A 53,448-nucleotide genomic window follows, 5' to 3' on the forward strand; every position below is an offset into this window, starting at 1 on the left:
CCGACCTGGACACCGAGCCGCACACCCTGTCCGGCTGGGCCGGCCCGGTCACCGTGCAGCGCATCGCCGGCGCCAAGATCACCGTGGTGCCGATCCTGCGTGCCGGCCTGGGCATGCTCAGCGGCGTGCTGTCGCTGATCCCGGCCGCCCGCGTCAGCGTGGTCGGCCTGCAGCGTGATGAGGAAACCCTGCAGCCGGTGCCCTACTTCGAGCGCCTGACCGGTCGCCTGGAAGAGCGCGATGCGCTGATCCTGGATCCGATGCTGGCCACCGGCGGCACCCTGATCGCCACCATCGACATGCTCAAGCGCGCAGGCGCGCGCCGCATCAAGGGCATCTTCCTGGTGGCCGCGCCGGAAGGCATCGACGCGGTCAAGGCCGTGCATCCGGACGTGGAGATCTACACCGCGGCCATCGATGCCCAGCTCAATGACAAGGGCTACATCCTGCCGGGCCTGGGCGATGCCGGTGACCGCATCTTCGGTACCCGCGTCGGTTGATCCGGCGAGCCGGGGTCAGAGCCCTTTCTTCGAAAGGGATCTGACCCCATCCCGCATTCCGGCCTACAGCCCGGCCGCGAAGGCTTCCAGCTGGCCGATGGCAGTGTTCCAGCCGTCGAAGAAACCCAGCTGCTCATGCTGGTCACGCAGCGCCTTGTCCGGGTGCATCACCCGCGCGGTGTAACGGCAGCCCCGGCCCTCGTCCTCCATCGTGATGATGGCGGTGAAGCTCAGCCACGGTGACTGCGGGCGCCAGCCCGCGCCCAGCATCGAGGTGAACACCAGTCGCTGCTGCGGCACGATCTCCAGGAAGCTGCCCGGATTGTCACTGCTGCCGCCATCGGGGCCCTGCATGAAGGTGTGGAAGGCCCCGCCAGGGCGCAGGTCGAACGCACGCACCTCGGTGGTCCACGGCTTTGGGCACCACCACTGGCACAGCAGTTCGGGGTCCGTCCAGGCCCGCCAGAGTGCCGCGCGCGGTGCGTTCAATACGCGGCTGATGACCAGATCGGTGTCGGGGTTGCTACCTGCGTCCACGGCCATGGGCCTGCTCCTGTCGGTGAAGGGTTTCAACAAACGCGACCATGCGGTCGGCGCGTGCTTCCCACACGGCACGCTGCGCGGCCAGCCATTGCTCGGCCTGCTCGAGCCGCGCCGGCACCAGTTCGCAGGTGCGTATGCGCCCCTGCTTGTGGCTGCGCACCACGCCGCTGCGTTCCAGCACGGCCAGATGTTTCATCAGCGAGGGCAAGGCCATCTCGAACGGCTCGGCCAGCATCGACACGGTGCACGGTCCCTGCCCCAGCGTCGTCACGATCGCGCAGCGCGTCGGGTCGGCCAGCGCGTGGAAGACGGCCTGGAGGCCTGGATCATACTTACCCATATGGCTAAGTAATACGCCGATCTGAATGCCGATGCAAGCGAGTCCGGCCAGGGCGGGTTTCTTCACGTGGCCTTCCCGCCCACAAGCCAATGCTCCGCGCACCCGCCACCGCTTGGAGCACCCCGATGAAAGCGTCTTTCCTGATGGCCGCTGTCCTGCTGGTCGGCCTGCCACTGGCCGCCAACGCCACCACCCCGCAGCAGCAGCGCATGGCCGAATGCTCGGCCAAGAACAAGGGATTGAAGGGCGACGCCTACAAGACCGCGCAGAGTTCGTGCCTCAGTAGCCATGCCGCCGAAACCAAGGCCGCGACCACGCCACAGGAACGCATGAAGAAGTGCAACGCCGATGCGGGTGCCAAGAAGCTGGCCGGTGATGCGCGCAAGACCTTCATGAGCAGCTGCCTGAAGGCGTCGTAACGCTCACGCCCGGATGAACCGGCATCCACGCCTGGCGTGGATCCACCGATCCGTGGAAGGCCGGGCATTGCCCGGCCATTTCATTACCCCAATGCGCGCGCCTTCAGTTCACCCTGCTCATGCAGGGTGACGAAACGACCCTTGTCATCGCGACCGAGCTGCGCCAACGCCACCTGCGGATCGTGGGTGAAGAACAGATGCACGTTGCGCGCCAGCTTGTCCTCGAGGAACTGCCGCTTCTCGTCGATCAGCAGCTCGGCGTTGCGGTCGTAGCCCATGGTGATCGGCACGTGTACCCATGAGCGGCCCGGAATCAGGTCGGCGCAGAACACCACGCCACCATGCGCACCCTCGCCGGCATGCGCATGGCCGACGATCTCGGCCAGCATCAGCCCTGGCGTGTGGCCATCGCTGTAGCTGAAACGCACGCTGCGCCCCAACGCCCTGGAGTATTCCCCGTCCACCACTTCCAGGCGGCCACTGGCCTGCAGCAGGCCCGGCAGCTCCGGAATGAAGCTGGCCCGATCCCGCGGATGCGGCTGCACGGCGCGCTGCCAGTGCTGTGCGCCCACCACGTAGGTCGCGTTGGGGAACAGCAGCTCGGGCTCCCGCCCTTCGCTCCATGCCGCCAGCAGGCCACCGGCATGATCGAAGTGCAGGTGGCTGAGCACCACCACATCGATGTCCTCGTGTTCGAAACCGGCTTCGCGCAGCGAATCGATCAGCACGTGCTGGCTTTCCTGCACGCCATAGCGCTCGCGCATGCGCGGATCGAAGAACGCGCCGATACCGGTTTCGAACAACACCGTCTTGCCTTCCAGCGGGCTGGCAAGCAGCGCACGGCAGGCCAGCTCGATGCGGTTGAGCTCGTCCGGCGCTGCCCATTTTTCCCATAACGCGCGCGGCGCGTTGCCGAACATCGCACCACCATCGAGGCGCTGCGAGTTTCCACGAATAGACCAGAGTTTCATGGGTCGATTATCGGCGCCTGCTCGTTAAATAATCGCTAGAAAGGAAACGGAAAACCCCGCCGTTGCGGGCGGGGTTTCGATGATCCAGCGGATTGCCGGCCAGCGGCCGACACAACCGGATCAGCGCGCTGGCACGACCTGGGCGCTGCCCACCGGGTTGCGCGGGTCACTGCCGCCGAACAGCGTGTTGGACTTGCGGTCCCATTCCACGGTCTGCAGGTTGCCCCAGACGTGACTGGAACCGCGGCCACCGGCAGCGACGTTGCCTGGCAGGTCGATCCTGTGGCCCATCGCCTGCAGCTGCTTCACGGTATCGGCGTCGAACGCATCGTCCTCGGCTTCGATCAGGTCCGGCAGCCACTGGTGGTGGTAGCGCGGCAAGGCAGCCACCTGTTGCGCATCCAGGCCGGCGTCGTAGCCGAGGATGCCCAGCAGCACCATGGTGATGATGCGGCTGCCACCCGGGGTGCCCAGCACCACCACCTTGTCGGCGTTCTCCATAAAGGTCGGCGTCATCGAGCTGAGCATGCGCTTGCCCGCCTTCGGCGCATTGGCTTCATAGCCCATCACACCGAACGCGTTGGGCGTGCCCGGCTTCAGCGCGAAGTCATCCATCTCGTTGTTCAGCAGCACGCCGGTGCCCTTCGGAATCAGCCCCGAGCCGTACAGCAGGTTGACGGTCTGGGTGGCGCCGACGCGGTTGCCGTCGCGGTCGATGATCGAGAAGTGGGTGGTCTCGTCATCTTCCAGCGGCGTCGGGTTGCCCGACAGCAGGTCGCTGGGCGTGGCCTTTTCCGGATGGATGGTGGCCCGCAGGCCCTGCGCGTAATCCTTGCTGGTCAGCACCTTCTGCGGGATCTGCACGAAGTCCGGATCGCCGAGGAAGAAGGTGCGGTCACGGTAGGCGCGACGCATCGACTCCACCACCAGGTGGGTGCGGTGGGCCGGGTCCATCTTCCTGATATCCCAGCCTTCCAGGATCTGCAGCATGCTGGCCAGCGCGATACCACCCGACGACGGCGGCGGCGCGGTGGTGATCTTCCAGCCGTTGTAGTTGAAGACGATCGGTTCGCGCTGCTTCACGCGGTATCCGGCCAGTTCCTCGGCGGTCCATTTGCCGCCCGCCTGCTTCACGCCTTCCAGCAGCAGTCTGCCGGTCTGGCCCTTGTAGAAGCCGTCGAAGCCACCGGAGGCGAGGCGTTCCAGCGTCTGTGCCAGTTCCGGCTGCTTGAACAGGTCGCCGGTGGCAATCGGCTTGCCGTTGCGCAGGTAGACCTCGCGGGTGCCGGGGAAGCGCTCCATCACTTCACGGCGCGAGGCATAGCCCTTGGCCATGCGCTCGTACACCGGGAAACCTTCGCGCGCGATGCGGATGGCCGGCTGCAGCGACGCCGACAGCGGCAGCTTGCCATGCTTGGCCGACAGTTCGACCAGCGCCGCAGGCAGGCCCGGAATACCGGCCGACCAGGCGCCATTGACCGAGCGGTCACGGTCGAGGTTGCCCTGCTTGTCGAGGAACGCCTGCGGCGTTGCCGCAGCCGGTGCAGTCTCGCGCGCGTCCAGCATCACGTCCTTGCCGGTGGCCGCGTCGTGCAGCAGGAAGAAGCCACCGCCGCCCAGCCCGGAACTGATCGGTTCGACCACCGCCAGCGTGGACGATACGGCCACCGCGGCGTCGAAGGCATTGCCGCCCTGCGCCAGGATGTCGATGCCGGCCTGGGTAGCCAGCGCATGGCCACTGGCAATGGCGGCACCCTCGGGGCGCTCGGCACGGGCCGGGCTGTCGGCCCAGGCCATCGGGCTCAGCAGCAGGCCGAGCAGCAGCAGGGGGCGGACGATCAGCGTCTTCATTCGGATGGGGGCTCCGCATAGAGTTCGGGGTGATCGTGCTGCAGCTGGCGCAGCTTGGCCAGCAGCTGGTCTTCCGTTTCCACGATCTCCGGATCCGGGTCGATGCATTCGACCGGGCAGACGACCACGCACTGTGGTTCGTCGAAATGACCCACGCATTCGGTGCAGCGCGCAGGGTCGATCACGTAGATGGTTTCACCCATCGCAATGGCCTGGTTCGGGCAGGCCGGCTCGCATACGTCGCAGTTGACGCAGAGCTCGTTGATTTTCAGCGACATGGCGATACTCCTCGCCCGCGCCTTGGGACAAGGACCGGCCAGCGCGGGCGCGCGGGCCGGTCAGGTCATCAGCGGCGCGCTTGCGGAGCGCCGCCCGGGCCATGCCGGAGCATGGCCGCCATGGCTCGGTCTTACTTGGCTTCGACGAAAATGTACTCGGCACCGGTCGGCTGGATCGCAGCCTGCACGCGGGCGTTGTCGGCCGACTGGCCGATGAAGACGACGCGCACGCCCTTCATCGAATCCGGCCCCACGTCCTTGAACACGGCCTGGATCATGTCAGCCATCTTGCCCGAGGCCGACGAACCGAAGGCCAGCATGTTGCCCGGCTGCACGCCACGGGCCACGGCCTGGGTCGCGCTCTCGGTCTGGCGCTCGTACTTGGCCTGGAAGTCCGGGTCCGATTCCGGCGAGAGGTAGTACAGGAACGGGCTGTTGGTGATGTTGCCCATGTTCTGGATGGCCACTTCCTGCAGGTACTTCTTCCAGCCCGCATCGTCGTCCTTGGCCGGCGCGACCAGCGCCTGCTTGGCTTCGTCGACCGGAGCGGCCTCTTCCTTCTTGCAGGCGGTGAAGGCCAGGGCCAACGAAGCGATCAGCATCGCGCGCATGGTGGTGTTCATGGGTTTCCTCCCGGAATGGTGCGTGGTGGTGTACGTAATGGGGTGCGGGTACAGCGGGACTTACGACTGTGCCGACTTCGCTTCGCGGACCTTGCGCAGGGCTTCGAGCACCGCGGCCGGCACGAAACCGGACACGTCACCGCCCAGGCGCGCGATCTCGCGGACCAGCGAGGACGAAATGAAGCTGTGCTGCTCGGCCGGGGTCAGGAACAGGGTCTCGACTTCGGGAATCAGATGGCGATTCATGCTGGCCATCTGGAACTCGTATTCGAAGTCGGACACCGCGCGCAGGCCGCGCAGCAGCACTCCCCCCTGGACCGAACGTACGAAATGGGCCAGCAGGGTATCGAAGCCGATGACTTCGACATTGCTGTGGTGACCCAGGGCGCCCCGGGCCAGCTGCACGCGCTGCTCCAGCGGCAGGGCCGGGCCCTTGGACGGGCTCTGCGCCACGCCCACCACGACCTTTTCGAACAGCGGCGCGGCCCGGCTCACCAGGTCGATATGACCGTTGGTGATGGGGTCGAACGTGCCGGGGTAGACGGCGATGCGGCGGTTGGCCACGGTCATGGGCGGATGCAGATGTTCAGATGAGGTCAAAGTGTAGCAGTGGCGCGGCGGTACAGGGCAAAGCGCACCTCGCGGGTGCCGCCCTCGCGGTGCAGCAGCCATTCCGGCGGCAGCACGGGCACGTGGCCGGCGGGCGATTCCAGGTACAGCCAGGCATCGGCGGCCAGGTGCCGCGGCAGCTGGGCCAGTACGTCCTGCCAGAGGCCGTCGGCGAACGGCGGATCGATGAACACCAGGTCGGCCTGCTGCGCCGGGGCGCTTTGCAGCCAGCGCAGGGCATCGGCCTGGACCACGGTGACCTGGTCTACCGCCTGCAGCTTGGCGACGGCGGCGGACAGGTTGCGCCCGAGCTGGGCATCGCGCTCGACCAGGGTGGCGTGGGCGGCGCCGCGCGAGACGGCCTCCAGGCCCAGCGCGCCGCTGCCGGCGAACAGGTCGAGCACCCGCGCCCCGCCCAGTCGGGGCATCAGCCAGTTGAACAGGGTTTCGCGCACGCGGTCGCTGCTCGGTCGCAGGCCCGGCAGGGTCGGCACCGGCAAACGGGTATTGCGCCAGCGGCCACCGATGATGCGGACCTGGCCGTCCTTGCCACCGCGGCCGCTCACCGGCGCCACCGGCGGGAGGTATTCGAGAATTTCAGCATGAAGGGGATTGTAGTCGTCCGGGCGGCGCCCGGAACCCGCAGAAGCCACAGCAACAGCCGAAGCAACTTCAAAAGCTGGCTTCCTGTGGGTTGGCGGGGCGGGTCAGGTTGTGGGGGACGCCGTGAACCCATCCTTGGGGGCTTGGCCGCGGCATCCATGCCGCGGACACCCCCACAACCTGACCCACCCCGCCTTCGACAGACTTCCGCGATCTGTAGATCCACGCCATGCGTGGATGAACATCTGTCAGATATCGAAAGATGTGATGGAGTCGGATTCACGCTTGCTCTTCCCCTCCAGCCATGGAATCGCATCTGGAGGAGAGCCCCCTGAGTCAGGGGGCGGCCGCGAAGCGGCGGGGGTATGGAGGCTGGTAAGTGGGGCCCGCGGTTCGCGAAGCGAAGCGTGGGAGCGGCAGCGCGCATGCGATGACGCGTACCCGGGTGCAACCCTGCCAGACCAACCCCTTGATTTCGGGACAATCAGCCATACCCCTTGGCGAGGCCGCACGCGCTGGCGCGGCATTGCACACGGAGCCTTATCGATGACCGAGACCCCCCAGACCGAAACCCTTGGCTTCCAGACCGAAGTCAAGCAGCTGCTGCAGCTGATGATCCACTCGCTGTATTCCAACAAGGAAATCTTCCTCCGCGAGCTGGTCTCCAACGCCGCCGACGCCGCCGACAAGCTGCGCTTCGAGGCCCTGACCCAGCCGGCCCTGCTGGAAGGCGACAGCGACCTGCGCGTGCGCGTCAGCTTCGACTCCGCCGCCCACACCATCACCATCGAAGACAACGGCATCGGCATGAGCCGCGCCGAAGCCATCGCCCACCTCGGCACCATCGCCAAGTCCGGCACCGGTGACTTCCTGCGCCAGCTGTCCGGCGACCAGAAGAAGGATTCGCAGCTGATCGGCCAGTTCGGCGTCGGCTTCTACAGCGCCTTCATCGTTGCCGATGAAGTGGAAGTCACCTCGCGCCGCGCCGGCCTGCCTGCCGGCGAAGGCGTGCGCTGGAGTTCGCGCGGCGAAGGCGATTTCGACGTCGCCACCGTCGACAAGGCCGAGCGTGGCACCCGCATCGTGCTGCACCTGAAGGACGGCGAGCATGACTTCGCCGACGGCTGGCGCCTGCGCAGCATCCTCAAGAAGTATTCGGACCACATCGGCCTGCCGATCCAGATGCCGAAGGAAGGTGGCGAAGAAGGTGCAGCAGTCGAGTGGGAAACCGTCAACCGCGCCAGCGCGCTGTGGACCCGCCCGCGCACCGAGATCAGCGACGCCGAGTACACCGAGTTCTACAAGCACGTGGCGCACGACCACAGCGACCCGCTTGCGTGGAGCCACAACAAGGTTGAGGGCAAGCTGGAGTACACCTCGCTGCTGTACGTGCCCGGCCGCGCGCCGTTTGACCTCTACCACCGCGATGCGCCCAAGGGCCTGAAGCTGTACGTGCAACGCGTGTTCGTGATGGACCAGGCCGAGCAGTTCCTGCCGCTGTACCTGCGCTTCATCAAGGGCGTGGTCGATTCCAACGACCTGTCGCTGAACGTCTCGCGCGAGATCCTGCAGTCAGGCCCGGTCATCGATTCGATGAAGGCCGCGCTCACCAAGCGCTCGCTGGACATGCTGGAAAAGCTGGCCGCCGACAAGCCCGAGCAGTACGCCACGTTCTGGAAGGAATTCGGCCAGGTACTGAAGGAAGGCCCGGCCGAGGACTACAACAACCGCGAGAAGGTGGCCGGCCTGCTGCGCTTCGCCTCCACCCGTGGCGACGGCGACGCGCAGAGCGTGTCGCTGGCCGACTACCTCGGCCGCATGACCGAAGGCCAGGACAAGATCTACTACCTGACCGGCGAGAGCTACAGCCAGGTTCGCAACAGCCCGCACCTGGAAGTGTTCCGCAAGAAGGGCGTGGAAGTGCTGCTGCTGACCGACCGCATCGACGAGTGGCTGATGGGCTACCTGACCGATTTCGACGGCAAGGGCTTCGTCGACATCGCACGTGGCGACCTCGACCTGGGCGCACTGGAAACCGAGGCGGACAAGCAGGAGCAGGAAGCGGCGGCCAAGGACAAGCAGGGCCTGGTGGAGCGCCTGAAGACGGTACTGGGCGACGATGTGGCCGAAGTGCGCGTCTCGCACCGCCTGACCGATTCGCCGGCGGTGCTGGCCATCGGCGAGCAGGACCTGGGCCTGCAGATGCGCCAGATCCTGGAAGCCAGCGGGCAGAAGGTGCCGGACAGCAAGCCGGTGCTGGAGATCAACCCGGGCCACCCGCTGATCGCCAAGCTGGATGCCGAAGCCGATGGCACGCGCTTCGACGACCTCGGTCGCGTGCTGTTCGACCAGGCCGCACTGGCCGCTGGTGACAGCCTGAAGGACCCGGGCGCCTATGTGGCGCGCCTGAACAAGCTGCTGCTGGAACTGTCGGCCTGACCGACAGGGTGGTCGCCGGGCATGGCCCGGCGCTACCGGGTGCTGGTGGATGCCAACCTTGGTTGGCATCCCTGCTCTGGTAGATGCCAACCTTGGTTGGCGCTCCAAAGGCGTGTCAACCAAGGTTGACACCTACCAAGGCGGGTCGAGCGTGCCAACCAAGGTTGGCACCTACCAAGGCGGGTCGAGCGTGCCAGGCTTGACACCCACCAACGCCGGGCGGCTCAAGCGTCCCGGTCCAGCAGCGAGCCCAGCATCTGGTCCTGGCGGCGGATCACCGAGGCGTTGGCGGCGAACGCGACCACTTCGGCCCGGGCCGCCAACAGGTCACCCAGCGGCGCCGTCGGATCCGGATCAGCCCCGGCAACTGTCGTCCCCACCCCGCCCTGCCCGTCCTCTGCACGCTGCAGCTGCAGGCGCTGGGCATCGGGAGTCGCCAGGTTGGCCACGTTGTGTGCGGCCACCTGCACGCCCTGCTGGGCCGCGCGCATTCCGCCGAGGGCCATTCCCATCACGTTGTTCATGGCGGTCTCCAGGCCGCCCTGCGCAGCCCTCCGGACCGGTTAACGGCCGGCAGGCCGCGTCCTTGAGTCCACATCGGCCCGACAGGCCCGAGTGGTAGCATATCCCTCTGATTTCAGCGCCTTTTGCCAATGCTCAGTTTTTTCCGCCGCAAGAAGCCCCAGGACGCCCCCGCAACCGAGGCGCCCAAGACCCAGCACTACTCGGCTGAAGAGCTGGCGGCGGCATTCCCGTCCGCTGCCCCGGTCGACGAAGCCCCGGCCGCTCCGCTAGCCGCGCCGGACACGCCCGAGGCTGCCACGCCCGCGCCGACGCCTGCACCTGCGCCGGTCGCAGTGCCCGAAGCGCCGGCCGCCGCACCGGCACCGCCGGCTGCGGAACGCGTCATCGCCGCAGAGGACTTCGAAGCCGAAGCCCTGGCCGCTGCTGCCGTGCTCGCGCCGCTGGCGCCGGTAACCCCGGCCGAAGCAACGGCTGCGCCTGCCGCTGATCTGCCGGTGCTGGTCGACGCCGCCCCGGCTCCGGCCGGCAAGCCGGGCTGGCGCGAGCGCCTGCGCAACAGCGTCATCGCACGCAGCTTCGGCGGCCTGTTCTCGCGCAACCCCAAGCTCGACGACGACCTGCTGGACGAGCTGGAAACCGCGCTGATCACCGCCGATGTTGGCGTCGGAGCCACCACCGACCTGGTAGAAGGCCTGCGCAAGCGCATGAAGTCGCGCGAATTCGCCGACGCCAATGCGCTGCTGGCCGCGCTGCGCAGCGAACTGATCGCGATCCTGCAGCCGGTGGCCAAGCCGCTGGTGATCGATCGCAACGCCAAGCCCTTCGTGGTGCTCACCGTCGGTGTCAACGGCGTTGGCAAGACCACCACCATCGGCAAGCTGGCCAAACGCTTCAAGGACGACGGCCACAGCCTGATGCTGGCCGCCGGCGATACCTTCCGCGCCGCCGCCGTGGCCCAGCTGCAGGCCTGGGGCGAGCGCAACGGCGTGGCCGTGGTCGCCCAGGGGCAGAACGCCGATGCCGCATCGGTGGCATTCGATGCGCTGCAGGCCGGCAAGGCCCGCGGCACCTCGGTGCTGATCGCCGACACCGCCGGCCGCCTGCACACCCAGTCCGGGCTGATGAACGAACTGGGCAAGATCCGCCGCGTGCTCGGCAAGATCGACCCCACCGCCCCGCACGAAGTGCTGATGGTGATCGATGGCACCACCGGCCAGAACGCGCTGTCGCAGCTGCGCCAGTTCAATGCCGCGGTGAACGTGACCGGCCTGGTGGTGACCAAGCTGGACGGCACCGCCAAGGGCGGCGTGGTGTTCGCGCTGGCCCGCGAGTTCGGCATCCCGATCCGCTTCGCCGGCATCGGCGAGCGCCCGGAAGACCTGCGCGTGTTCGATCCGGAAGCCTTCGTCGACGCCCTGCTGCCTGAAGCGCTGGGCGCCTGATATACCGTGCAGCCACGCATGGCGTGGCTCTACTGCAATCTGCGTAGAGCCACCGCATGGCGGGCTGCCTTTCTCCGGAACACCGATGCCACGCCAGCCGCACGCCAGCGCCGACACTGCCCAGGAAGACGGCTTCGTTGCCCGCCTGCTGCACTGGTTCGACGGCCACGGCCGCCACGACCTGCCCTGGCAGCACCCGCGCAGCCCGTACCGGGTCTGGCTGTCGGAGATCATGCTGCAGCAGACCCAGGTGGCCACGGTCATCCCGTATTTCCTGCGGTTCCTGCAGCACTTCCCGACCCTTCCCGACCTAGCCGCGGCCAGCAACGACGCGGTGATGGCACAGTGGGCCGGGCTCGGCTACTACGCCCGCGCACGCAACCTGCACGCCGCCGCCAAGCGCTGCGTGGAAGTGCACGACGGCGACCTGCCGCGCGATTTCGATGCACTGCACGCCCTGCCCGGCATCGGCCGCAGCACCGCTGGCGCGATCCTCAGCCAGGCCTGGAACGACCCGTTCGCGATCCTCGACGGCAACGTCAAGCGCGTGCTCAGCCGCTACCACGACATCGACGGCTTTCCCGGCCTGCCGGCCATCGAGAGGCAGCTGTGGGTGATCGCCGAGGCGCATGTGGCGCAGGTGCCGGCCGGGCGCATGGCCGACTACACCCAGGCGCAGATGGACCTGGGCGCGACCGTCTGCAGCCGCGCGAAACCGGCCTGCGTGATCTGCCCGCTGCAGGACGACTGCGTGGCACGCCGCGAAGGCCGCACCAGCGAACTGCCCACGCCCAAGCCGAGCAAGACGCTGCCCGAACGCGAAGCAGTGGCGCTGCTCCTGCGCGACGCCCAACAGCGCGTGCTGCTGCAGAAACGGCCGGACACCGGCATCTGGGCGCAGCTGTGGACGCTGCCGCAGGCCGAAGCCGGCAGCATGCTGCAGGACTGGTTCGATGCGCACGTCGACGGTTCATTGGAAGATGCCGAGGAACTGCCGGTGCTGCAGCACACCTTCAGCCACTACAAGCTGCATCTGCAGGTACTGTCACGGCAGGTACACGGCCTGCGCGTGGAAGAACCCACGCTGCGCTGGGTCGCTGCCGACGAACTGCCCGCGCTGGGCCTGCCCGCGCCGATCCGCAAGCTGCTCGACGGCACCGCCATCAAGGCGTCGAAACGAAATTCCAAGAAACCCCGCAACCACGAGTGAGTGCCATGTCCCGAACCGTCTTCTGCCAGTACGAACAACGCGATGCCGAGGGCCTGGACTTCGTGCCCTACCCCGGCGAACTGGGCCAGCGCATCTTCAACAACATCGGCAAGCAGGCCTGGGCGGCGTGGCTGGCGCACCAGACCATGCTGATCAACGAAAACCGCCTTTCGCCCCGCACGCCGGAGCACCGCGCGTTCCTGGAAGGCGAACTGGTCAAGTTCCTGTTCGAAAGGGACGCGGAGAAGCCGGCCGGCTTCACCCCGGAAGCCTGATACACCGGTAGTGCCGGCCGCTGGCCGGCAACACGGCATCTGCCCGAAGCCGGCCAGCGGCCGGCACTACCCCGCTATTTCTTCGTGTCTTCCTCGCGCTCCTGCACCTGGGCCTGGCGCAGCTCCTGCTCGGACGCACGCAACGCCTTCACGTCCAGCTTGCGGATGCTCTTGATGAAGCACGGCATGCGTGGGCCGCCCGTGGGGTCGCGCACCAGCACCTTGTCGAAGCGCGTCGAAACGCGATTCATCTGGCTGGTCAGGCCGATGGCGGTGGCAAAGGTCAGGTCCTGACAGGGGCCGTTCAACTCCAGCAGATAGGCTTCGCTGGGGCGGGTCCATACCGCCAGCGCGCTGTCTCCCAGTTCGGTCCAGCCATTGAGGCTGCCGAAGAACTGCATGTCGTTCTGCGGCGCACCGGCATGCGCACGGTACAGGTCCAGCTTCTCGGCGCTGCTGAGCCGGCCGGTGGTCGCACAGGCGGCCAGAGCCAGGCAGAGGCCGGCCATCAGGATCGGGGTCTTCATGGCGATCTCCTCGGGGTACTGTCGCCATCATGCGCCTGCCAGGGTGGGGTTCGCGCGACGACCGCGAGCCCCATTCAGGCGCCGGTCGGCGGTCGACCAAGATCGACCTCTACCAAAGCAGGCCCAAGGCTCCGGAATCCGGTAGTCGCCAACCTTGGTTGGCGCTTGCCCCGCAGCAGCAGCCGACCAGGGTCGGCTTCCACCCAAGCGGGACCAGCGCCTCAGACGTCAGCGTGGGCCAATGCGTGCAGCCGCCCTTCACGCAGTTCCAGCACCCGATCGAGACGACGCGCCAGGCTGCGGTCGTGGGTGACCAGCACCAGGCTGGTGTGGCGCGCACGGTTGAGTTCAAGCATCAGGTCGAACACGGTGCCGGCGGTGCGGTCATCCAGGTTGCCGGTCGGCTCGTCGCCAAGCACGCAGGCCGGATGGTTGACCAGTGCGCGCGCCACCGCGGCACGCTGGCGTTCGCCACCGGACAGCTCGCCCGGCTTGTGGTCCAGGCGATGGCCGAGGCCGACCGCTTCCAGCAGCGCCGTTGCCCGGCTGGACGCCTCGGCAACGGCGGTACCGGCCAGCAGCACCGGCATCATCACGTTCTCCAGCGCGGTGAATTCCGGCAGCAGGTGATGGAACTGGTAGACAAAGCCCAGCGCTTGGTTGCGCAGCAGGCCGCGCGCAGTATCCGACAGCGCCGACATGCGTTGGCCGGTCACATAGACCTCGCCAGCGGTCGGAACATCCAAGCCGCCCAGCAGGTGCAGCAGCGTGCTCTTGCCGGCGCCGGACGCACCGATGATCGCCACCGTCTCGCCGGCGGTCACGGTCAGGTCCAGGCCATCGAACACCGGGGTCTGCATGCGCCCTTCGGCGTAGGTCTTGCCCAGTGCTTCGGCGCGGATCACTTCATCGCCGCGGTTGAAGACCTTATTCATAGCGCAGGGCCTCCGCCGGCTGGGTGCGTGCTGCCCGCCAGGCGGGATACAGGGTGGCCAGGAAGCTCATCAGCAGCGCGACCACGGTGATCGCCACCACGTCGCCGGTCTGCATGTCGGTCGGCAGGCCGGTGATGTAGTACACGTCCTCAGGCATCAGCTTGACGTTGAACACCGCCTCGATGGCACCGAGGATGCGTTCCAGGTTGAGGGTCAGGGTGATGCCACCGATCAGCCCGGCCAGGGTGCCGAAGATGCCGATCAGCGAACCCTGCACCATGAACACCTGCATCACCCCACCCGGGGTCAGGCCGAGGGTGCGCAGGATCGCGATATCGGCCTGCTTGTCGGTGACCAGCATCACCTGCGAGGACACCAGGTTGAACGCACCCATCGCGATGATCAGCGACAGCAGGATGCCCATCACCACCTTCTCCATGCGCAGCGAGTGGTAGAGGTTGGCGTTCTGCTGGGTCCAGTCACTCACGCGGTAGGCGCCGCCGAGGCTCTGCGCCAGGTCCACGCCCACCTCCAGCGAGCGGTCCATGTCGTGCAGTTTCAGCCGCACGCCGGTGGCGCCGTCGCTGCGCAGCACGCGCTCCAGGTCCTGCATGTTGGCGAAGCCGACGCCACGGTCGACCTCGTTGTAGCCGGCCTCGAAGATACCGCTGACGGTGAAGCGTTTCATCCGCGGCACTGCGCCGGCAGGCGTGCCCTGCACTTCGGCGAAGGTCACCAGCACCTGGTCGCCGACGTCCACGCCCAGCCAGATCGCCAGCTCCTTGCCCAGCAGCAGGTTGAAGCTGCCCGGCTTGAGGCTGTCGTAGCTGCCCTTGGTGACCTTCTTGTCGATCACCGACACCTTCGGCTCCAGCGCCGGATCAATGCCCTGGATGATCGCACCCTGTACGCGCGGGCCGCTGATCATCGACTGGATCTCGATGTACGGCGCGGCGCCGGCCACGCGCGGATCCTTGCTGGCGATGTCGACCACACGCATCCAGTCCGGCATCGGCTCGCCATCGCGGCTGATGGTGGTATGCGCGGTCATCTGCAGCAGGCGGCTGCGGATTTCCTTCTGGAAACCGCTCATGACCGCCAAGGTGGTGATCAGCACCGTAACGCCGAGCGCAATGCCCAGGATCGATGCCATCGAGATGAAGGAGATGAAGCCGTTGCGGCGCTTGGCGCGCAGATAGCGCAGGCCGATCGCCACGGGGATGGGTTTGAACATGCAGGCACGCCAGTCAATTCAGCTTATGGTGCCATCGTACGCGGCCGACGGGAAACGGCACGTGCGGCCACGGCCAGTCGCAGTTCACGTCGCTGCCCGGAATCGAGCACATCCGGCCAGAACAACAGGTGCCGACGGCGTCGGCCCTCACACCAGGACAACAACAGCCAGGCACCACGCACCACCAGCCGTGGCCCCTCGATGTCCTGCCCGGCCACCTGCAGCGGCTCGGGAAGCGGCGGCAGCCGCACCCGCAGGCGCGGCCTGCGCAGCCGCCAGGCCAGCTCGGCCAGGCCAACGCCCCAGGCCAGCAGCACGGCGGGCATCAGCAGGCGTGGCGGCAGCTCCGAGGCGCGCAGCAGCCAGGGCGCGGCCAGCAGCACCGCCAGCTGGGCGGCGGCCTGCAGCCGCGAGGGACGCCACTCAAGGCTTGAGGGCGAGGATTTTCTGCATGAGAGGGATCGCGTGCGCATGCGGGCAGGCCTCATAGCCCATGAACCAGCGCCACAACTTATCGTCCTCGCAATCGAGCAGGAACAGGAAAACCTCGCGCTCTTCGGTCGGCGCAGTGCTCCATTCGTGGTCCAGGTAACGGCCGAACAACTGGTCCAGTTCGCGCATGCCGCGGCGGCAGCGCCAGCGCAGCTTCTTCAGCAGAACATCTTCTTCCATCGTGCTTCTCCAGATACAGCAAAGCCACGCATGGCGTGGCTCTGCTGGGGTCATGCAACTACCCGGCGCCGTATCAGGCGCGGCGTTCCATCATCAGCTTCTTGATCTCGGCGATCGCCAGCGCCGGGTTCAGGCCCTTCGGGCAGGTCCGGGCACAGTTCATGATGGTGTGGCAGCGGTACAGCTTGAACGGATCTTCCAGATCGTCCAGGCGCGCACCGGTGTCCTCATCGCGCGAGTCGATGATCCAGCGGTAGGCCTGCAGCAGGATCGCCGGGCCAAGGTAACGCTCACCGTTCCACCAGTAGCTCGGGCAGCTGGTCGAGCAGCAGGCGCACAGGATGCACTCGTAGAGGCCGTCCAGCTTCTTGCGGTCTTCCGGCGACTGCAGGCGCTCACGGTCCGGCGGCGCCGGGGTCTGCGTGCGGATCCACGGCTTGATCGAGGCGTACTGCGCGTAGAAGTGGGTCAGGTCCGGAACCAGATCCTTGACCACGTTCATGTGCGGCAGCGGGTAGATCGGCACTTCCTTCTTGCCGCAGTCCGAGATGGCTCGGGTGCAGGCCAGGGTGTTGGTGCCATCGATGTTCATCGCGCACGAACCACAGATACCTTCGCGGCAGGAGCGGCGGAAGGTCAGGGTCGGGTCGATCTCGTTCTTGATCTTGATCAGGGCGTCCAGGACCATCGGGCCACAGGCGTCCAGATCGACTTCATAGGTATCGGTGCGCGGGTTGCTGTCGTCGTCCGGACTCCAGCGGTAGATCTTGAAGGTGCGCACGTTCTTGCCGCCGTTCTTGACGGGGAAGTGCTTGCCCTTCGTGATCTTGGAATTCTTGGGGAGTGAAAACTCGGCCATGGCTGCTCTCGTTGGCTCAGGCGGCCCGCGCCCGTGGGCGCGGATTGCATGGTAGGCGGGGTCGGATCAGTACACGCGCGGCTTCGGCGGCACCACGGACACGTCGTCGGTCAACGTGTACATGTGCACCGGACGGTAGTCGAAGCTGCACTTGCCCTTCTCGTCGACGCTGACCAGGGTGTGCTTCTGCCAGTTGACGTCGTCGCGGTCCGGGAAGTCCTCGTGCGCATGCGCGCCGCGGCTTTCCTTGCGCTGTTCGGCCGAGTTGATCGTCGCCACCGCGTTGAGCAGCAGGTTGTTCAGCTCGTAGGTCTCGATCAGGTCCGAGTTCCACACCAGCGAACGGTCGGAGACCTTCACGTCCTGGAACGAGTCGAAGATCTTGTCCATCTTCTCGCAGCCTTCCTTCAGCGTCTGGCTGGTGCGGAAGACGGCCGCGTCGGCCTGCATGGTGCGCTGCATGCGATCGCGGATGACCGAGGTCGGGGTATCGCCGTTGGCGTGGCGCAGCTTGTCCAGCAGGCCCAGTGCCTTGTCGCAGGCATCAGACGCCAGCGGCTTGTGCGATGCGCCCGGCTTGATGGTCTCGGCGCAGCGGTTGGCCACCGCACGACCGAACACCACCAGGTCCAGCAGCGAGTTCGAACCCAGGCGGTTGGCACCGTGCACGGACACGCAGGCCGCTTCGCCGATGGCGTACAGGCCCGGCACCACCGCATCGGGGTTGTCGCCGACCTTGCGCACGACTTCGCCGTGGTAGTTGGTCGGGATGCCGCCCATGTTGTAGTGCACGGTCGGGATCACCGGGATCGGCTGCTTGTGCACGTCGACGCCGGCGAAGATGCGAGCGCTCTCGGCAATACCCGGCAGCTTCTCGTCGATCACGCCCGGGCCGAGGTGGGTCAGGTCGAGCAGGATGTGGTCCTTGTGCTCGCCGACGCCGCGGCCTTCGCGGATCTCGATGGTCATCGAACGGCTGACCACGTCGCGCGAGGCCAGATCCTTGTAGTGCGGTGCGTAACGCTCCATGAAGCGCTCGCCGCTGCTGTTGCGCAGGATGCCGCCTTCACCGCGGACACCCTCGGTGATCAGGCAGCCGGCGCCGTAGATGCCGGTCGGGTGGAACTGCACGAACTCCATGTCCTGCATGGCGATGCCGGCACGCATGGCCAGGCCGCCACCGTCGCCGGTGCAGGTGTGCGCCGAGGTGGCGCTGAAGTAGGCACGGCCGTAACCGCCGGTGGCCAGCACCACGCCCTGGGCGCGGAACAGGTGCAGGGTGCCGTCGGACATGTCCAGGGCCAGCACACCGCGGCAGGCGCCTTCGTCATCGAAGATCAGGTCGAGCGCGAAGTACTCGATCATGAAGCGCGCGTCGTGCTTCAGCGACTGCTGGTACAGGGTGTGCAGCATCGCGTGGCCGGTACGGTCGGCCGCCGCACAGGTACGCTGCGCCGCCGGGCCTTCGCCGTACTTGGTGGTCATGCCACCGAACGGACGCTGGTAGATCTTGCCTTCGGCGGTGCGCGAGAACGGCACGCCGTAGTGTTCGAGCTCGATGATGGCCGGGATGGCCTCACGGCACATGTATTCGATGGCGTCCTGGTCGCCCAGCCAGTCCGAACCCTTGATGGTGTCGAAGAAGTGGTAGCGCCAGTCGTCCTCGCCCATGTTGGCGAGTGCGGCCGAGATACCGCCCTGGGCGGCAACGGTGTGCGAACGGGTCGGGAAGACCTTGGTCAGGCACACGGTCTGCAGGCCCTTGGCGGCCAGGCCGAACGTGGCGCGCAGGCCGGCGCCGCCGGCGCCGACCACGACCATGTCGTACTTGTGTTCGGTGATCTTGTAAGCGGACATCTAATCTGGATTCCTGTGTTGGTGCCTGGGCTCAGGCAACGCCGAGGGCGATGCGGCCCACCGCAAACACACTGACGATCATGCCGAGCACGGCGACGAACTTCACCGCGGTCTGCAGCACCAGGGCCAGCAGCGATTCGTGGATGTAATCTTCCAGCACGACCTGCATGCCGAGCTGCGCGTGCCAGAACATGGCGATCAGCAGGCCGATCAGCGGCACGGCATTCCACGGCTTGGCCACGGCGGCGGCGGCGGTCGCGTAGTCCGAGCCCAGCAGGCTCAGCACGAAGACCAGGAACCAGATGCCCAGCACCACCAGGGCGGCGGCGGTCAGGCGCTGGTGCACGAAGTGTTCGGTGCCGGTCTTGGCCGAGCCGAGGCCGCGCACGCTCTTCAACGGGGTACGGAACCTGCTCACGCGGCACCTCCGAACATCACATAGGCCCACACCAGCAGGGTGATCACCAGGCTGCCGGTGACCGACAGCCAGCTGCTGCGGATGAAGGCGGGAATGCTGAAGCCGATGGCGAAGTCCTGCACCACATGGCGGATGCCATTGCACAGGTGGTAGGCGAACGACCATGTCCACGCGAACAGGAACACGCGGCCATACCAGGCCCCGGCATGGCCGGTGAAGCAGTTCCAGGACTCGGGCCCCATCATCAGGGCCAGCAGGCCCGCGGCGATGATGAGGGCACCAACAGACAGAAAGACGCCAGTGGCTCGATGCAGGATCGAGGTGGCCATCTGAATCTGCCAGCGATACACCTGAAGGTGCGGGGAAAGTGGGCGTTGTCTGGTCGCCATTCGCTGGGCTCGTTGTCTCGGCTGGGCGGCACACGGCCGCGTTGGCTCAATGCTGATCAGAAATCGATGCAGCGTCCGTTTTTCTCCCAATCGCCGTACCGCACCGGATCAAGTCCGCCGCGGCCGCCGAATTCCTCTGCTTTTTCCTGTTCCACGGGCACGGGTGCCGCGGGGACCAGCGGGGCTTCAGATTCGTCGTCGGGAGTGGGGGTTGTTTGGCCTATCATGTTCGGTCTCGCAACGCACAAATTTTAGACCTCGTTCACGTGCCTGACAACCTGCCCCCTGCTTTCGTCGGATATCCGCGCCTGCCCGGCCACCCGCTGCTGAGCCTGCAGGGTGCGGATGCGGTCGTTTTCGCCCACGCCCAGTTCAGCAGCGACGTGACTGCCCTGCCCCTGCTTCATTGGCAGTGGAGTGCCTGGCTGAGCGCCAAGGGCCGCACCCTGGCGGTGTTCCAGCTGCTGCGGCTGGCCGAGGACCACGTGCTGCTGGTGCTGGCCGACGGCGATGCCGATGCGATTGCGTCGCAACTGCAGCGCTTCGTGTTCCGCCGCAAGGTGAAGGTGCTGGTGCGCAGCGACCTGGCGGTGGCCGGCGCCTTCACCGCGCCCGAGGCCGCCAGTGGCGCCGCGATTGCGCACGCCGCAGGTGACGGCTGGGAACTGGACCTGGGCAGCGATGCCCTGCCGCGCACCCTGCGCATCGGCGCAGCCGACGCCTTCGCCGCCGGCAGCGAGGCCGATGAGGCGGCCTTCGCCCTGGCCTGGCGCCAGGCCGACCTGCGCTACGGCCTGCCCCGGCTTGAGGAAAGCCAGCGCGAGGTGTGGACTCCGCAGCAACTGGGGCTGGATCGCCTGAACGGCTACAGCGTGAAGAAGGGTTGCTACCCGGGCCAGGAGATCGTCGCCCGCACCCACTTCCTCGGCAAGGCCAAGCGCGCGGTGCAGCTGCTGCATACCGCGATGCCGGCGCAGGCCGGTGATGGCGTGCAGCAGGACGGCGCGGCGCTGGGCACGATCGCCAGCGTGGCCGGCGACCTGGCGCTGGCGGTGTTGCCGTTGGAGGCCAGTGACGCCGATCTGCAGGTCGGCGGTGCCGTCGCGCAGCGCATGCCATTGCTGGACGGATTGGCGCGCTGAATCCACCCGACGCTTCGGTGGGTGCGGACCGTTGGTCCGCACGCCTTCGGCGAATGAATGGTAGTGCCGGCCGCTGGCCGGCAACCAAGCCTGGTTGAGGTTGCCGGCCAGCGGCCGGCACTACCCGTTACAGGCGCTCGCCGGTTTCCGGATTGAAGAAATGCAGGCCCTGCGGGTGGATCGCCACGCGGATCTGCTCACCCACCGCCGGCAGCGCCTGCGGCGCCACGCGCATGGTCAGCGCATGCTGGCCACTGCTCAGGTTGACGAAGATCTCGTTACCGACCGGTTCGATGCCTTCGATGCGCGCGTTGAACGCATGCGCATCGTCGGCGGTCGCCGGCTGCAGGTGCTCCGGGCGCACGCCCACCGCGATCGGCTTCTGCAGCCACGCCGGATCGATCGTGGCCTGACCCAGCGGCGCGCGCCATTCGCCATCAACCACGGTCACGCCACCGGCGTCGCCCTGCAGCGTGCCACGCAGCACGTTCATCGCCGGGCTGCCAAGGAAGCCGGCCACGAACAGATTGGCCGGGCGGTCGTACAGCGCCATCGGTGTGTCGATCTGCTGGATGACGCCATCTTTCAGCACCACGATGCGCTGGCCCAGGGTCATCGCTTCGACCTGGTCATGTGTCACGTAGATCATGGTGGTGCCCAGCTTGCGGTGCAGCTGCGCGATCTCGGTGCGCACACTGTGGCGCAGCTTGGCATCCAGGTTCGACAGCGGCTCGTCGAGCAGGAACACCGCCGGCTCACGCACCAGCGCGCGGCCCAGCGCAACACGCTGGCGCTGGCCGCCGGACATCGCCTTGGGCAGCTTGTCCATCATCTCGGTCAGGCCAAGCGTCTGCGCTGCCTCGGCGATGCGCTTGTCGATCGTGGCCTTGTCATGGCCGCGCAGCTTCAGGCCGAAGGCCAGGTTCTCGGCCACGGTCATGTGCGGGTACAGCGCGTAGCTCTGGAACACCATCGCGATGTCGCGATCCTTCGGCGCCACGTCGTTGACCACGCGATCGCCGATGGTCAGCGTGCCGCCGCTGATCTCTTCCAGCCCAGCCACCATCCGCAGCAGGGTCGACTTGCCACAGCCGGACGGGCCGACCAGCACCATCAGCTCGCCGTCGGCGACCTCGAAGCTGGCGTCCTTCACCGCGACCTGGCCGTTGTCATAGACCTTGCGCACACCCTGCAACTGCACTTTTGCCATATCACCTAATCCGGTCCGCCCGAAGCCGGGCTGTCTTTTGGGACTGCCTCGGCCCTCCCGATGGCAGTGATGATTGCGCGCCCGCCGCATGGCGGCGAGCACTGCAATCGAATACAGTTGCCCATTCTGCCATGTAAACGTTTTCACGTGGCACTATCCGATGATCGGTGCGCACCGATCTGCGTCGGCGATTGAACGAAGGTTCCGCCGAGGTAGTGGTTTCGATTGGAACGGTCTTCCGGAGCCTCGGAAAGCCCGCCCGACGAACCTCGGACAGGCAGTTGCGCGGATGTCCCCCGAACCCAGCCATGAAGCGATTGACAACGATGTCACCCGGATCTGAAACTCGAGCGATGCACGACACCCTCTTCCTGTTCGGTGCCACAGGTGATCTGGCCCAGCGCTACCTGTTCCCTTCGCTGCTTCGCCTGCTTGGCGACGGCCTGCTGCCGGAGGACTTCCGCATCCGCGCACTGGCCCTGTCCGGGCATGACACCGAAGCCTTCCATGACATCCTGCGGCCACGCCTGCAGCAGGCCATGCCGATGGCTACGCAGGACGACATCGCCGGGCTGCTGCGCCGCATCGACTACCGCTCGGTGGACCTGCGCGACGTCGATTCGGTGGCCGCCGCGGTCGCCGACCTGGTGCACCGCAAGTGCGTCAGCTACCTGGCCATCCCGCCGGGCCTGTACATCTCCACCTGCGAAGGCCTGGCCAAGGGCGGCGCCCTCGCCGCGCCGGCACGGCTGATGCTGGAGAAGCCGATCGGCAGCGACAGCGAAAGCGCTGAAGAGATCATCTCCACCATCGGCCAGTGGATCGACGAGGACCGCGTGTTCCGCCTCGACCACTACCTGGGCAAGGCGGCGGTGCAGAACCTGATCGCGCTGCGCTTCGGCAACACGCTGCTGGAAGCGGTGTGGAACCGCAACTACATCGAATCGGTGCACATCCTGGTCGCCGAAAGCGAAGGCGTGGATGGCCGCGACGCCTACTACGCCCGTTCCGGTGCGCTGCGTGACATGGTCCAGAGCCACATCCTGCAGCTGCTGTGCATGGTGGCGATGGAGCCGCCGGCCTCGCTGGAAGCCGACCGCATCCGCGACGAGAAGGTCAAGGTGCTGCGCGCCCTGCGCCCGCTCGATGCCAAGCACGCCGCGCGTGACAGCATCCGTGGCCGCTACACCGCCGGCACCATCAACGGCCAGCCGGCCCAGGCCTACCAGCCGCCGGAAGGCAGCGACGTGGAAACCTTCGCCGGCGTCACCGCGCATATCGACAACTGGCGCTGGAGCGGCGTGCCGTTCCACCTGGTCACCGGCAAGCGCCTGCCCGAGCGCACCACCCGCGTGGTGGTCACGCTGAAGCCGGTCACCCACTGGCTGTTCGAGCGCCCGCAGCGTGCGCAGGCCGCGCCGAACCGCCTGGTGTTCCAGCTGCAGCCGCAGGAAAACATCGAACTCGGCCTGATGAGCAGCCTGGCCGGCCCGGAATGGGGCGCGCTGGAACTGCATCCGCTGGAACTGGAACTATCGGTGCCGACCGGCCTGCACCGCCGCATCGCCTACGAACGCCTGTTCCTGGATGCCTTCAACGGCAACCACACGCTGTTCGTGCGCGACGACGAAGTCCGCGCGGCCTGGGCCTGGATCGACAGCGTCGCCGATGCCTGGAAGGAAGCCAGGCTGCCGCTGGAACCCTACCCCGCCGGCCAGTGGGGCCCGGGCAACGCAACGGAGTTCCTGCCGCAGGGCGTGGATGCGCCGGACAGCGGAGCCTCGGCATGAGTGTCGGCTCGCAGCCGGTGCTGGTCGCCGACATCGGGGGCACCAATGCCCGTTTCGCACTGGCCGATACCTCGCTGGACGCGCCGCTGCTGAAGGACAGCATCCGCGAATACGCGGTGGCGGAGTTCCCGTCACTGGGTGACGCCGCACGTCATCACCTCGAACAGATCGGTGCCAGCGCGGCCCGTGGCGTGTTCGCGGTGGCGGGCCGTGTCGACGGTGACGAGGCTCGCATCACCAATCACCCGTGGGTGATCTCGCGCAGCCGCACCGCGGCGATGCTCGGCTTCGACGAACTGCACCTGATCAACGACTTCGCCGCACAGGCGATGGCGATCTCGCTGCTGCAGCCAGAAGACGTGATCCAGGTTGGCGGCGCGGCATGGGTACCGGGCAAACCCGGACAGCCGCGCAACTACGCGGTGATCGGACCCGGCACCGGACTCGGCGTCGGCGGCCTGATCCTGCGCCATGGCCGCTGCTATCCGCTGGAAACCGAAGGCGGCCATGTCAGTTTCCCGCCGGGAACGCCGGAAGAGATCCGCATCCTGGAGATCCTGTCCGAGCAGTTCGGGCGCGTCTCCAACGAACGACTGATCTGCGGCCCCGGCCTGGTCAACATCCATCGCGCCGTGTGCGAGATGGCCGGCATCGATCCGGGCCAGCTGCAGCCGGTGGACGTGACCGCCCGTGCGCTGCATGACGATCCGCAGGCGATGCGCACCGTGGACGTGTTCTGCGCCGTGTTCGGCGCCATCGCCGGTGACCTGGTGCTGACCCAGGGCGCCTGGGACGGCGTGTTCCTGACCGGCGGCCTGACCCCGAAGATGCTCGATTCGCTGCAGCACTCCGGGTTCCGCCAGCGCTTCGAACACAAGGGCCGGTTCTCTTCGATCATGGCGCGGGTGCCCTCGCTGGCGGTGATGCATCCCCACGCCGGGCTGCTGGGCGCCGCCGCCTATGCCGCCGACGCCGAACGTGACGCACCAGGAGTTGCCGCATGAGCCCCACCTTCCACGACGACCGCATCGAGTTCATCCAGCACGGCGACGCCGATGGCTGGATCGAGGCGGTCGCTGCCGAGATGGCACAGACCCTCAACCACGACATCAATGAAGTGGGCCGTGCCCGCATCCTGCTGTCTGGCGGCACCACGCCGGCGCCGGTCTACCAGGCACTGGCCGAGCTGGACGTGCACTGGGACCGCGTCGAAGTCAGCCTGGCCGACGAACGCTGGCTGTCGCCGCAGGATCGCGACAGCAACGCCTGGCTTGTGCGCGAGCACCTGCTGAAGCGTGCCGAGGGTGCACATTTCGACCCGTTGGTGCGTGTCGGCAAGCCGCTGCCGGAATGCGTGTACACCGCCAACCTGCAGGCCCAGCACAGCCAGCCGCCGAGCCTGGTGGCACTGGGCATGGGCAATGACGGCCACACCGCCTCGTTGTTCCCCGGCTCGAAGGATCTGGCCCGCGCGCTGGAAAGCACCCTGCCCTACGCCGCGCTCGATGCCACCGGCTGTCCCGGTGCGAACCAGTGGCCGCTGCGTATCACCCTCACTCCACATGGCCTGCGCCAGTGCCGCCAGCGCCTGCTGCTGCTGCGCGGCAAGCAGAAGCTGCAGGTGCTGCGCCAGGCGCTGGACAGCAACAACGCCCAGCAGTATCCGATCCTCAACGCGATCAACCTGGACGGCGCGCGCCTGCGCGTCCACTGGGCTGATTGAAGTCGGTGGCGGCGCACTGCCGCCGCTTGCCTCTCGCCACCACGAACGCCGGTAGCCAATGAGCCTCCATCCGCAACTGCATGCCATCACTGAGCGCGTCATCCGCCGCAGCGCCGCCTCGCGCGCCGCCTACCTGGCCGCGATCGACGCCGCCCTGCGCGATGGCCCGTTCCGCAGCCGCCTGAGCTGCGGCAACCTCGCCCATGGCTTCGCCGCCTGCGGCGGTACCGACAAGAGCCGACTGCGCGGCGGCGTGACGCCGAACCTCGGCATCATCACCGCCTACAACGACATGCTGTCGGCGCACCAGCCGTTCGAGACGTATCCCGAACAGATCCGACAGATCGCCCGCGAGCTGGGCGCTACCGCACAGGTGGCCGGTGCGGTGCCGGCGATGTGTGACGGCGTGACCCAGGGCCGTGGCGGCATGGAACTGTCGCTGTTCTCGCGCGATGTGATCGCCCAGGCGACGGCCGTCGGCCTCAGCCATGACATGTTCGACACCACGATCCACCTCGGCGTGTGCGACAAGATCGTGCCGGGCCTGCTGATCGGTGCGCTGGCCTTCGGTCACCTGCCGGCCGTGTTCGTGCCGGCCGGCCCGATGACGCCGGGTATTCCGAACAAGCAGAAGGCCGAAGTGCGCGAGCGCTACGCCGCCGGTGAAGCCACCCGCGAGGAGCTGCTGGAGGCCGAGTCCGCCTCGTACCATGGCGCCGGCACCTGCACCTTCTATGGCACCGCCAATTCCAACCAGGTGTTGCTGGAAGCCATGGGCGTACAGCTGCCGGGTGCGTCGTTCGTCAACCCGGACACCGCCCTGCGCGATGCACTGACCCGCGAAGCCACCGAGCGCGCACTGGACATCACCGCGCTGGGCGACGATTTCCGTCCGCTCGGCCGGATCATCGACGAGCGCGCGATCATCAACGCGGTCATCGCCCTGATGGCCACGGGCGGCTCGACCAACCACACCATTCACTGGATCGCAGTGGCGCGCGCCGCCGGCATCGTACTGACCTGGGACGATTTCGACGAACTCTCGCAGCTGATTCCGCTGCTGGCCCGCGTGTATCCGAACGGCGAAGCCGACGTGAACCGCTTCGCCGCCGCCGGTGGCCCGGCATTCGTGTTCGGCGAACTGATCAAGGCCGGCCTGATGCACGGCGACCTGGTCAGCGTGGCGCGTGGCGGCATGGCTGACTACGCCCGCGAGCCGCAGCTGCGCGAGGGCAAGCTGGTCTACCTGCCGGGCCTGGAGCGCAGCGCCGATGAAGAAGTGGTGCGCGGCGTCGACAACCCGTTCGAACGCCAGGGTGGCCTGCGCCTGCTGCGCGGCAACCTGGGCAAGTCACTGATCAAGCTGTCGGCGGTGAAGCCGCAGTACCGCAGCATCGAGGCACCGGCGGTAGTGGTCGATGCGCCGCAGGTGCTGAACAAGCTGCACGCCGGCGGCCTGCTGCCCGAGCATTTCGTGGCGGTGGTGCGCTACCAGGGCCCGCGTGCCAATGGCATGCCGGAACTGCATTCGCTGGCGCCGCTGCTGGGCCTACTGCAGAACCAGGGCCGGCGCGTGGCGCTGGTCACCGACGGTCGCCTGTCCGGTGCCTCGGGCAAGATTCCGGCGGCCATCCACGTGACCCCGGAAGCGGCGCGTGGTGGCCCGCTGGCGAAGGTCCGCGAGGGCGACATGATCCGCCTGGATGGTGAAGCCGGCACGCTGGAAGTGCTGGTGGACGCCGCCGAGTGGGCGGCGCGGCCGTTGGCGCCGAACACGGCTCCGGCGGCGCATGACCTGGGCCGCAATCTGTTTGCGATCAACCGTCGTGTGGTGGGCCCGGCCGACCAGGGCGCGATTTCGATTTCGTGCGGACCAGCAGCGGCTGATGGTGGGCCGTGGGATTACGACGCGGAGTATGAGCTGGGGCACGATGCGGCGGCCGCGGCGGCGCCGCATGAGGCGAAGGACGCCTGAGGGTTGAAGGCGTTGCGGGTTTGTTGCGGCGGTGAGTTTGCTGGCTGAGGGCGCGGTCAGCCCCAGCCGGGACACGCCGTAAACCCATCCATGGGGGCTCGGTCGCGGCATCCATGCCGCTCACGGTCCCGGCTGGGGCTGACCGCGCCCTCCTGACACTCTCCGGCGCATCAATGCCGCGAAGTGGTCACTGAAAATCAAATTCAAAAGCAGAAGCAAGGGCAGAAGCAGAGCTATGGGTATCGAACAACATCAGGTGAAGGCGGCGGAGCTGTTGCAGGCGGCGGGCATCCTGCCGGTGGTGACGATTCATACGCTGGACCAGGCGCGTGCGGTCAGTGCGGCGCTGCTGGAAGGGGGCTTGCCGGCGATCGAGCTGACCCTGCGTACGCCGGTGGCGATGGAAGCGCTGGCGATGCTCAAGCGCGAACTGCCGGACGTGGTGGTGGGCGCAGGCACGGTGCTGACCGTGCAGCAGATGCAGCAGTCCATCGATGCGGGTGCGGATTTCCTGGTGACCCCGGGTACGCCGCCGGCACTGGCCGATGCGCTGGCCGCCGCCCCGCTGCCGGTGGTGCCGGGTGCGGCGACGCCAACCGAGCTGCTGTCGCTGTACGCGCGCGGCTTCCGCGTGTGCAAGCTGTTCCCGGCCACCGCCGTGGGCGGGCTGGCGATGATCAAGGGCCTGGCCGGCCCGGTCGCCGATCTCAAGCTGTGCCCGACCGGTGGAATCACCGAAAATACCGCCGCCGAATACCTCGAGCAGAAGAACGTGGTCTGCATCGGTGGTTCGTGGATGGTACCGGGCAACTGGATCGCCGACGGCGAATGGGACAAGGTCCGCGCCAGCGCCGCCGACGCGGCGAAGATCATCAAGCGCGTGCGCGGTCACTGACGCACCACGCGGTCAGAGCCCTTTCCCACCGGGAAAGGGATCCGACCCCGGGCGACGAGCGCGCAAAGCGTGCGACCCGCTCCTGCTCTTCCTTCTTCATTCCGCGGTGGACGCGCACGGAACCTGTCCGTGGCCCTGCGGAGGGATTGCGCAGGGGCGTAAGCGCCATGGATGGCGCGCCCGAGCCTCCAGGGATGGATTCACGGCGTCCCCTGCGCAATCCCTCCGCAGGGCCAACCCCACGAATCCTGCCGCACACCGCGAGGGGCTCAGCCGTTGGCCGAAACCCTCACAACGGCCGTGCCGGATCCACCAGCCCGTACTGGCTCGCCATGCGCGCCAGCGCGATGTTGTCGTGGATTCCCATCTTCTCGAACAAGCGCGCCTTGTGCGTGTTCACCGTCTTCGCGCTCAAGCTCAGGCGCCGCGCGATGTCTTCCTGGCGCAGGCCCTGGGTCAGCAGCAGCGCCACTTCCAGTTCACGCGGCGACAGGCTGTCGAACGGCGAACCGTTGCCCTCCACCGTCGACAGCGCCAGGTTCTGCGAGATGCTGGTGCCCAGGTAGCGACGACCGGCCGCCACGTCGCGCACCGCACGCAACAGCTCCTGCGCGTCGCAGCCCTTGCCGATGTAGCCGGCGGCACCGGCTTCAAGCAGGCGCTTCGGCAGCGGACCGTCCTCCAGCACCGACACGATCACCACGCGGGTATTGCGGTGGCTGCGGACGATGCGCTCGGTCACTTCCATGCCACTGACACCGGGCAGGTGCAGATCGCACAGCACCACGTCCGGCAGCAGCTGGCGCACTTCACGCAGCGCGTCTTCGCCGGTCTCGGCTTCGCCCACCACCTCGATGTCGGTTTCCCCCGACAGAATCATCTTCATCCCGGTGCGGACCAGTGCGTGGTCATCCACCAGGTAGACTCGAATCGTCATTCACGTACCTCTTCGAATGCGGCCATTGCAGGTCAAGCTAGGCAGGGTGCCGTAACCCTGCAAGCGCGTTCGTAATGCGGCAATGGCAATCTGCCTTGCGCATCACAGTACCGCGCCTGGTGCTTGCCCCCTGTCTTGCAGAACCTGCTGCAACGAAACAACTGATCTATCACGTAGACGTCCCCGAAGGGTCATCCACGTCAAACCCCCTGTGATGATGCTTCGCTGGCCTTCGCTGGCGGCGAGCCGTGACGTCGCCATGGGTGCCGGCGACTGAACATGACCAGATAGCACCCTACCACCCAAACCAGCGCGGCACACCATCCGGCCAGGATATCGGAGGGGTAATGCACCCCCAGATAGACCCGGGACACGCTGACCAGCAGGCTGAACGCCGGGGCCAGCACCAGCACCGGCCAGCGCCAGCGGGTGTTCCAGGCCAGCAATACCAGGGTCACCGCCAGGGTCATCGACCCCATCGCGTGACCACTGGGAAAACTGAACGTCGATTCCGGCGCGATCGATTCCCACAGGCTGGGGCGCTGGCGCTGGAAGAAATGCTTGCTGCCCATGTTCAGCAGCGCCGAGCCGACGAAGCTGACGGCGACGAAGGTGGCCTCGCGCCAGCGCCGGTAGCCCAGCAGCACGCCGATGATCAGCACATCGGCCGGAATCAGGAACCATTCGTAGCCCAGCCTGGAAATGAGCACGAAGAAGCGGTCCAGCAGCGGCGAATGCAGGCCATGCATCTGCCACAGCAGGGGTGCGTCGAAATGGAACGATTCAAACTCGTGCACTTCATCGGCCAAGGCGACGAAGCCGGCCAATGGCAACAGGACGCCACCGAACAGCAGCAGCAGGCGCCAGGCGTTGCGCGCCATCCAGTGGCGGAAACCGGAGGCCGACTCCGGTGCAGCGAGGATCGCAGGCTTATCCGGCGCTTCGGACATAGTTGTGTTCGACGTAATCGTCGATCAGGGCGACGAACTCCTGGGCGATGTTGTCGCCGCGCAGGGTGACCTTCTTCTCTCCATCGACGAAGACCGGTGCCGCCGGCGTCTCACCGGTACCCGGCAGGGAGATGCCGATGTTGGCGTGGCGCGACTCTCCAGGCCCATTGACGATGCAGCCCATCACCGCCAGGGTCATGTTCTCCGCCCCCGGGTGGTGGATCTTCCACAGCGGCATCTTCTCGCGCACGTGGTTCTGCACCACCTTGGCCAGTTCCTGGAAGAATTCGGACGTGGTGCGACCGCAGCCCGGGCAGGCCGTGACCAGCGGGGTGAAGGCGCGCTGGCCGGTGGTCTGCAGCAGTTCCTGGGCGACGATCACTTCCTGCGTACGCGACTGGCCCGGTTCCGGGGTCAGCGAAATGCGGATGGTGTCACCGATCCCTTCCTGCAGCAGCACGCTGAGCGCGGCCGACGACGCGACGATGCCCTTGCTGCCGATGCCGGCCTCGGTCAGGCCCAGGTGCAGGGCGAAGTCGGAACGCTGGGCCAGGTCGCGGTACACCGCGATCAGCTCCTGCACGCCACTGACCTTGGCCGACAATACGATGCGATCGCGCGGCAGGCCGAGCTCCACCGCCTGCTCGGCCGAATCCAGCGCCGAACGGATCAGTGCCTCGCGCAGCACGCGGCCGGCATCCCAGGGCTGTTCGCGCAGGTTGTTCTCGTCCATCAGCTTCGCCGCCAGGGCTTGGTCCAGCGAGCCCCAGTTGGCGCCGATGCGCACCGGCTTGTTGTAGCGGATCGCAAACTCGATCAGCTGGGCGAATTGCAGGTCCTTCTTCTTGCCGAAGCCGACGTTGCCCGGGTTGATACGGTACTTGGCCAGTGCTTCGGCACAGGCCGGCTCGGCGGTCAGCAGCTGGTGGCCGTTGTAATGGAAGTCACCGATCAGCGGCACATCGATGCCCATCATCGCCAGCTTGTCGACGATGCGCGGAATCGCCGCAGCGGCTTCAACGGTGTTGACGGTCAACCGCACCATTTCCGAACCGGCACGCCACAGCTCGGCCACCTGCTTCACGCTGGAGGCCACGTCGGCAGTGTCGGTGTTGGTCATCGACTGCACCACCACTGGCTTGCCTCCGCCTACGGTGACCCCGCCGATCTGCACGGCATGGGTCTGGCGGCGCGGCCAGGAGGTGGCATCGGAGGGAGGAGTCGGGCGGGTGACGGCGTCGTGCATGGGCGCATTCTACCGCCCGCCCCTGCATTCCGGGTGACTCGCATTCAGCCGGCGGCACGGCTGCGGCCTATTGTCGCAGGCACCGGCGCCCGCGAACGCATACGATGGGCATGAATGACCGGTCCCGACGCTCCGTTTCTCCGTACCCTGTGCAGCCTGCGCTGGCTTGCCGTGGGCGGCCAGGCCGCAACCATCCTGGTGGCCACCTGGGTGCTGGGCCTGCCGTTGCCGCAGCTGCCGTTATGGGCCGGTGTGGCGGTGCTGGCCCTGTTCAACGTCTACACCCAGCTGCGCCCGGAAGCGGCCGATACCGCGCCCCTCACCGCTTTCGGCCACATCCTGGTGGACGTGATCATCCTGACATGGATGGTGGGCTGGAGCGGCGGCATGGCCAACCCGTTCAGCTCGCTGTTCCTGATCCTGATCGCATTGGCCGCATTCGCCCTGCCCCTGCGCTGGGCGCTGGCGGTCGCACTGGCTTGCCTGCTCGGCTACGCCAGCAGCGGCATCTTCGGGCAACCGCTGCCGGACGGCTATTTCCGCGCACAGGACCTCAACCGCTGGGGCGTGGTCGCCAACTTCCTGATCTCCGCCGCCGTGGTGCTGGCGTTCTCGACCCGGCTGGCATTGGCACTGCGCCAGCGCGAGCTGGAGCTGTCGGCGCTGCGCGAGCGCTTCGCGCGCAACGAAGGCATCGTCGCGCTGGCCACCCATGCCGCCTCGGTGGCGCATGAACTGAACACGCCGCTGGCGACGATGACCCTGCTCGCCGACGACGTCGCCGAGCGCAGCGAAGAGCCGGAAGTGCGCGAGGACATGGAAACCCTGCGCGAGCTGCTGGTGCAGTGCCGGGAGCGCGTGCTGGCGCTGGCTGCTCCGGCCTCGGCCGATGCACCGGGCCGCAGCCACTCCAGCGCCCAGCAGGTGCTGGAGCAATGGCGCCTGGTGCGGCCGACCATCGACCTGCACCGCAACGACGATGCGCCGCTGCGGCTGCCACTCGACCCGGGCGTGGGCCATCTGCTGATGGTCCTGCTCAACAACGCCGCCGATGCCGGCGAACAGGCCGGCCGGCCGCGCGTGGACCTGGACCTGCGCATCGAAGGCGACGACCTGATCGGCGAAGTCCGCGACTACGGCCATGGCTTCGACGCCCGTGCCGCCGTGCTGCCGGGCAAGCTGTTCGGCAGCAGCAAGAGCGAGGGCATGGGCGTCGGCCTGGCCCTGTCCCATGCCACCATCGAACGCCTCGACGGCGAGATGTGGATGCGCCCGGCCCAGGGGGCCGGCAGCCGCGTCGGCTTCCGCCTGCCGCTGGCCCCACGCGAGGACACCCCATGAGCCTTCACCATTCCACCCTGGGCCTGCTGGTCGACGACGACGAGCTGTACCTGCGTACCCTGCAGCGCAGCCTGGCCCGCAAGGGGCTTGAAACGCAGACCGCACAGGATGCCGCCAGCGCGCTGGCACTGGCCCGCCAGCATCCGCCAGCGTTCGCGCTGATCGACCTGAAGCTGGGCAGCGATTCGGGCCTGGCCCTGATCCAGCCGCTGCGTGCCCTGCGTGCCGACATGAGGATCCTGCTGGTGACCGGCTACGCCAGCATCGCCACCGCGGTGGAAGCCATCAAGCTCGGTGCCGACGACTACCTGCCCAAGCCGGCGACCGTACCGATGATCCTGCGTGCATTGGGCGAGGAAGACGACGGCCCGGCCGACGATGGCGAAATGGAAGTGCCCGACGCGATGACGCCGATCAGCCGCCTGCAGTGGGAACACATCCAGCAGGCGATGCACGAGACCGGTGGCAACGTGTCCGCGGCAGCACGCCTGCTCGGCATGCACCGGCGCTCGCTGCAGCGCAAGCTGGCCAAGCGGCCAAGCCCGGAACGCGACCCGACCCGTTGACCGCCGCGGGACGTTCCCGGCTCAGGCCTCCGCCAGCGCTGCCGGCGCGGCCTGCTCGCTGCTGAAACGCGGTTCCGTCACGCCTGCCCGCGCCGACGCTGTCTCCTGCAGCAGCGGCGACGGCAGCACGCAGGCCGGATGCATGCGCAGGAATCCATAGATCGCGCCAGCCAGCCCGATCATCAGCCCCGGGGTGAAGGCCGCACGGGTCAGCCCGCCGACCATGCCCTGGTGCTCCTCGATCGAAGACACGATCTCGATGGCTGCATCATCCCGCGCATAGGGGCAGCCCTCCGGGTCCAGCGCGGCGGCCAGCACCAGCAGCTCCCGGGTCGACACGTCGCCGTGGCACAGGGTATGGCTGAAACCCCATTTGCCGCGCGCATCGGCCACCGCGCGGCGCATGTCGCGCAGCTGTGCCGGATCACCCGTACGCGCATACAGGTCGGCGGCCGCCAGTCCGATGCCGACGCTGCCGTGGCACCAGGTCGGGAAATTCTTCTGCCCGTCCTGCAGATGGATGTCACGCCAGTGCCCGGTGTGCGGTTCGAACAATGCCGCCTGGAACGCGAAGGCCTCTTCTGCCAGTTGCCGCCAGGCAGCGCGCTCTGTCGCACTGCCCGCCGACGAGCGTGCCAGCCGTGCCAGCGCCCACCCCATGCCCATCGCACCATGGCCAAAGCCACCGATCGGCTCCCGGAACTGCGGCGTCGGCCAGCGCGCGCCGTCAGCATCGACGATCGCCGCATCCTGCATCCGTCGTCCCGCTGCGGCCGCCAGATCCAGCCAGCGCGCGCTGCCGGTGGCCTCGGCCAGCGCCAGCAGCGGCAGGATCATGCCGGACACGCCATCAATCAGTTCGAACTTCACCGGCCCCTGGAAACCACGGCGTTCCGCGGCTTCCGCGCAGTGCTCTGCCAGCGCCAGCAGTGCCGGCCGCTGCAACAGATCGTGCAACGCCAGCAGTGTCCAGATCTGCGAGCCGGTGCCGACGAATCCACCATCGATCTCGGCGGGATGGCGCTCGCACATGGTCTGGAACACTGCGATGGCGCCCTCGATGGCTGGCTCCAGGCCAGCCACCGGATCTGCACGTCCCTGCTCTGCTTCACGGCGGTAAGCCGCCAGCGCGAAGGCAATGCCACCCAGGCCGAAGTACAGGTCGGGCTGCACCGGTTGAACCGTCCAGCCGCTGCGGGTCACCTCGGGCGTGATCCAGGTCATCGAGCCGTCTTCACCATGCACGGCCAGCCGCAGCAGGTTCTCCACCGCCCGCGCTGCGAGCGCGCGTCGACGCGCATCCAGCCCGTCGGCGCGCGGCTGCCGTGCCGCATAGCTGTAGCCGGAGCGGGCCTCTGCACGTGCCAGCGCATGCTGGTTCAGGTCGGTGGCCACCAGCGTGCTGCGGATGGTCACGTCTTCCAGATCGATGCGCATCGCGCGCCAGTTGGCGACGATCGAATGGATGCGTGGCGCATCCAGCAGCGATGCGAAGATCGGAATGTCTCCGTAGCGCAGGTCATCCACCTCGCCGCGCACGGTGTCCAGGTCCGAGGGTGCAGCCGGTGATACCGCCGCGTTCCTTACCAGCAGGTCGACGGCACGTTCGACTGCCTGGGCTTCATTGTGCAGGGACGCCGGATGCCAGAGCATCCGCCCGAGCTCGGCATAGGCCATGGTCGGCCGCCGCACATCCCGCACCTGGCACCCTTCGAACCCTGCCAGCAACGGCATCAGCTCGCCCTTCGCATCCAGCGCGCGCAGGCGCCCACTGGCGTCGACGAAGCCTTCGCTGATGTGGTCCCAGTACAGCGAGACATCCGGCTGCGGGCTCGGATGGTTCTGTGCGATGGCGACCTCTGCCTCGACCAGGCCCAGCCGCGCCGGCGCGGTCCCGTCTTCGATGATCACCGGCACCTGCACCCGTGGCTGCTCGCCCGGCAGCGCGCCGGCGGCGGACAGATCCACACCCTCCATGCCGAGGCCGGTGGTGCGGAACGGCACGATACCGGTGCGCAGCACGGAATTGCGCATCAGTTTGACGGCCGTGTCGTAGGCATCTCCCAAGCCTGAGGGTTCGACGTCGATGACGCGCGAAAACACACTCTCGGCGTCGACCACCACCGGCACCGGCCCGACTGCAATCAGGTTCTCAAGATGGATGTCGGTACCCCCGACCAGGCGCAGGATCGCCAGCCAGTGACCGAGGCCGCGGTAATAGGCACGCAGCTCTTCGTCACCGGAACAATAGCGGTGCGCGGCGAATGCGGCCCAGCCGTGGCTGCCACGATCCACCACGCGGGGTACGCGTACCCGGTCCGCGCCTTCGCCGAAGACTGCGGCAAGCAGGCCATCGAGCGTGGCATCGATGCGCAGCGAGCGCGGCTTGTACATCAGCGTGCCGCCGTCGAACTGCAGCCGCGCCACGGTCCGGCCGCCGCCATGCAGGTCACCCCGCCCCAGCGAGACGGCACGCATTGCTCCTGCCGGCCTGTCGAGCAGCTCCGTCAGCAGCGCGCGATCACTGCCGATGCGCGCGGCCAGCTCAACCACGGCCGCGCATTGGCCATCGAGCATGCGCGACAGCCGCGGCAGCAGCACCGGGTAGCGTCGCTGCAGATGCTCCTGGAAGCCCTCGCTGGTGGCAAGGGCCATGAATTCGTCCAGTGCACCGGCGCTTTCAAGCGGGCCGATGTCACCGCCGCGCGCGGCGGCATGCAGTTCAAGCAGCAGCACGCGATTGAGCTTGAGCTGGGCATGCTCACGAAGCGCCGCATCGCCCTGCCCGTGCAGCAGCTTGCGTTCGTCCGGCTGCAGGTCGATCGCGGGGTCATGCAGGCCCGCCGCCAACGCGGCGCGCGCATCGGCAAGGAAATGTTCGGTGATGCGCGCAAACACGGCCGCAGCCGGAGAAGCGGTCATTACGCCCCCTGCAAAGTGTCCAGAGTCTGTTCCAGTGGCCGGCACGCAGCGCAAGCCGCTACGTGCCGGCTCGGGCTACATCAACAGCACAGGCAGTGATTGACCACCGACATCGTGGTGGTGCACTCGGTACCACCACCGGTGATCAGGGTGTCGGAGGCCGACGTGAGCGCGGACTCGGTGGCCGCAGCGCCATAGATGAACAGCGAACCGGCGGGGTTGGCGCATCCATCCACATCGTCCGAGCCGTTGAGCCAGCCGGACACAACATTGTCATTCAGATCCATTCGCAATCTCCTGTCATTCACAACATGAGGCGTTGAGAACGTGGATCGATTCCACGTTCCTTCGGATACGGCCAGTCCCTGGCATCAACTTCATGCTGCGAGCGATACTGGATGACAGGTACTGCCGCCCGTGCACACTGCATCGGCATTCGATGCGGCGTCAAGCTGCGCTGCGGCAGGCACGCGGATGCACGGCACGCGCAACACAGGAGGGCGCGTGCATGGCCGGGATGTGAGATGCAGGGATGGCCGGCCGGTGGCCGGCACCTCCAGGGACAGGCTCAGCGCTTCAGCTGCGCAAGAATCTCGCGGGTCATCGGATCGGTGATCGCCACGTCCTCACCCTGCAACGCCGGCAGCAGGCCACTGGCCAGCTGCTTGCCCAGCTCGACACCGAACTGGTCGAAGGCATTGATGTTCCAGATCACCGATTGCACGTACACGGCGTGCTCGTACATCGAGATCAGCGCGCCCAATGCCTGCGGGGTGAGTGCATCAAGCAGGATCAGCGTGCTCGGGCGGCCGCCCGGGTAATCGCGGTGTGGATCGTCGCTGCCCTGGCCATTGGCCAGCGCCTCGGTCTGCGCCAGCAGGTTGGCCAGCAGGGCCTGATGATTGATCGTGTAGGGATCATCGTTATGCACGCAGCCGATGAAATCGGCCGGCACGATGCTGGTGCCCTGGTGCAGCGCCTGGAAGAAGCTGTGCTGCACATCGGTGCCCGCCCCGCCCCACCACACCGGCACGGTGTCGGTGGTGACCGGCTGGCCATCGCGCTGCACGCGCTTGCCCAGGCTCTCCATCACCAGCTGCTGCAGGTAGGCCGGCAGCAGCGCCAGGCGCTGGTCGTAGGTCATCACCGCATGCGTGGCACAGCCCAGCAGGTTGCGGTTCCAGATGTCGGTCAGGCCGTGCAGCACCGGCAGGTTGCGCTCCAGCGGCGCGTCCAGCGCATGCGCATCCATCTGCGCGGCGCCTTCCAGCAGCTGCTCGAAACGCTCGAAGCCGATCGCCAGCGCGATCGGGAAGCCGACCGCCGACCACAGCGAATAACGCCCCCCCACCCAGTCCCACATCGGCAGCACGCGATCGGCAGCGATCGCGAACGCCTTGGCGGCACGTTCCGGATTGGCGCTGACTGCATACAGGCGCTCGCTGCCGCCCAGCCAGTCGTGCAGGATCTGGCCGTTGAGCAGGGTTTCCTGGGTACCGAAGGTCTTGGAGATCAGGATACCGGCGGTCTTTGCCGGATCCAGCGTGGCCAGCGTGCGCTGCATGGCGGCGCCGTCCACGTTCGACACGAAATGCACGCGCAGGCGCGCGCCGCTGACCGGGCGCAGCGCATCGGCCACCAGGCGCGGGCCGAGATCGGAACCGCCGATGCCGACGCTGACCACGTCGGTCACGCCGCTGTCTTCCAGTGCGCGCACCAGCACGCCCATGCGCTGGCGGATTCCGCGCGCGGTGGCATAGGCCTCGGCCGCCACCGGCGCATCGACCACATCGCCACGCAGTGCGGTATGCAACGCGGCGCGGCCTTCGGTCAGGTTGACCTGCTCGCCGCGGAACAGGCGGTTGATGGCGCCGCCGACATCACGGTCGGCGGCCAGTGCCAGCAACGCCTGCAGCGCCGCGGCATCGTATTTCTGCCGGGCGAAGTTGACGTACAACGGACCGACCCGCAGCGCCAGGTCCTGGACGCGGCCGGGTTCGGCGGCGAGCAGGCTGGGAATGCTTGCGCCCTTCAGGCGCTGGGCGTGGGAATGCAGCGAGTCGAATCCGTTGTTCGTTGTCATGCGGCCTGGGTCGGGATCGTGTCGTTGGTGTGGGTGATCTGGTTGCTGCCATCAACGTACACCAGCTTCGGCTTGAAGCTGTCGGCTTCCTGCTCGGTCATGCTGGCGAACGCGGCGATGATGATGATGTCACCGACCTGCACGTGGCGCGCGGCGCCACCGTTGAGCGAGACAACGCCGCTGCCGGCTTCGGCGCGGATGGCATAGGTCGAGAAGCGCGCACCGTTGGTCACGTCCCAGATGTGCACCTGCTCGAACTCGCGGATGCCGGTGGCAGCCAGCAGGTTGTCGTCGATGGCGATCGAGCCTTCGTAGTTCAGCTCGGAATGGGTGACGGTGGCGCGGTGGATCTTGGTCTTGAGCAGGGACAGGTGCATGGGGGCGCTGCAACGGCAAAGGAAAGAGCGGATTCTAGCACCCGCTTGGGCGTCGTCAGGGGCCTGCGGCAGGACGCTGAAGGCCGTTCAGGCGTCCTCGCCTGGCGGCGCTACCGGGACCGCACTGGCGATGCCGTCCATGGACAGGCAGAACACGGTGTGGAAGGCCAGCCCGGCGACCCCGCCGAAGCCCCCTGCAGCCAGCACCAGCAGGCCATAGCCGACCACATCGAAGGTGTCGACGTAACGCAGGCGCTGCAGCAGCGGGCCGCTGTCCTCTCCCGGCCAGGTATAGATGGCCATGACCAGCGCCGCCAGCCCGAAGCCGACCCACACGAAGCGGCCCCGGCGCAGGCGCAGGCGATGCTGAGACTGCTGGAACAGCGCCATCGGCAGCAGCACGGCAATGGCACCGCAGGCGGCCAGCGCGAACATCAGACCGCCGCCGTCGAGCGCCGGTAGCGGTGTGCGCCTGAATTCGAGTGCGAACAACAGGCCGCCCACCAGCTGGGCCGGCAGCATGCCGGCAGCCAGCACCGCCAGGATCGAGGCCTGGGCAAGGCGGCCGGCGTCAGTGGCAGGAATCTTCATGTGCTGTCTCCCGTCCGTGGGAAGGTGGGAGGCGCCCGTTGCGGGCGCCCCGGAGCCGCATGCGGCTCAGAACTCCAGATTGTCGATCAACCGGGTGCTACCCAGGCGCGCGGCAATCAGTGCCACGCGGCCACCGCCGTCGAAGGTCGGCTCGGCCAGCTCCGGGGTGCGCAGCACCGCGTAGTCGACCTGGAAACCGGCCGCCTGCAGCGCACCGGTTGCATCGGCCTCGATCTGCGCACGCGACTGGCCAGCCACATAGCCTTCGCGCATGCCCAGCAGGGTGCGGTGAAGGGTCGTCGCGACCGGGCGCTGTTCGGCGCTCAGGTACTGGTTGCGCGAGCTCTTGGCCAGGCCATCCTCGTCGCGCACGATCTCCGCGCCGACGATCTGGATCGGGAACGACAACTCGGCCACCATCTGCCTGATCACGGCCAGCTGCTGGTAGTCCTTGCGGCCGAATACCGCCACATCCGGCTGCACCTGCAGGAACAGGCGTGCCACCACCGTGCACACACCATCGAAGTGGCCCGGGCGGCTGGCACCCTCCAGCACTTCACTCACGCCCGGGGCGTGCATCTGCGTGGTCTTGTCCACGCCCAGCGGGTACATCGCCTCCACGCTCGGCAGCCACACGGCATCGCAGCCGACCTGCTCCAGCCCGGCCACATCGGCCTCGGGCGTGCGCGGGTAGCGACTGAAGTCTTCATTGGGGCCGAACTGGGTCGGGTTGACGAAGATGCTCGCCACCACCTTGTCGGCGTACTGGCGTGCCAGGGTCACCAGCGAATGGTGGCCGCCATGCAGGTTGCCCATGGTCGGCACCAATGCCACGCGCAGGCCTTCGCGCTTCCACTGGCCGATCTGCTCGCGCAGTGCGCCAAGCTCGTTGAAGGTCTGGATCATTGGGCGTAGGCGTGCTGTTCGTCAGGGAAGCTGCCGTCGCGCACGGCGTCGGCATAGGCACGGGTCGCACCGGCCACCGAACCACCTTCGGCAAGGAAATCCTTGACGAACTTCGGGCGGCGGTGACCGCTGTCCAGGCCGAGGAAATCATGCAGCACCAGCACCTGGCCATCGCACTGCGGGCCGGCGCCGATGCCGATGGTCGGCACGTCCACCGCCGCCGTGACCTCGGCAGCGACCGGGGTCGGCACGCATTCGAGCACCATGATGCTGGCACCGGCAGCCGCCACGGCCCTGGCATCGTCCACCAGCTGGCGAGCGGCATCGCCACGGCCCTGGATCTTGAAGCCGCCCAGGCGCAGCACCGACTGCGGGGTCAGGCCCAGATGCGCGCAGACCGGGATCTCGCGCTCGACCAGGTAACGGATGATGTCGACCTTGAAGCCGGCACCTTCGATCTTGACCATCTCGGCACCGGCCTGCAGCAGCTGCAGCGAGGCATCCAGCGCGCGTTCGGGCGTAGCGTCGGCGCCAAACGGCAGATCGGCCACCAGCAGCGCCCGCTGCAGCACGCGGGCCACGGCGCGGGTGTGGTAGACCATGTCGGCCACGGTCACCGGCAGGGTCGAATCATGGCCCTGCACGACCATGCCCAGCGAATCGCCGATCAGGATCAGGTCAACGCCGTTTGCGTCGAAAGTGCGGGCAAAGCCGGCGTCGTAGGCGGTCAACATGACCAGCTTCTGGCCATTGCGCTTGGCCTCGGCCAAGGCGGGAACGGTCCAGGGCTTGCTGTCTGCGTGGGTGCTCATGTGCTGATAACCGGGGGAGATAACCCGGGCATTATCACTCTATCGGCGCGATCCCGCAGGCATCCACCCGCATCACTGCATCCCGCACGCGTCCATGGCCGGGAATGGCCAGATCCGGTGCGATTTCGGCCAGTGGCACCAATACGAAGGCACGCTCGTGCAGGTACGGGTGCGGCACCTGCAGCCCGGGCTGGTCGAGTTCCTGCGCGCCGTACAGCAGCAGGTCGAGATCCAGCGCGCGCGGGCCCCAGTGCACCGCCGGATCACGCACGCGGCCGAAGCGCTGCTCCAGTGCCAGCATCGCCTGCAACAGTTCGCCAGCCGGCAGCACGGTATCGACCGCCGCCACCGCGTTGACGAACGGCGGCTGGTCTTCATTGCCCCAGGCTGGCGTGGCGTACAGGCGCGAAGCCTGCCGCAGGCGGGTCCCGGGCAGCCCGTCCAGCGCGGCAATCGCCGCGCCGACGGTGGCGGCCGCGTCGCCGAGGTTGGCGCCGAGGCCGATCCAGGCAAGGGTCATCGCTTACTCGCCCGTTGCACCGGCCGGAGCACCCGGACGACGGCGGCGGCGACGGCGCTTGCGCGGTGCCCCGCTCTCGTCGTCACCCTCTTCGCTGTGCATCGCATCCAACGACGACTCCAGTTCGCGCCCGGACTGCGCCTGCGCCTCGCGCCAGAACTCGACATCGGCGGCGTGCTCGGCCGAAGCCACCTGGCGCAGGCTGAGGAAGTCGAACGCAGCACGGAAGCGCGGATGGGTCAGGGTGCGGAACACGCGCTTGCGCTGGCGCGAGCCGAAACGCGACTGCAGCAGCCAGATCTCCTGCATCGGCAGCGAGAAGCGGCGCGGCAGCGCGATGGTGCTCAGCTGCTGCACGGTCACACGATCGGCGGCACGCCGCTGTGCCTCTTCCGGTGCCACGCCCTGCTTGAGCAGGGTTGCCTGCGCCCGGCAGTAGGCCGGCCACAGCAGCAGCGCGAACAGGAACGCCGGCGAGACCGGCTCGTCATTGGCAACGCGCGCATCGGTGTTGGCCAGGCCCTCGACCAGCATGCGGCGCAGCGCGCCGGTGCGGTTGGACTTGAGCGCCTTGGCGCTTTCCGGGAACAGCACATCCAGCAGGCCGTAGCGCTCCAGGCCTTCGAAGCTGGCCACGCCATGCCCGGACAGGAACAGCTTGAGCACTTCCTCGAACAGGCGCGCTGGCGCGGCTTCGTTGAGCAGGCCAGCCAGATGCGGGATCGGCGCGGCGGTGCCCTCTTCGATCTGGAAACCGAGCTTGGCCGCCAGGCGCACCGCACGCAGCATGCGCACCGGGTCTTCGCGGTAGCGCTGCTCGGGGTCGCCGATCAGCTTCATCAGGCGCGCCTGCACGTCTTCAAAGCCGCCGGTGTAGTCACGCACCGAGAAGTCCTCGATGGCGTAGTACAGGGCGTTGCAGGTGAAGTCGCGGCGGACGGCGTCGTCTTCGATGGAGCCGTACACGTTGTCGCGCACGAGCATGCCGTTTTCCATCTCGCGGTCGCCGCTGCCGTCATCGCTGTTGGCACGGAAGGTAGCGACTTCGATGATCTCGCGGCCGAATACCACGTGGGCCAGGCGGAAGCGGCGGCCGATCAGGCGGCAGTTGCGGAACAGCTGCTTGACCTGTTCGGGCGTGGCGTCGGTGGCCACGTCGAAATCCTTGGGTTGGCCATTGACCAGCAGGTCGCGCACCGCGCCGCCGACAAGGTAGGCGCCGAAGCCGGCATCGCGCAGGCGATAAAGCACGCGCAGGGCGTTCGGGCTGATGTCCTTGCGGGAGATCGTGTGCTGGTCGCGCGGGATGACGCGCAGGCTGAACGGTGATGTAGCAGAGGAAATGATGTTGGCGCTTCCGGTTGAAGTTTCGGGATTGCCCAATGGCATCGAGGTGCATATACTAGCGCTCCTGCCTCGGCAGCGACACAGTTACGCTCCCTTCGTCTAGTGGTTAGGACGTGGCCCTCTCAAGGCTAAAACAGGGGTTCGAGTCCCCTAGGGAGCGCCAGTCGCCGCAGCAGGAACCGAAAAAGCCCGCCTTGTGCGGGCTTTTCTGTTTTCCGGGGTTTGCAATGGCATCGATCAGCTGGGTCGCAGTAGCGCCTCCCTGTCCCTGCGCGGGAGGGGGCGGGTCACCCCCTCCTGACAGATTCCCGCGACGGCGGCACGAACAGCCTCGCCCCTCCGCGGCCAATTCAATCCCGACGCGCAGACCCGCGTCCGCCACCCGCAATGTGTCGAGAGGCTGCAGGCCAGCCGATCCAGGACCGTTGGCGCCATGGATGGCGCCATCGAGCCCCCAGGGATGGGTTTACGGCGTGTCCTGGAGCGGCTGGTCTGCCACCTCCCCACGGAAGAGTGTGAGGCGCTGAAACCCAGGCTGGGCCGTCAGCCTTCCATCTGCTCCAGCTCCTTGCCCTTGGTCTCGCGCACATGGCGGACGACGAAGAAGATCGAGAGGATCGCTGCGACCGTATAGATGCCGTAGGCCCCGGCCAGGCCGATGCCGGCCAGCAGCATCGGGAAGGTCACGGTGATCGCGAAGTTCGAGGTCCACTGCGCCGCGCCGGCCACCGCCAGTGCCGGGCCGCGGATCTGGTTCGGGAACATCTCGCCCAGCATCACCCACATCACCGGGCCCCAGGACATGTTGAAGAACACCACGTACACGTTGGCCGCCACCAGCGCCAAGCGGCCCATGCCGTCGGACAGCTGCAGGCGGCCATCGGCCAGGCTGCCACTGGCAAATGCCACCACCATCAGCACCAGCGCCACCGACATGCCAACCGAACCGATCCACAGCAGCGGCTTGCGACCGATACGATCGATCAGCAGCACGGTCACCAGGCAGGCTCCGATGCTCAGTGCACCCGACAGCACGTTGATCAGCAGCGCATCGCTTTCCGAGAAGCCGACCGCCTGCCACAGCACTGCCCCGTAGTAGAACACCACGTTGATGCCGACCAGCTGCTGGAACATGGCCAGGCCGATGCCGACCCAGAGGATCGGGCGCAGCCGGCCGGTGGCCTTGTCGAGCAGATCACTGAAACGCGGCTTGTGCTGATCCTGCGCCAGGCTGGCTTCGATCTCGGCCTGCTTGGCCGCCGCCGCGCCGTCGCCGTACAGCCGCGACAGCACCGCCCTCGCCTGCGCCTGCCGCCCCTTCAGCACCAGGAAGCGCGGGCTTTCCGGAATCACCAGCAACAGCAGCAGGAACAGCGCCGACGGCAACGCCTGCATCCAGAACATCCAGCGCCAGGCTTCGTGGCCCAGCCACAGGGGCTCGGTTGACGCGCCGGCTGCGCGGGCCAGCAGGTAGTTGCTGAGGAAGGCGGCGAACAGGCCGCAGATGATCGCCATCTGCTGCACCGTGGCCAGGCGGCCGCGATAGCGTGCCGAGGCCACTTCGGCGATGTAGGCCGGTGACATCACGCTGGCCGCGCCTACGGCGAAGCCGCCGAGCACGCGCGCGGCGATGAACAGCCAGGACGCATGGGCGGCGCCGGCGCCCAGCGCCGAGACCAGGAACATCAATGCCGAGACGATCAGTACGCCGCGGCGCCCCAGGCGATCCCCCAGCCAGCCGGCCAGGAAGGCGCCGATCGCGCAGCCCAGCAGCATCGAAGCAACTTCGAAACCCAGTGCCGCTTCGCTGGAGTTGAAGGCCTGGCGCAGGCCATCGACCGTGCCATTGATGACACCACTGTCGAAACCGAACAGGAATCCACCGAGGGTGGCCACGCAACTGATCAGGACGATGAACGCGGTGTTCTCACCGCCGTGCGGGGCGGTGCCGGTCTGGGTTTGGGACATGGACGATCCTGCTGGAAAGGGAATTCGACCACCCCTGCGGCCGATGGCCCGCAGCGTCGCACAGGCCTGGCCGTGCCGCCAATGGGCGCAGTGGTCGCGCCTGCCAGACGCCCGTTTTCCGCCCCGCGCCGACACCGGGGGCCAACCTGTTCTAGAATTGTCAGGTTCAGGAATCGATCCACCCCCAGCCCATGCCCTTTGTCGTCACCGAAAACTGCATCAAGTGCAAACACACCGATTGCGTGGAAGTGTGCCCCGTGGATTGCTTCCACGAAGGCCCGAACTTCCTGGTGATCGACCCGGATGAGTGCATCGACTGCACCCTCTGCGAGCCGGAGTGCCCGGTCAACGCGATCTTCCCGGAGGACGATGTCCCCGCCGGGCAGGAAGGCTTCGTCGCCCTCAATGCCGAACTGGCAAAGGAATGGCCGGTGCTGACCGTGCGCAAGGACCCGCCCGCCGACGCCGGCGAATGGGACGGCAAGCCGGACAAGCTGAAGCTGCTGGAGCGCTGAGAAGCGCCTCTTGCGGCAACGAAAAGGGCGCCCATGGGCGCCCTTTTCTGTTCTTCGGCAGATGCCAACCGCGTGATCCGGTAGGTGCCAACCACCCGATCCGGTAGGTGCCAACCTTGGTTGGCACAGAAGCGCCGACCAAGGTCGGCCCCTACCCGGGCACGTGCGGACCTGGGCCCGCACCCACCCGACCGGCTCTTACTGGGCCAGCTTCGCCTTCAGTGCGGCAATCAGCTTGACCGGCGCTTCGGCAGTGGCCGGCAGGCCACGCGGGTCGACCGCGGAGATGTAGGCGCCGGCATCGACAGCGACCACGCGGACCAGGAAGTTGCTGCCTTCGTAGGCCACGTCGTACGAGCCCAGCAGCTGCGCGCGGCTGGCGATGGTCACGCCCGCCACGCCTTCCAGCGCGCTACCGACCTTGGCGAAGGCTTCATCCTTGCCGCCGGCGATGGTGAAACCGGTGTTGCCCACGGCCGGGGCCGCAGCCACCGGCGCCGCCGGCTTGGTCGCCGAAGCAAGCGTCGGCACCTTGTTGTCGGAGGTGGCGTTGGGCAGGTTCAGGTCCGGCGGCACTTCCAGCGGACGCATTTCCGGGGCCAGGGCGTAGTCGCCCTTGACGCCACGCTTGAAGCAACCGGTGGTGCCGGCCGCGACAGCTACAGCAAGCAGGGCGTAGGACAGCACGCGGACGGTGGAAACGGATTGACGCATGTGAATCTCCTGGGTCAGACCAAGACGGAAGGTCAGTGGCTGGAAAGGGCTTCGAGGGCGGCGATGTCGCCGGCAAGATGGTCGGCGGCCGGATGATGCGCCGCCGACAGCGGCAGCAGCGGCAGGCGCAGGTCGTGGCCGATGCCGATGCGGCGCAGCAGCGCCTTGACCGGAATCGGGTTCGGCTCGACACCGCAGAAATCGTGGAATGGCTGCAGGCGCGCATCCCACGACCCGGTGGCATCGTGGTCATGGGCGGCGGCCAGCTCGCACATGCGGCGATAGGCGCCGGGCAGCACGTTGGAGCCGACCGAGACCAGGCCGTCGATACCGGCCTGGATCGAGCGCGCGGCCGTGCCGTCATCGCCACTGAGCACCGCGAACTGCGGGCTGCGCAGCGCCAGCAGCGCCTGCACCCGGCCGGTGTCGCCCACCGCTTCCTTGATGCCGACGATGTTGGGATGGCGGGCCAGCTCGGCCACGGTCTCCGGCTGCATGTCGCAACCGGTGCGGCCGGGCACGTTGTACAGCACGACCGGCAGCCCGCCCTGGTTGGCAACCGCGCGGTAGTGCGCGATCAGGCCGGCCTGGGTCGGCCGCACGTACGGCGGGGTGACCACCAGCGCATGGCTGGCACCCAGCGCGGCGGCCCGGCGGGTCTGTTCGATGGTTTTGGCCGTACCCGACAGGCCGGTACCGGCCATGACCGGGATGCGGCCGCCGATGCGCTCGACCGCGCTGGCCAGCAGCAGGTCGTACTCGGCATCGGTGAGGGTCGCCGCTTCACCGGTCGAGCCGGCTACGACAACGCCATGGACGCCACCTTCCAGTTGCAGGTGCAGCAGGCGCTGCCAACCGTCGGGATCGAGGGCACCGTCGGCCCGGAACGGGGTCGCCAGCGCGGTGATGAGGCCGGAAAGGGACAAGGACGTGCTGCTCTTGGCTGGGAAGGGAAAACGCCCGCCACGAAAGGGCGGGGGCGACCTGAATGTTACTTGCGGCGCGAAAGCACGGGCAAGTATGCTGGACACTGGTGGATCCCCGCCTCTGGCGGGCATTCAGACTAACGCATGCATTACCCGGAATCGCCTTGACCGACACCACCCCGCGCCCCGCGCCGAGCGAAAACCACCTCCTGATCAACGCCTATACGACGCATCCGGAGTCTCCCCTGCTGTCCGTCACCCGCCGCATCGCCGACAGCGGCTGCAATCTGGTGGACGCGCGCCTGGCCACGGTCGGCCGCGATGTCTCGGTCACCGCCCTGGCCACCGGCTCCTGGGACTCGGTGGCCAAGCTGGAAGCGATGCTGACCCGGCTCGAGCGCGAGGAAGGCCTGAAGCTGGTCTGGTACCGCACCGCTGCCAAGCAGGCGCAGTCCAACCTGCTGCCGTACATCGTCGAAGTGATCGCCGCCGACAAGCCGGGCATCCTGTTCCAGCTGGCCGATTTCTTCGACCGCCAGGGCATCACCATCGAGAACCTGCAGAGCACGCGCTACCGCGCCATGCAGACCGGTGCGGAAATGTTCAGCGCGCAGGTCACCATCGGCGTGCCGGCCAACATGCACATCGCCGCGCTGCGCGACGATTTCCTTGAATTCTGCGACCACCTGAACCTGGACGCGATCATGGACCCGATGAAGTTCTGAATGAATTCCTGATTTTTCGCACGTCCCTCACGGGCGCGTGGCGTTTCATGCAATTGTCGTAGAAAGAACCCAGGCTCGACAGAAGGACCTCATGAACAACGGCGACACCCTGGACAGCACCACCCTCTCCCTGCCGCTGGCCCTGTCCGGTGGCGACCAGGCCGCCCTCGGCGATTACGCCGGCCACTGGCTGGTGCTGTACTTCTATCCCAAGGACAGCACCCCCGGCTGCACCACCGAAGGCATCGACTTCAATGCGCTGCTGCCGAAGTTCCGCAAGGCCGGTGCGGTCGTGCTCGGTGTCTCCCGCGATTCGGTGAAGTCGCACGACAACTTCTGCGCCAGGCAGGGCTTCAACTTCCCGCTGGTCAGCGATGGCGACGAAGCGCTGTGCAACGCCTTCGACGTGATCAAGATGAAGAACATGTACGGCAAGCAGGTACGTGGCATCGAACGCAGCACCTTCCTGATTTCCCCCGACAGCCGCATCGTGCAGTCCTGGCGCAAGGTCAAGGTTGCCGGCCATGCCGATGCCGTTCTCGCCGAACTGAAGGCCTCCCAGTCCAAGTGAGTCCCACTGCCTACTGTGTCTGCCATCATCCTGCCCTGCGGCAGGCCGTGATGGTTTTTCCCTGTCCGTAACCAGGAATCGACGATGACCCGAGGCAAGCGCATCTACGTGCTGGATACCAACGTGCTGATGCACGATCCCACCGCGCTGTTCAAATTCGAGGAGCACGACGTTTACCTGCCCATGCAGGTGATCGAGGAGCTGGACAACGGCAAGAAGGGCACGTCCGAAGCGAGCCGCAATGCCCGCCAGGTGAGCCGCTTCCTCAACGAGCTGGTGCAGGCGTCCGGCCTGGACAACCTGGCCGACGGCATTCCGCTGCAGCGCCCCAATGGGCTGCAGCTGCGCGGCAAGCAGAGCGCCGGCAAGCTGCGCTTCCAGACCAGCCATTTCGACGCCGGCAAGAGCTTCGGCCAGGTGATCCCGGACAACGCCATTCTCGGCGCGATCCTGGCCCTGAAGGAAGAAACCCCGGACCTGCCGGTGGTGTTCGTTTCCAAGGACATCAACCTGCGGATCAAGGCGGCGATCGCCGGCATCGTGTCCGAGGACTACGAGAACGATCGCGCGCTGGACGATTTCAGCCTGCTCTACACCGGCGCCACCGAGCTGCCGGAAGATTTCTGGAAGCGCCACGGCGAAGACCTGCGCAGCTGGAGCGACAAGGGCCGCACCCATTACGAAATCCAGGCACAGGACGGCGAGGAGTGGTATCCGAACCAGTACGTCTACCTGCCCGGCGAAGATGAAGTCGAGCTGCGCGTCAGCCGCGTGGTGGGCGACGGCAAGGTGGTGCTGTCGCTGGTCGACGATTTCCGCCATGGCAGCCATGCCGTGTGGGGCATCAGCGCACGCAACCGCGAGCAGAACTTCGCGCTCAACGCGCTGATGGATCCGGAGATCGACTTCGTCACCCTGCTCGGCACCGCCGGCACCGGCAAGACCCTGCTGGCACTGGCTGCCGGCCTGGCGCAGACGATGGACCAGCAGCGCTACCGCGAGATCATCATGACCCGCGCCACGGTCAGCGTCGGCGAGGACATCGGCTTCCTGCCCGGCACCGAGGAAGAGAAGATGACGCCGTGGATGGGCGCACTGACCGACAACCTGGAAGTGCTGACGCACAACCAGGAAGGCGGCACCTGGGGCCGCCAGGCGACCAACGACCTGCTCGCCAGCCGCATCAAGATCCGCTCGATGAACTTCATGCGCGGCCGCACCTTCCTGTCGCGCTACCTGATCCTGGACGAGGCGCAGAACCTCACCCCGAAGCAGATGAAGACGCTGATCACCCGTGCCGGCCCCGGCACCAAGATCGTCTGCCTGGGCAACGTCGAGCAGATCGACACCCCGTACCTGACCGAGACCACCTCGGGCCTGACCTACGCGGTGGATCGCTTCAAGAACTGGCCGCACAGCGCGCACATCACCCTGCGCCGTGGCGAGCGTTCGCGCCTGGCCGACTACGCTTCGGAGGTATTGTGAGCCGCTGCACCCGACTGCTGCTGCCCACGGCTGCGATCGCCCTCGCAGCCGCGCTGGGTGCCTGCACCACCACGCGCGGCCCGGCCAGCGTGCCGACCGCCGAGCGTACCGGACAGTCCTGGGTGGTCACCCGCCCGATCATCGCCGCGCAGGTGCTAGACACCTGCTCACGCCCCAGCCCCGGCCGCGAGGCCGGGCGGGTCAGCGGCTACTGGGCGCCCAGCCGGCAACAGGTCGACCAGCTGGAAGCGAAGCTGTCCTCGCTGGAGGCGCAGGTGCCGAAGGTGCTGGACTTCGATCGCCAGTACGTTGGCATCGAAAGTGCCGGCAAGCGGCTGATCTACATCAACGCCTTCCACCTGCCCGACGACAGCGGCGTCAATCCGGCCCGTGAAGCGATCCGCGTCTGCGATGGCGGTGCACAGTTCTGGGGCGCCGTGTTCGACCCGGCCAGCAACACCTTCAGCGAGCTGCAGTTCAACGGCGGCTTCGGCGGGCCCTGAGGGGCCCTGCCGATGGGAATACGCCTGCCCACCTGGGTCTGGATCGGTGCGGTTGCGCTCTCGTGCGTGGCCGGCATGGTCAACGTGGTCGGTTTTCTGGGTTTCGAGCATCAGGCGGTCAGCCACATGACCGGCAGCACCAGCCAGCTGGGCATGGCGCTGGCCCAGCGCGACTGGCGTGCGGTCGGGCATCTGTGGGGCCTGCTGATCGCCTTCTCGCTGGGCGCCATGCTCAGCGGCCTGTTGATCCAGGACAGCGCCCTGCAGCTGGGGCGTCGTTACGGCGTCGCGCTGGCGCTGGAATCGGCGCTGCTGCTGGTGGCCATTCCGCTGTTCGAACAGCACCAGATCTGGGGCGCACTGGCCGCCGCCATGGCCTGCGGCCTGCAGAATGCGATGGCCACCACCTTCAGCGGCGCAGTGGTGCGCACCACCCACCTCAGCGGCATGTTCACCGACCTCGGCATCGGCCTGGGCCACCTGCTGCGTGGGCTGCCGCTGCAGGTTCGCCGACTGACCCTCAGCGGGTTGATCATCAGCGGCTTCCTCGCCGGTGGCATCCTCGGCGCCTGGTTGTTCATGCGCTGGCAGTACGACGCCCTGCTCGCCCCCGCCCTGCTGACCGGCCTGACCGGGCTGGGCTATGTGGTGTACCAGCAGTGGGCGCGCTGGCGGCATTGAGTCAAGGACATCCACGCATGGCGCGGAGCTACCTTCCCCAGCGGGACCACGGCACAATCGCTGGATGAGCCCGACCACTCCCGTATCCGCCCTCACCATCGCCGGCTCCGACTCCGGCGGTGGTGCTGGAATCCAGGCCGACCTGAAGGCGTTCGCCGCACATCGCGTGCATGGCCTGTCGGCGATCGCCGCGCTGACCGCACAGAACACCCGCGGCGTGACCGCCGTGCACGTGCCGCCGGTCGACTTCCTGCGTGCGCAGCTGGAGGCCTGTTTCGATGATTTCGATATCCACGCGGTGAAGCTCGGCATGCTGGCCAACGCCGAGGTGATCAACGTCGTTGCCGACACACTGCAGCGCCATCGCCCACCGCACGTGGTGCTGGACCCGGTGATGGTCGCCACCAGTGGCGCACGCCTGCTGGAAGACAGCGCCCTGCAGGCGATGCGTGAGCGCCTGATTCCCCTTGCCACGCTGATCACCCCGAACACACCGGAAGCAGAACTGCTGGTCGGGCGGAACATCGGCAACGGTAACGATGCCGAGCAGGCCGCCTCCGCCCTGCTCGACCTCGGTGCCGGCGCCGTTCTGCTCAAGGGCGGCCATCTGCATGAGGGCAATCGGGTGATCGATCGCTACTTCGATGGTGTCAGCAGCGAAGAGTTCATCCACGCCCGCCTGCCGCTGGATGCGCACGGCACCGGCTGCACGCTGGCCTCGGCAATCGCCGCGCAGCTGTGCAACGGCCTGAGCCTGGCCAATGCCTGCGAGGCCGGCATCGACTATGTCGCGCGCGGGCTGCAGAGGGGCTACGCCCCCGGCCGCAGCGAGGTGCTGGTGCTCGATCACTTCGGCGCGGCACCGCACGCATGAGCGTCACTCCGGACACGCTCGCTGTGCAGTGCGACGACGGCCATCGTTACGAGGTGATTGCCTGCGTGCCTGCGCAGCCCATCGCGCGCCTGCTGTGGCTGCCGGCATTGGGCGTGGCCGCGCGCCACTACCTGCCGCTGGCACAGGCGCTGGCGGCGAAGGGGGTTGCGGTGTACCTGCATGAGTGGCGCGGCAACGGCAGCAGCTCGCTGCGCCCGTCACGCACGCAGGACTGGGGCTATCGCGAGGTACTCGAACAGGATCTGCCGGCCAGCCAGGCCGTGCTGGCTGCAGCGGATGACGAAGCTGGCCCCCTGCCGTGGATCATCGGTGGCCACAGCCTGGGCGGACAGCTGGCCTGCGTGCATGCCGGCCGCGCTCCGCAACACTTCAACCGGCTATGGCTGGCGGCCAGTGGCTCGCCGTTCTGGCGCGGCTTCCCTCCGCCGCGCGGCTGGCTGCTGCCGTTGGTCTACCGCTTCCTGCCGTGGATCGCGCAGCGCCAGGGCGTGCTGCATGGTCGGCGCCTCGGCTTCGGTGGCACTGAAGCGCGTGGACTGATCGCCGACTGGGCGCGCGTTGGCCTGAACAACCACTACGCTGCTGTTGGCATGGATGAAGACCTGGATGCACAGATGGCGCGGGTGCACGGCAGCGCTCAGGCAGTGCTGATGGAACATGACTGGCTGGCACCGACCGGCTCGATGCGCACGCTGCTGGCGAAACTGCCGAATGTGGACGCGCAGCTGCGCGTGCTGTCTGCGCAGGAACTGGGCACGCATGCCGATCATTTCGCGTGGCTGAAAGCCCCGGACGCCGTGGCTGACTGCTTTTTCATTCAGTTGGGTGAAAATTTTCACAAAACTGTTGACGGTGCGCGCCGACATCCGCATAATTCCGCTCCTGTCGCAGGGCGCCCGTAGCTCAGTTGGATAGAGTACCTGGCTACGAACCAGGCGGTCGGGAGTTCGAATCTCTCCGGGCGCACCACTCGACAGGTTTCCAGCATCCGCCGCTGGAAATGCAGTAAAATTTGGCAGTAAGTTGATTGTGTACCGCGCGCCCGTAGCTCAGTTGGATAGAGTACCTGGCTACGAACCAGGCGGTCGGGAGTTCGAATCTCTCCGGGCGCACCATACACAGTCAGCACAACAAGTTTATGTAATTGGCGCCCGTAGCTCAGTTGGATAGAGTACCTGGCTACGAACCAGGCGGTCGGGAGTTCGAATCTCTCCGGGCGCACCATTACACCGAAACAGCAGGCCTCGGCCTGCTGTTTTTTTATGCGTGTTTTTCGGCAGGGCTGCGCCCTGCACCCGAGGTAGTGCCGGCCGCTGGCCGGCAACCTCAACAGCAAAAGCTGGTATTCCGTGGGTTGGCGGGGCGGTGTCGGAGTGCGGGGACGCCGCAAGTACGTCCATGTAGGCTTGGCAGCCGCATCCATGCGGCTGACACCCCGCACTCCGACACCGCCCCACCTTCGACAGGTTCACGCGGCTGTTGGTAGGTGTCGACCTTGGTCGACACATCTGTCAGATATCGAATGAATTCATCCACGCATGGCGTGGATCTACCGTGTCGACCAAGGTCGACACCTACCAGAGCAGTACGCCGTTCCGACAGATCGCGGAAAT

General features: G+C 67.1%; 57 protein-coding genes and 4 tRNA genes (1 of these 61 only partly in view). 26 read left to right on the plus strand and 35 right to left on the minus strand.

All coding sequences use genetic code 11. The features are described from left to right. A protein-coding gene (gene upp / locus SSKA14_RS15320) for a uracil phosphoribosyltransferase (RefSeq protein WP_008267054.1) crosses the window boundary here: on the plus strand, window positions 1-500 show its 3' portion. Its footprint begins 133 nt before the window's first position; only the last 500 of its 633 coding nucleotides appear in the window; the start codon falls outside the window, past its left edge; it ends in the stop codon at window positions 498-500. Window positions 501-563: 63 nt separating this feature from the next. On the opposite strand, the gene SSKA14_RS15325 is transcribed toward upp, so the two are convergent. Then, window positions 564-1,043 (minus strand): SRPBCC family protein, encoded by a 480-nt coding sequence (locus SSKA14_RS15325; protein ID WP_008265093.1) that lies wholly within the window; start codon window positions 1,041-1,043, stop codon window positions 564-566. Further along, a complete protein-coding gene (locus SSKA14_RS15330; protein WP_232281405.1) occupies window positions 1,024-1,449 on the minus strand; it encodes a metalloregulator ArsR/SmtB family transcription factor in 426 nt (141 codons plus the stop codon). The genes SSKA14_RS15325 and SSKA14_RS15330 overlap by 20 nt, the downstream gene beginning before the upstream one ends. Window positions 1,450-1,508: 59 nt before the next feature. Here SSKA14_RS15330 and SSKA14_RS15335 point away from each other — a divergent pair, with 59 nt between their 5' ends. Continuing rightward, complete coding sequence (locus SSKA14_RS15335; protein WP_040008011.1) at window positions 1,509-1,802, plus strand: PsiF family protein; 294 nt, start codon at window positions 1,509-1,511, stop codon at window positions 1,800-1,802. 83 nt (window positions 1,803-1,885) lie between these two features. Here SSKA14_RS15335 and SSKA14_RS15340 read toward each other — a convergent pair whose 3' ends face one another. The 6 genes from SSKA14_RS15340 to rsmD all read right to left on the minus strand — a co-directional run bounded on the left by SSKA14_RS15340 (window position 1,886) and on the right by rsmD (window position 6,700). Further along, window positions 1,886-2,773, minus strand: coding sequence for an MBL fold metallo-hydrolase (locus SSKA14_RS15340; protein WP_008264484.1), 888 nt, complete (start codon window positions 2,771-2,773; stop codon window positions 1,886-1,888). Window positions 2,774-2,893: 120 nt separating this feature from the next. Beyond that, entirely contained in the window at window positions 2,894-4,624 is a 1,731-nt protein-coding gene (ggt, locus tag SSKA14_RS15345; RefSeq protein ID WP_008268417.1) for a gamma-glutamyltransferase, read from the minus strand. Continuing rightward, the gene (locus tag SSKA14_RS15350) at window positions 4,621-4,902 is read right to left on the minus strand and encodes a YfhL family 4Fe-4S dicluster ferredoxin (RefSeq protein ID WP_004153175.1); all 282 of its coding nucleotides are present in this window, start codon (window positions 4,900-4,902) and stop codon (window positions 4,621-4,623) included. The genes ggt and SSKA14_RS15350 overlap by 4 nt, the downstream gene beginning before the upstream one ends. 131 nt (window positions 4,903-5,033) lie before the next feature. After that, entirely contained in the window at window positions 5,034-5,525 is a 492-nt protein-coding gene (locus SSKA14_RS15355; protein ID WP_008267340.1) for a hypothetical protein, read from the minus strand. Between the two features lie 60 nt (window positions 5,526-5,585). Further along, entirely contained in the window at window positions 5,586-6,095 is a 510-nt protein-coding gene (gene coaD, locus SSKA14_RS15360; RefSeq protein WP_008267036.1) for a pantetheine-phosphate adenylyltransferase, read from the minus strand. 26 nt (window positions 6,096-6,121) lie between these two features. Beyond that, window positions 6,122-6,700 carry a 16S rRNA (guanine(966)-N(2))-methyltransferase RsmD gene (rsmD, locus tag SSKA14_RS15365; protein ID WP_008268381.1) on the minus strand — a complete coding sequence of 193 codons (579 nt, stop codon included), beginning with the start codon at window positions 6,698-6,700 and terminating at the stop codon, window positions 6,122-6,124. A 583-nt stretch (window positions 6,701-7,283) separates the two neighbouring features. Between rsmD and htpG the strand changes: the two genes are divergently transcribed. Next, entirely contained in the window at window positions 7,284-9,176 is a 1,893-nt protein-coding gene (htpG, locus tag SSKA14_RS15370; RefSeq protein ID WP_008267695.1) for a molecular chaperone HtpG, read from the plus strand. Window positions 9,177-9,400: 224 nt separating this feature from the next. Here the strand turns inward: htpG and SSKA14_RS15375 are convergent, their stop codons facing one another. Beyond that, complete coding sequence (locus tag SSKA14_RS15375) at window positions 9,401-9,700, minus strand: hypothetical protein (protein ID WP_008266302.1); 300 nt, start codon at window positions 9,698-9,700, stop codon at window positions 9,401-9,403. Between the two features lie 129 nt (window positions 9,701-9,829). Here SSKA14_RS15375 and ftsY point away from each other — a divergent pair, with 129 nt between their 5' ends. From ftsY to SSKA14_RS15390, 3 genes are all read left to right on the plus strand, one after another. Next, window positions 9,830-11,143 carry a signal recognition particle-docking protein FtsY gene (gene ftsY / locus SSKA14_RS15380; RefSeq protein WP_008267392.1) on the plus strand — a complete coding sequence of 438 codons (1,314 nt, stop codon included), beginning with the start codon at window positions 9,830-9,832 and terminating at the stop codon, window positions 11,141-11,143. An 85-nt stretch (window positions 11,144-11,228) separates the two neighbouring features. Beyond that, window positions 11,229-12,353: an A/G-specific adenine glycosylase gene (gene mutY, locus SSKA14_RS15385; RefSeq protein WP_008267615.1), complete on the plus strand. Its 1,125-nt coding sequence runs from the start codon at window positions 11,229-11,231 to the stop codon at window positions 12,351-12,353. 5 nt (window positions 12,354-12,358) lie between these two features. After that, window positions 12,359-12,628, plus strand: a complete 270-nt coding sequence (locus tag SSKA14_RS15390; RefSeq protein ID WP_008268317.1) for an oxidative damage protection protein — start codon at window positions 12,359-12,361, stop codon at window positions 12,626-12,628. 74 nt (window positions 12,629-12,702) lie between these two features. On the opposite strand, the gene SSKA14_RS15395 is transcribed toward SSKA14_RS15390, so the two are convergent. The 10 genes from SSKA14_RS15395 to SSKA14_RS24310 form a co-directional block, all read right to left on the minus strand. Continuing rightward, complete coding sequence (locus SSKA14_RS15395) at window positions 12,703-13,155, minus strand: DUF6491 family protein (protein ID WP_008265452.1); 453 nt, start codon at window positions 13,153-13,155, stop codon at window positions 12,703-12,705. Window positions 13,156-13,376: 221 nt separating this feature from the next. Continuing rightward, window positions 13,377-14,090: a lipoprotein-releasing ABC transporter ATP-binding protein LolD gene (gene lolD / locus SSKA14_RS15400; protein WP_006433035.1), complete on the minus strand. Its 714-nt coding sequence runs from the start codon at window positions 14,088-14,090 to the stop codon at window positions 13,377-13,379. Continuing rightward, window positions 14,083-15,324 carry a lipoprotein-releasing ABC transporter permease subunit gene (locus tag SSKA14_RS15405; protein ID WP_006433034.1) on the minus strand — a complete coding sequence of 414 codons (1,242 nt, stop codon included), beginning with the start codon at window positions 15,322-15,324 and terminating at the stop codon, window positions 14,083-14,085. The genes lolD and SSKA14_RS15405 overlap by 8 nt, the downstream gene beginning before the upstream one ends. Window positions 15,325-15,347: 23 nt before the next feature. Next, window positions 15,348-15,797, minus strand: a complete 450-nt coding sequence (locus tag SSKA14_RS15410; RefSeq protein ID WP_040008018.1) for a hypothetical protein — start codon at window positions 15,795-15,797, stop codon at window positions 15,348-15,350. Further along, window positions 15,748-15,996 (minus strand): succinate dehydrogenase assembly factor 2, encoded by a 249-nt coding sequence (locus tag SSKA14_RS15415; protein ID WP_005409080.1) that lies wholly within the window; start codon window positions 15,994-15,996, stop codon window positions 15,748-15,750. Before SSKA14_RS15415 ends, SSKA14_RS15410 begins: the two co-directional genes overlap by 50 nt. Before the next feature lie 73 nt (window positions 15,997-16,069). Continuing rightward, entirely contained in the window at window positions 16,070-16,855 is a 786-nt protein-coding gene (locus SSKA14_RS15420; protein ID WP_005409079.1) for a succinate dehydrogenase iron-sulfur subunit, read from the minus strand. A gap of 66 nt (window positions 16,856-16,921) precedes the next feature. Next, entirely contained in the window at window positions 16,922-18,712 is a 1,791-nt protein-coding gene (sdhA, locus tag SSKA14_RS15425; protein WP_008268193.1) for a succinate dehydrogenase flavoprotein subunit, read from the minus strand. A 31-nt stretch (window positions 18,713-18,743) separates the two neighbouring features. Beyond that, entirely contained in the window at window positions 18,744-19,130 is a 387-nt protein-coding gene (gene sdhD, locus SSKA14_RS15430; RefSeq protein ID WP_006432981.1) for a succinate dehydrogenase, hydrophobic membrane anchor protein, read from the minus strand. After that, window positions 19,127-19,519 (minus strand): succinate dehydrogenase, cytochrome b556 subunit, encoded by a 393-nt coding sequence (gene sdhC / locus SSKA14_RS15435; protein ID WP_005409076.1) that lies wholly within the window; start codon window positions 19,517-19,519, stop codon window positions 19,127-19,129. The genes sdhD and sdhC overlap by 4 nt, the downstream gene beginning before the upstream one ends. 56 nt (window positions 19,520-19,575) lie before the next feature. Beyond that, window positions 19,576-19,746 (minus strand): DUF1674 domain-containing protein, encoded by a 171-nt coding sequence (locus SSKA14_RS24310; protein WP_005409075.1) that lies wholly within the window; start codon window positions 19,744-19,746, stop codon window positions 19,576-19,578. A 39-nt stretch (window positions 19,747-19,785) separates the two neighbouring features. Between SSKA14_RS24310 and SSKA14_RS15440 the strand changes: the two genes are divergently transcribed. Further along, window positions 19,786-20,661 (plus strand): folate-binding protein YgfZ, encoded by an 876-nt coding sequence (locus SSKA14_RS15440; protein WP_008265950.1) that lies wholly within the window; start codon window positions 19,786-19,788, stop codon window positions 20,659-20,661. 127 nt (window positions 20,662-20,788) lie between these two features. Here the strand turns inward: SSKA14_RS15440 and ugpC are convergent, their stop codons facing one another. After that, window positions 20,789-21,871: a sn-glycerol-3-phosphate ABC transporter ATP-binding protein UgpC gene (gene ugpC, locus SSKA14_RS15445; protein WP_008267117.1), complete on the minus strand. Its 1,083-nt coding sequence runs from the start codon at window positions 21,869-21,871 to the stop codon at window positions 20,789-20,791. A gap of 353 nt (window positions 21,872-22,224) precedes the next feature. On the opposite strand from ugpC, the gene zwf reads away from it, so the two are divergent. The 5 genes from zwf (at window position 22,225) to eda (ending at window position 28,254) form a co-directional block, all read left to right on the plus strand. Continuing rightward, window positions 22,225-23,661, plus strand: coding sequence for a glucose-6-phosphate dehydrogenase (gene zwf, locus SSKA14_RS15450; protein ID WP_008264947.1), 1,437 nt, complete (start codon window positions 22,225-22,227; stop codon window positions 23,659-23,661). After that, window positions 23,658-24,665, plus strand: coding sequence for a glucokinase (gene glk / locus SSKA14_RS15455; RefSeq protein ID WP_008268268.1), 1,008 nt, complete (start codon window positions 23,658-23,660; stop codon window positions 24,663-24,665). Before zwf ends, glk begins: the two co-directional genes overlap by 4 nt. Continuing rightward, the gene (pgl, locus tag SSKA14_RS15460; protein ID WP_008268421.1) at window positions 24,662-25,384 is read left to right on the plus strand and encodes a 6-phosphogluconolactonase; all 723 of its coding nucleotides are present in this window, start codon (window positions 24,662-24,664) and stop codon (window positions 25,382-25,384) included. The genes glk and pgl overlap by 4 nt, the downstream gene beginning before the upstream one ends. A gap of 58 nt (window positions 25,385-25,442) precedes the next feature. Then, on the plus strand, window positions 25,443-27,359 hold the full coding sequence (gene edd, locus SSKA14_RS15465) for a phosphogluconate dehydratase (RefSeq protein ID WP_008265277.1): 1,917 nt from the start codon (window positions 25,443-25,445) through the stop codon (window positions 27,357-27,359). Between the two features lie 235 nt (window positions 27,360-27,594). After that, window positions 27,595-28,254: a bifunctional 4-hydroxy-2-oxoglutarate aldolase/2-dehydro-3-deoxy-phosphogluconate aldolase gene (eda, locus tag SSKA14_RS15470; RefSeq protein WP_008265926.1), complete on the plus strand. Its 660-nt coding sequence runs from the start codon at window positions 27,595-27,597 to the stop codon at window positions 28,252-28,254. Between the two features lie 289 nt (window positions 28,255-28,543). Here eda and SSKA14_RS15475 read toward each other — a convergent pair whose 3' ends face one another. The 3 genes from SSKA14_RS15475 to ispG form a co-directional block, all read right to left on the minus strand. After that, window positions 28,544-29,191 (minus strand): response regulator, encoded by a 648-nt coding sequence (locus SSKA14_RS15475; protein ID WP_008268352.1) that lies wholly within the window; start codon window positions 29,189-29,191, stop codon window positions 28,544-28,546. 200 nt (window positions 29,192-29,391) lie between these two features. Continuing rightward, complete coding sequence (locus tag SSKA14_RS15480; protein ID WP_008268304.1) at window positions 29,392-30,141, minus strand: phosphatase PAP2 family protein; 750 nt, start codon at window positions 30,139-30,141, stop codon at window positions 29,392-29,394. Beyond that, a complete protein-coding gene (gene ispG / locus SSKA14_RS15485; protein ID WP_040008026.1) occupies window positions 30,122-31,387 on the minus strand; it encodes a flavodoxin-dependent (E)-4-hydroxy-3-methylbut-2-enyl-diphosphate synthase in 1,266 nt (421 codons plus the stop codon). The genes SSKA14_RS15480 and ispG overlap by 20 nt, the downstream gene beginning before the upstream one ends. Window positions 31,388-31,501: 114 nt before the next feature. Between ispG and SSKA14_RS15490 the strand changes: the two genes are divergently transcribed. Beyond that, the gene (locus tag SSKA14_RS15490) at window positions 31,502-32,728 is read left to right on the plus strand and encodes an ATP-binding protein (RefSeq protein WP_040008029.1); all 1,227 of its coding nucleotides are present in this window, start codon (window positions 31,502-31,504) and stop codon (window positions 32,726-32,728) included. Then, window positions 32,725-33,294 (plus strand): response regulator transcription factor, encoded by a 570-nt coding sequence (locus SSKA14_RS15495; protein ID WP_008265983.1) that lies wholly within the window; start codon window positions 32,725-32,727, stop codon window positions 33,292-33,294. Before SSKA14_RS15490 ends, SSKA14_RS15495 begins: the two co-directional genes overlap by 4 nt. Before the next feature lie 21 nt (window positions 33,295-33,315). Here the strand turns inward: SSKA14_RS15495 and SSKA14_RS15500 are convergent, their stop codons facing one another. From SSKA14_RS15500 to pcnB, 9 genes are all read right to left on the minus strand, one after another. Then, the gene (locus tag SSKA14_RS15500; RefSeq protein ID WP_008268048.1) at window positions 33,316-36,216 is read right to left on the minus strand and encodes a type 2 lanthipeptide synthetase LanM family protein; all 2,901 of its coding nucleotides are present in this window, start codon (window positions 36,214-36,216) and stop codon (window positions 33,316-33,318) included. Between the two features lie 80 nt (window positions 36,217-36,296). Continuing rightward, complete coding sequence (locus tag SSKA14_RS15505; RefSeq protein WP_008268305.1) at window positions 36,297-36,503, minus strand: DUF6229 family protein; 207 nt, start codon at window positions 36,501-36,503, stop codon at window positions 36,297-36,299. Window positions 36,504-36,784: 281 nt separating this feature from the next. Next, window positions 36,785-38,299 (minus strand): glucose-6-phosphate isomerase, encoded by a 1,515-nt coding sequence (pgi, locus tag SSKA14_RS15510; protein WP_008267571.1) that lies wholly within the window; start codon window positions 38,297-38,299, stop codon window positions 36,785-36,787. After that, window positions 38,296-38,676, minus strand: a complete 381-nt coding sequence (panD, locus tag SSKA14_RS15515) for an aspartate 1-decarboxylase (protein WP_008268179.1) — start codon at window positions 38,674-38,676, stop codon at window positions 38,296-38,298. Before panD ends, pgi begins: the two co-directional genes overlap by 4 nt. Before the next feature lie 87 nt (window positions 38,677-38,763). Beyond that, complete coding sequence (locus SSKA14_RS15520) at window positions 38,764-39,267, minus strand: hypothetical protein (RefSeq protein ID WP_008267249.1); 504 nt, start codon at window positions 39,265-39,267, stop codon at window positions 38,764-38,766. A 66-nt stretch (window positions 39,268-39,333) separates the two neighbouring features. Next, a complete protein-coding gene (gene panC / locus SSKA14_RS15525; RefSeq protein WP_008266478.1) occupies window positions 39,334-40,173 on the minus strand; it encodes a pantoate--beta-alanine ligase in 840 nt (279 codons plus the stop codon). Next, on the minus strand, window positions 40,170-40,985 hold the full coding sequence (gene panB / locus SSKA14_RS15530) for a 3-methyl-2-oxobutanoate hydroxymethyltransferase (protein WP_008264688.1): 816 nt from the start codon (window positions 40,983-40,985) through the stop codon (window positions 40,170-40,172). The genes panC and panB overlap by 4 nt, the downstream gene beginning before the upstream one ends. Before the next feature lie 34 nt (window positions 40,986-41,019). Beyond that, window positions 41,020-41,505, minus strand: coding sequence for a 2-amino-4-hydroxy-6-hydroxymethyldihydropteridine diphosphokinase (gene folK / locus SSKA14_RS15535; RefSeq protein ID WP_008267911.1), 486 nt, complete (start codon window positions 41,503-41,505; stop codon window positions 41,020-41,022). A 3-nt stretch (window positions 41,506-41,508) separates the two neighbouring features. Then, complete coding sequence (pcnB, locus tag SSKA14_RS15540) at window positions 41,509-42,888, minus strand: polynucleotide adenylyltransferase PcnB (protein WP_040009736.1); 1,380 nt, start codon at window positions 42,886-42,888, stop codon at window positions 41,509-41,511. A 52-nt stretch (window positions 42,889-42,940) separates the two neighbouring features. Here pcnB and SSKA14_RS15545 point away from each other — a divergent pair. Continuing rightward, window positions 42,941-43,015 (plus strand) — tRNA-Glu (locus tag SSKA14_RS15545). Window positions 43,016-43,395: 380 nt separating this feature from the next. Here the strand turns inward: SSKA14_RS15545 and SSKA14_RS15550 are convergent. Further along, window positions 43,396-44,820, minus strand: a complete 1,425-nt coding sequence (locus tag SSKA14_RS15550) for a sugar porter family MFS transporter (RefSeq protein WP_008266358.1) — start codon at window positions 44,818-44,820, stop codon at window positions 43,396-43,398. Between the two features lie 191 nt (window positions 44,821-45,011). Here SSKA14_RS15550 and fdxA point away from each other — a divergent pair, with 191 nt between their 5' ends. Then, the gene (gene fdxA / locus SSKA14_RS15555; protein WP_005409054.1) at window positions 45,012-45,335 is read left to right on the plus strand and encodes a ferredoxin FdxA; all 324 of its coding nucleotides are present in this window, start codon (window positions 45,012-45,014) and stop codon (window positions 45,333-45,335) included. Window positions 45,336-45,533: 198 nt separating this feature from the next. Here the strand turns inward: fdxA and SSKA14_RS15560 are convergent, their stop codons facing one another. Beyond that, window positions 45,534-46,049: a hypothetical protein gene (locus SSKA14_RS15560; protein ID WP_008267845.1), complete on the minus strand. Its 516-nt coding sequence runs from the start codon at window positions 46,047-46,049 to the stop codon at window positions 45,534-45,536. A 32-nt stretch (window positions 46,050-46,081) separates the two neighbouring features. Further along, complete coding sequence (gene dapA, locus SSKA14_RS15565) at window positions 46,082-46,975, minus strand: 4-hydroxy-tetrahydrodipicolinate synthase (protein WP_008267741.1); 894 nt, start codon at window positions 46,973-46,975, stop codon at window positions 46,082-46,084. Window positions 46,976-47,139: 164 nt separating this feature from the next. Here dapA and SSKA14_RS15570 point away from each other — a divergent pair, with 164 nt between their 5' ends. From SSKA14_RS15570 to SSKA14_RS15615, 10 genes are all read left to right on the plus strand, one after another. Next, complete coding sequence (locus SSKA14_RS15570) at window positions 47,140-47,700, plus strand: glycine cleavage system protein R (protein ID WP_005409051.1); 561 nt, start codon at window positions 47,140-47,142, stop codon at window positions 47,698-47,700. Window positions 47,701-47,791: 91 nt separating this feature from the next. Then, a complete protein-coding gene (locus SSKA14_RS15575) occupies window positions 47,792-48,271 on the plus strand; it encodes a peroxiredoxin (RefSeq protein ID WP_008265833.1) in 480 nt (159 codons plus the stop codon). Between the two features lie 84 nt (window positions 48,272-48,355). Further along, complete coding sequence (locus SSKA14_RS15580; protein ID WP_006432428.1) at window positions 48,356-49,756, plus strand: PhoH family protein; 1,401 nt, start codon at window positions 48,356-48,358, stop codon at window positions 49,754-49,756. Further along, on the plus strand, window positions 49,753-50,259 hold the full coding sequence (locus tag SSKA14_RS15585; protein WP_008264693.1) for a hypothetical protein: 507 nt from the start codon (window positions 49,753-49,755) through the stop codon (window positions 50,257-50,259). Before SSKA14_RS15580 ends, SSKA14_RS15585 begins: the two co-directional genes overlap by 4 nt. A gap of 12 nt (window positions 50,260-50,271) precedes the next feature. After that, window positions 50,272-50,940: a YoaK family protein gene (locus tag SSKA14_RS15590; RefSeq protein WP_008265511.1), complete on the plus strand. Its 669-nt coding sequence runs from the start codon at window positions 50,272-50,274 to the stop codon at window positions 50,938-50,940. A 64-nt stretch (window positions 50,941-51,004) separates the two neighbouring features. Continuing rightward, window positions 51,005-51,814, plus strand: a complete 810-nt coding sequence (gene thiD / locus SSKA14_RS15595) for a bifunctional hydroxymethylpyrimidine kinase/phosphomethylpyrimidine kinase (protein WP_008264936.1) — start codon at window positions 51,005-51,007, stop codon at window positions 51,812-51,814. After that, a complete protein-coding gene (locus SSKA14_RS23525) occupies window positions 51,811-52,737 on the plus strand; it encodes an alpha/beta fold hydrolase (RefSeq protein WP_083797386.1) in 927 nt (308 codons plus the stop codon). Before thiD ends, SSKA14_RS23525 begins: the two co-directional genes overlap by 4 nt. Then, window positions 52,728-52,804 (plus strand) — tRNA-Arg (locus SSKA14_RS15605). Before SSKA14_RS23525 ends, SSKA14_RS15605 begins: the two co-directional genes overlap by 10 nt. A gap of 69 nt (window positions 52,805-52,873) precedes the next feature. Beyond that, window positions 52,874-52,950, plus strand: a tRNA-Arg gene (locus tag SSKA14_RS15610). Between the two features lie 32 nt (window positions 52,951-52,982). Next, a tRNA-Arg gene (locus SSKA14_RS15615) sits at window positions 52,983-53,059 on the plus strand. Window positions 53,060-53,448: the final 389 nt, after the last annotated feature.

The sequence above is a fragment of the Stenotrophomonas sp. SKA14 genome, assembly GCF_000158575.1.
GTDB classification, from domain to species: Bacteria; Pseudomonadota; Gammaproteobacteria; order Xanthomonadales; family Xanthomonadaceae; genus Stenotrophomonas; species Stenotrophomonas forensis.

What these genes read in the sequence shown, in the direction of transcription:
- SSKA14_RS15375 (WP_008266302.1), bottom strand. Translation starts at nt 9,700, where the DNA reads ATGAACAACGTGATGGGAATGGCCCTCGGCGGAATGCGCGCGGCCCAG.
- sdhA (WP_008268193.1), bottom strand. Translation starts at nt 18,712, where the DNA reads ATGTCCGCTTACAAGATCACCGAACACAAGTACGACATGGTCGTGGTC.
- SSKA14_RS15550 (WP_008266358.1), bottom strand. Translation starts at nt 44,820, where the DNA reads ATGTCCCAAACCCAGACCGGCACCGCCCCGCACGGCGGTGAGAACACC.
- SSKA14_RS15500 (WP_008268048.1), bottom strand. Translation starts at nt 36,216, where the DNA reads ATGACCGCTTCTCCGGCTGCGGCCGTGTTTGCGCGCATCACCGAACAT.
- SSKA14_RS15355 (WP_008267340.1), bottom strand. Translation starts at nt 5,525, where the DNA reads ATGAACACCACCATGCGCGCGATGCTGATCGCTTCGTTGGCCCTGGCC.
- mutY (WP_008267615.1), top strand. Translation starts at nt 11,229, where the DNA reads ATGCCACGCCAGCCGCACGCCAGCGCCGACACTGCCCAGGAAGACGGC.
- SSKA14_RS15475 (WP_008268352.1), bottom strand. Translation starts at nt 29,191, where the DNA reads ATGACGATTCGAGTCTACCTGGTGGATGACCACGCACTGGTCCGCACC.
- pgl (WP_008268421.1), top strand. Translation starts at nt 24,662, where the DNA reads ATGAGCCCCACCTTCCACGACGACCGCATCGAGTTCATCCAGCACGGC.
- thiD (WP_008264936.1), top strand. Translation starts at nt 51,005, where the DNA reads ATGAGCCCGACCACTCCCGTATCCGCCCTCACCATCGCCGGCTCCGAC.
- SSKA14_RS15390 (WP_008268317.1), top strand. Translation starts at nt 12,359, where the DNA reads ATGTCCCGAACCGTCTTCTGCCAGTACGAACAACGCGATGCCGAGGGC.
- SSKA14_RS15590 (WP_008265511.1), top strand. Translation starts at nt 50,272, where the DNA reads ATGGGAATACGCCTGCCCACCTGGGTCTGGATCGGTGCGGTTGCGCTC.
- SSKA14_RS15335 (WP_040008011.1), top strand. Translation starts at nt 1,509, where the DNA reads ATGAAAGCGTCTTTCCTGATGGCCGCTGTCCTGCTGGTCGGCCTGCCA.
- ispG (WP_040008026.1), bottom strand. Translation starts at nt 31,387, where the DNA reads ATGCACGACGCCGTCACCCGCCCGACTCCTCCCTCCGATGCCACCTCC.
- SSKA14_RS23525 (WP_083797386.1), top strand. Translation starts at nt 51,811, where the DNA reads ATGAGCGTCACTCCGGACACGCTCGCTGTGCAGTGCGACGACGGCCAT.
- SSKA14_RS15495 (WP_008265983.1), top strand. Translation starts at nt 32,725, where the DNA reads ATGAGCCTTCACCATTCCACCCTGGGCCTGCTGGTCGACGACGACGAG.
- zwf (WP_008264947.1), top strand. Translation starts at nt 22,225, where the DNA reads ATGCACGACACCCTCTTCCTGTTCGGTGCCACAGGTGATCTGGCCCAG.
- htpG (WP_008267695.1), top strand. Translation starts at nt 7,284, where the DNA reads ATGACCGAGACCCCCCAGACCGAAACCCTTGGCTTCCAGACCGAAGTC.
- SSKA14_RS15490 (WP_040008029.1), top strand. Translation starts at nt 31,502, where the DNA reads ATGACCGGTCCCGACGCTCCGTTTCTCCGTACCCTGTGCAGCCTGCGC.
- SSKA14_RS15340 (WP_008264484.1), bottom strand. Translation starts at nt 2,773, where the DNA reads ATGAAACTCTGGTCTATTCGTGGAAACTCGCAGCGCCTCGATGGTGGT.
- SSKA14_RS15395 (WP_008265452.1), bottom strand. Translation starts at nt 13,155, where the DNA reads ATGAAGACCCCGATCCTGATGGCCGGCCTCTGCCTGGCTCTGGCCGCC.
- eda (WP_008265926.1), top strand. Translation starts at nt 27,595, where the DNA reads ATGGGTATCGAACAACATCAGGTGAAGGCGGCGGAGCTGTTGCAGGCG.
- SSKA14_RS15580 (WP_006432428.1), top strand. Translation starts at nt 48,356, where the DNA reads ATGACCCGAGGCAAGCGCATCTACGTGCTGGATACCAACGTGCTGATG.
- panB (WP_008264688.1), bottom strand. Translation starts at nt 40,985, where the DNA reads ATGAGCACCCACGCAGACAGCAAGCCCTGGACCGTTCCCGCCTTGGCC.
- SSKA14_RS15410 (WP_040008018.1), bottom strand. Translation starts at nt 15,797, where the DNA reads ATGCGCACGCGATCCCTCTCATGCAGAAAATCCTCGCCCTCAAGCCTT.
- SSKA14_RS15350 (WP_004153175.1), bottom strand. Translation starts at nt 4,902, where the DNA reads ATGTCGCTGAAAATCAACGAGCTCTGCGTCAACTGCGACGTATGCGAG.
- SSKA14_RS15520 (WP_008267249.1), bottom strand. Translation starts at nt 39,267, where the DNA reads ATGAAGATTCCTGCCACTGACGCCGGCCGCCTTGCCCAGGCCTCGATC.
- pgi (WP_008267571.1), bottom strand. Translation starts at nt 38,299, where the DNA reads ATGACAACGAACAACGGATTCGACTCGCTGCATTCCCACGCCCAGCGC.
- SSKA14_RS15420 (WP_005409079.1), bottom strand. Translation starts at nt 16,855, where the DNA reads ATGGCCGAGTTTTCACTCCCCAAGAATTCCAAGATCACGAAGGGCAAG.
- SSKA14_RS24310 (WP_005409075.1), bottom strand. Translation starts at nt 19,746, where the DNA reads ATGATAGGCCAAACAACCCCCACTCCCGACGACGAATCTGAAGCCCCG.
- SSKA14_RS15325 (WP_008265093.1), bottom strand. Translation starts at nt 1,043, where the DNA reads ATGGCCGTGGACGCAGGTAGCAACCCCGACACCGATCTGGTCATCAGC.
- panD (WP_008268179.1), bottom strand. Translation starts at nt 38,676, where the DNA reads ATGCACCTGTCCCTGCTCAAGACCAAGATCCACCGCGCCACCGTCACC.
- ugpC (WP_008267117.1), bottom strand. Translation starts at nt 21,871, where the DNA reads ATGGCAAAAGTGCAGTTGCAGGGTGTGCGCAAGGTCTATGACAACGGC.
- SSKA14_RS15415 (WP_005409080.1), bottom strand. Translation starts at nt 15,996, where the DNA reads ATGGAAGAAGATGTTCTGCTGAAGAAGCTGCGCTGGCGCTGCCGCCGC.
- edd (WP_008265277.1), top strand. Translation starts at nt 25,443, where the DNA reads ATGAGCCTCCATCCGCAACTGCATGCCATCACTGAGCGCGTCATCCGC.
- SSKA14_RS15560 (WP_008267845.1), bottom strand. Translation starts at nt 46,049, where the DNA reads ATGCGTCAATCCGTTTCCACCGTCCGCGTGCTGTCCTACGCCCTGCTT.
- SSKA14_RS15575 (WP_008265833.1), top strand. Translation starts at nt 47,792, where the DNA reads ATGAACAACGGCGACACCCTGGACAGCACCACCCTCTCCCTGCCGCTG.
- fdxA (WP_005409054.1), top strand. Translation starts at nt 45,012, where the DNA reads ATGCCCTTTGTCGTCACCGAAAACTGCATCAAGTGCAAACACACCGAT.
- glk (WP_008268268.1), top strand. Translation starts at nt 23,658, where the DNA reads ATGAGTGTCGGCTCGCAGCCGGTGCTGGTCGCCGACATCGGGGGCACC.
- folK (WP_008267911.1), bottom strand. Translation starts at nt 41,505, where the DNA reads ATGACCCTTGCCTGGATCGGCCTCGGCGCCAACCTCGGCGACGCGGCC.
- SSKA14_RS15505 (WP_008268305.1), bottom strand. Translation starts at nt 36,503, where the DNA reads ATGGATCTGAATGACAATGTTGTGTCCGGCTGGCTCAACGGCTCGGAC.
- SSKA14_RS15480 (WP_008268304.1), bottom strand. Translation starts at nt 30,141, where the DNA reads ATGTCCGAAGCGCCGGATAAGCCTGCGATCCTCGCTGCACCGGAGTCG.
- lolD (WP_006433035.1), bottom strand. Translation starts at nt 14,090, where the DNA reads ATGAATAAGGTCTTCAACCGCGGCGATGAAGTGATCCGCGCCGAAGCA.
- coaD (WP_008267036.1), bottom strand. Translation starts at nt 6,095, where the DNA reads ATGACCGTGGCCAACCGCCGCATCGCCGTCTACCCCGGCACGTTCGAC.
- sdhC (WP_005409076.1), bottom strand. Translation starts at nt 19,519, where the DNA reads ATGGCGACCAGACAACGCCCACTTTCCCCGCACCTTCAGGTGTATCGC.
- SSKA14_RS15405 (WP_006433034.1), bottom strand. Translation starts at nt 15,324, where the DNA reads ATGTTCAAACCCATCCCCGTGGCGATCGGCCTGCGCTATCTGCGCGCC.
- panC (WP_008266478.1), bottom strand. Translation starts at nt 40,173, where the DNA reads ATGATCCAGACCTTCAACGAGCTTGGCGCACTGCGCGAGCAGATCGGC.
- ftsY (WP_008267392.1), top strand. Translation starts at nt 9,830, where the DNA reads ATGCTCAGTTTTTTCCGCCGCAAGAAGCCCCAGGACGCCCCCGCAACC.
- ggt (WP_008268417.1), bottom strand. Translation starts at nt 4,624, where the DNA reads ATGAAGACGCTGATCGTCCGCCCCCTGCTGCTGCTCGGCCTGCTGCTG.